60 protein-coding genes and 1 tRNA gene (1 of these 61 running past the window's edge) are annotated in these 57,671 nt (G+C 38.1%); 26 read left to right on the top strand and 35 right to left on the bottom strand.

Annotated features, from left to right (window positions below; genetic code table 11):
• The 3 genes in view from HY817_03105 to HY817_03095 are tightly spaced (at most 17 nt apart) and all read left to right on the top strand, a layout consistent with a single transcriptional unit that may run on beyond the window.
• Window positions 1-401, top strand: partial view of a hypothetical protein gene (locus tag HY817_03105; GenBank protein MBI4836223.1) — the 3' portion only. Its footprint begins 157 nt before the window's first position; only the last 401 of its 558 coding nucleotides appear in the window; the start codon falls outside the window, past its left edge; the stop codon is at window positions 399-401.
• Between the two features lie 11 nt (window positions 402-412).
• Window positions 413-1,081, top strand: a complete 669-nt coding sequence (locus HY817_03100) for a hypothetical protein (GenBank protein MBI4836222.1) — start codon at window positions 413-415, stop codon at window positions 1,079-1,081.
• Between the two features lie 17 nt (window positions 1,082-1,098).
• On the top strand, window positions 1,099-1,767 hold the full coding sequence (locus tag HY817_03095; protein ID MBI4836221.1) for a hypothetical protein: 669 nt from the start codon (window positions 1,099-1,101) through the stop codon (window positions 1,765-1,767).
• Between the two features lie 18 nt (window positions 1,768-1,785).
• Here the strand turns inward: HY817_03095 and HY817_03090 are convergent, their stop codons facing one another.
• From HY817_03090 to HY817_03060, 7 genes are all read right to left on the bottom strand, one after another.
• Entirely contained in the window at window positions 1,786-2,622 is an 837-nt protein-coding gene (locus HY817_03090; GenBank protein MBI4836220.1) for a protein phosphatase 2C domain-containing protein, read from the bottom strand.
• Window positions 2,623-2,751: 129 nt separating this feature from the next.
• Entirely contained in the window at window positions 2,752-3,114 is a 363-nt protein-coding gene (locus HY817_03085) for an EamA family transporter (GenBank protein ID MBI4836219.1), read from the bottom strand.
• A 3-nt stretch (window positions 3,115-3,117) separates the two neighbouring features.
• Window positions 3,118-4,425 carry an FAD-dependent oxidoreductase gene (locus tag HY817_03080; protein MBI4836218.1) on the bottom strand — a complete coding sequence of 436 codons (1,308 nt, stop codon included), beginning with the start codon at window positions 4,423-4,425 and terminating at the stop codon, window positions 3,118-3,120.
• A complete protein-coding gene (locus HY817_03075) occupies window positions 4,412-5,353 on the bottom strand; it encodes a glycosyltransferase family 2 protein (GenBank protein ID MBI4836217.1) in 942 nt (313 codons plus the stop codon). Before HY817_03075 ends, HY817_03080 begins: the two co-directional genes overlap by 14 nt.
• A gap of 5 nt (window positions 5,354-5,358) precedes the next feature.
• On the bottom strand, window positions 5,359-6,258 hold the full coding sequence (locus tag HY817_03070) for an NAD(P)-dependent oxidoreductase (protein ID MBI4836216.1): 900 nt from the start codon (window positions 6,256-6,258) through the stop codon (window positions 5,359-5,361).
• A 17-nt stretch (window positions 6,259-6,275) separates the two neighbouring features.
• Entirely contained in the window at window positions 6,276-7,238 is a 963-nt protein-coding gene (locus HY817_03065) for a GDP-mannose 4,6-dehydratase (protein ID MBI4836215.1), read from the bottom strand.
• Between the two features lie 16 nt (window positions 7,239-7,254).
• Complete coding sequence (locus tag HY817_03060; protein MBI4836214.1) at window positions 7,255-8,037, bottom strand: glucose-1-phosphate cytidylyltransferase; 783 nt, start codon at window positions 8,035-8,037, stop codon at window positions 7,255-7,257.
• Between the two features lie 239 nt (window positions 8,038-8,276).
• On the opposite strand from HY817_03060, the gene HY817_03055 reads away from it, so the two are divergent.
• The 3 genes from HY817_03055 (at window position 8,277) to HY817_03045 (ending at window position 13,132) form a co-directional block, all read left to right on the top strand.
• A complete protein-coding gene (locus HY817_03055; protein ID MBI4836213.1) occupies window positions 8,277-10,451 on the top strand; it encodes a hypothetical protein in 2,175 nt (724 codons plus the stop codon).
• Window positions 10,452-11,162: 711 nt separating this feature from the next.
• On the top strand, window positions 11,163-12,089 hold the full coding sequence (locus tag HY817_03050) for a hypothetical protein (protein ID MBI4836212.1): 927 nt from the start codon (window positions 11,163-11,165) through the stop codon (window positions 12,087-12,089).
• A gap of 89 nt (window positions 12,090-12,178) precedes the next feature.
• On the top strand, window positions 12,179-13,132 hold the full coding sequence (locus tag HY817_03045) for a GDP-L-fucose synthase (GenBank protein ID MBI4836211.1): 954 nt from the start codon (window positions 12,179-12,181) through the stop codon (window positions 13,130-13,132).
• Here HY817_03045 and HY817_03040 read toward each other — a convergent pair.
• The 15 genes from HY817_03040 to HY817_02970 all read right to left on the bottom strand — a co-directional run bounded on the left by HY817_03040 (window position 13,124) and on the right by HY817_02970 (window position 29,894).
• Complete coding sequence (locus HY817_03040; protein ID MBI4836210.1) at window positions 13,124-14,269, bottom strand: glycosyltransferase family 4 protein; 1,146 nt, start codon at window positions 14,267-14,269, stop codon at window positions 13,124-13,126. The two genes, HY817_03045 and HY817_03040, sit on opposite strands and share 9 nt — an antisense overlap.
• The gene (locus tag HY817_03035; GenBank protein MBI4836209.1) at window positions 14,269-16,323 is read right to left on the bottom strand and encodes a glycosyltransferase; all 2,055 of its coding nucleotides are present in this window, start codon (window positions 16,321-16,323) and stop codon (window positions 14,269-14,271) included. The genes HY817_03040 and HY817_03035 overlap by 1 nt, the downstream gene beginning before the upstream one ends.
• A gap of 2 nt (window positions 16,324-16,325) precedes the next feature.
• Window positions 16,326-17,207 (bottom strand): methyltransferase domain-containing protein, encoded by an 882-nt coding sequence (locus HY817_03030; protein MBI4836208.1) that lies wholly within the window; start codon window positions 17,205-17,207, stop codon window positions 16,326-16,328.
• A complete protein-coding gene (gene gmd / locus HY817_03025) occupies window positions 17,204-18,241 on the bottom strand; it encodes a GDP-mannose 4,6-dehydratase (protein ID MBI4836207.1) in 1,038 nt (345 codons plus the stop codon). The genes HY817_03030 and gmd overlap by 4 nt, the downstream gene beginning before the upstream one ends.
• Before the next feature lie 2 nt (window positions 18,242-18,243).
• Complete coding sequence (locus HY817_03020; protein MBI4836206.1) at window positions 18,244-19,170, bottom strand: GDP-mannose 4,6-dehydratase; 927 nt, start codon at window positions 19,168-19,170, stop codon at window positions 18,244-18,246.
• An 82-nt stretch (window positions 19,171-19,252) separates the two neighbouring features.
• Window positions 19,253-20,011, bottom strand: coding sequence for an FkbM family methyltransferase (locus HY817_03015; GenBank protein MBI4836205.1), 759 nt, complete (start codon window positions 20,009-20,011; stop codon window positions 19,253-19,255).
• A gap of 5 nt (window positions 20,012-20,016) precedes the next feature.
• Window positions 20,017-21,267, bottom strand: coding sequence for an ABC transporter ATP-binding protein (locus tag HY817_03010; GenBank protein ID MBI4836204.1), 1,251 nt, complete (start codon window positions 21,265-21,267; stop codon window positions 20,017-20,019).
• A 5-nt stretch (window positions 21,268-21,272) separates the two neighbouring features.
• Window positions 21,273-22,034 carry an ABC transporter permease gene (locus HY817_03005; GenBank protein MBI4836203.1) on the bottom strand — a complete coding sequence of 254 codons (762 nt, stop codon included), beginning with the start codon at window positions 22,032-22,034 and terminating at the stop codon, window positions 21,273-21,275.
• Window positions 22,021-23,136 (bottom strand): glycosyltransferase family 4 protein, encoded by a 1,116-nt coding sequence (locus tag HY817_03000; protein MBI4836202.1) that lies wholly within the window; start codon window positions 23,134-23,136, stop codon window positions 22,021-22,023. The genes HY817_03005 and HY817_03000 overlap by 14 nt, the downstream gene beginning before the upstream one ends.
• A gap of 1 nt (window position 23,137) precedes the next feature.
• Window positions 23,138-24,256, bottom strand: coding sequence for a glycosyltransferase family 4 protein (locus tag HY817_02995; GenBank protein ID MBI4836201.1), 1,119 nt, complete (start codon window positions 24,254-24,256; stop codon window positions 23,138-23,140).
• Window positions 24,253-25,614, bottom strand: a complete 1,362-nt coding sequence (locus tag HY817_02990) for a hypothetical protein (protein MBI4836200.1) — start codon at window positions 25,612-25,614, stop codon at window positions 24,253-24,255. Before HY817_02990 ends, HY817_02995 begins: the two co-directional genes overlap by 4 nt.
• Window positions 25,587-25,943 (bottom strand): DUF2304 domain-containing protein, encoded by a 357-nt coding sequence (locus tag HY817_02985; protein ID MBI4836199.1) that lies wholly within the window; start codon window positions 25,941-25,943, stop codon window positions 25,587-25,589. Before HY817_02985 ends, HY817_02990 begins: the two co-directional genes overlap by 28 nt.
• A gap of 144 nt (window positions 25,944-26,087) precedes the next feature.
• Window positions 26,088-26,789 (bottom strand): glycosyltransferase family 2 protein, encoded by a 702-nt coding sequence (locus tag HY817_02980; protein ID MBI4836198.1) that lies wholly within the window; start codon window positions 26,787-26,789, stop codon window positions 26,088-26,090.
• A gap of 35 nt (window positions 26,790-26,824) precedes the next feature.
• The gene (locus HY817_02975) at window positions 26,825-29,473 is read right to left on the bottom strand and encodes a hypothetical protein (protein ID MBI4836197.1); all 2,649 of its coding nucleotides are present in this window, start codon (window positions 29,471-29,473) and stop codon (window positions 26,825-26,827) included.
• Window positions 29,474-29,630: 157 nt separating this feature from the next.
• Window positions 29,631-29,894, bottom strand: a complete 264-nt coding sequence (locus HY817_02970; GenBank protein ID MBI4836196.1) for a 30S ribosomal protein S20 — start codon at window positions 29,892-29,894, stop codon at window positions 29,631-29,633.
• Window positions 29,895-30,061: 167 nt separating this feature from the next.
• Here HY817_02970 and HY817_02965 point away from each other — a divergent pair, with 167 nt between their 5' ends.
• From HY817_02965 to HY817_02930, 8 genes are all read left to right on the top strand, one after another.
• Window positions 30,062-31,729 carry a bifunctional oligoribonuclease/PAP phosphatase NrnA gene (locus HY817_02965; protein ID MBI4836195.1) on the top strand — a complete coding sequence of 556 codons (1,668 nt, stop codon included), beginning with the start codon at window positions 30,062-30,064 and terminating at the stop codon, window positions 31,727-31,729.
• Window positions 31,730-31,816: 87 nt separating this feature from the next.
• A complete protein-coding gene (gene murB, locus HY817_02960) occupies window positions 31,817-32,668 on the top strand; it encodes a UDP-N-acetylmuramate dehydrogenase (GenBank protein ID MBI4836194.1) in 852 nt (283 codons plus the stop codon).
• A 21-nt stretch (window positions 32,669-32,689) separates the two neighbouring features.
• A complete protein-coding gene (gene raiA / locus HY817_02955) occupies window positions 32,690-33,010 on the top strand; it encodes a ribosome-associated translation inhibitor RaiA (GenBank protein MBI4836193.1) in 321 nt (106 codons plus the stop codon).
• Window positions 33,000-33,974 (top strand): peptidoglycan bridge formation glycyltransferase FemA/FemB family protein, encoded by a 975-nt coding sequence (locus tag HY817_02950; protein ID MBI4836192.1) that lies wholly within the window; start codon window positions 33,000-33,002, stop codon window positions 33,972-33,974. The genes raiA and HY817_02950 overlap by 11 nt, the downstream gene beginning before the upstream one ends.
• A gap of 1,088 nt (window positions 33,975-35,062) precedes the next feature.
• Complete coding sequence (locus tag HY817_02945; GenBank protein MBI4836191.1) at window positions 35,063-36,145, top strand: UDP-N-acetylglucosamine--N-acetylmuramyl-(pentapeptide) pyrophosphoryl-undecaprenol N-acetylglucosamine transferase; 1,083 nt, start codon at window positions 35,063-35,065, stop codon at window positions 36,143-36,145.
• Window positions 36,146-36,171: 26 nt separating this feature from the next.
• Window positions 36,172-37,635 (top strand): flippase, encoded by a 1,464-nt coding sequence (locus tag HY817_02940; GenBank protein ID MBI4836190.1) that lies wholly within the window; start codon window positions 36,172-36,174, stop codon window positions 37,633-37,635.
• Window positions 37,636-37,740: 105 nt separating this feature from the next.
• On the top strand, window positions 37,741-38,151 hold the full coding sequence (locus HY817_02935) for an Hsp20/alpha crystallin family protein (protein MBI4836189.1): 411 nt from the start codon (window positions 37,741-37,743) through the stop codon (window positions 38,149-38,151).
• Entirely contained in the window at window positions 38,148-39,038 is an 891-nt protein-coding gene (locus HY817_02930; protein MBI4836188.1) for an NTP transferase domain-containing protein, read from the top strand. The genes HY817_02935 and HY817_02930 overlap by 4 nt, the downstream gene beginning before the upstream one ends.
• A 140-nt stretch (window positions 39,039-39,178) precedes the next feature.
• Here the strand turns inward: HY817_02930 and HY817_02925 are convergent, their stop codons facing one another.
• On the bottom strand, window positions 39,179-39,817 hold the full coding sequence (locus HY817_02925) for an FAD-dependent oxidoreductase (GenBank protein MBI4836187.1): 639 nt from the start codon (window positions 39,815-39,817) through the stop codon (window positions 39,179-39,181).
• Window positions 39,818-40,098: 281 nt separating this feature from the next.
• Between HY817_02925 and HY817_02920 the strand changes: the two genes are divergently transcribed.
• The 5 genes from HY817_02920 to HY817_02900 all read left to right on the top strand — a co-directional run bounded on the left by HY817_02920 (window position 40,099) and on the right by HY817_02900 (window position 42,653).
• On the top strand, window positions 40,099-40,692 hold the full coding sequence (locus HY817_02920) for a hypothetical protein (GenBank protein ID MBI4836186.1): 594 nt from the start codon (window positions 40,099-40,101) through the stop codon (window positions 40,690-40,692).
• A gap of 74 nt (window positions 40,693-40,766) precedes the next feature.
• Complete coding sequence (secE, locus tag HY817_02915; protein MBI4836185.1) at window positions 40,767-40,967, top strand: preprotein translocase subunit SecE; 201 nt, start codon at window positions 40,767-40,769, stop codon at window positions 40,965-40,967.
• A 3-nt stretch (window positions 40,968-40,970) separates the two neighbouring features.
• Complete coding sequence (gene nusG, locus HY817_02910; GenBank protein MBI4836184.1) at window positions 40,971-41,513, top strand: transcription termination/antitermination protein NusG; 543 nt, start codon at window positions 40,971-40,973, stop codon at window positions 41,511-41,513.
• A 17-nt stretch (window positions 41,514-41,530) separates the two neighbouring features.
• Window positions 41,531-41,956, top strand: coding sequence for a 50S ribosomal protein L11 (rplK, locus tag HY817_02905; GenBank protein ID MBI4836183.1), 426 nt, complete (start codon window positions 41,531-41,533; stop codon window positions 41,954-41,956).
• A 10-nt stretch (window positions 41,957-41,966) separates the two neighbouring features.
• Window positions 41,967-42,653: a 50S ribosomal protein L1 gene (locus HY817_02900; protein MBI4836182.1), complete on the top strand. Its 687-nt coding sequence runs from the start codon at window positions 41,967-41,969 to the stop codon at window positions 42,651-42,653.
• Between the two features lie 84 nt (window positions 42,654-42,737).
• Here HY817_02900 and HY817_02895 read toward each other — a convergent pair whose 3' ends face one another.
• The 6 genes from HY817_02895 to HY817_02870 all read right to left on the bottom strand — a co-directional run bounded on the left by HY817_02895 (window position 42,738) and on the right by HY817_02870 (window position 47,501).
• Window positions 42,738-42,989 carry a hypothetical protein gene (locus HY817_02895; protein ID MBI4836181.1) on the bottom strand — a complete coding sequence of 84 codons (252 nt, stop codon included), beginning with the start codon at window positions 42,987-42,989 and terminating at the stop codon, window positions 42,738-42,740.
• A 127-nt stretch (window positions 42,990-43,116) separates the two neighbouring features.
• Window positions 43,117-43,476 carry an STAS domain-containing protein gene (locus tag HY817_02890; protein ID MBI4836180.1) on the bottom strand — a complete coding sequence of 120 codons (360 nt, stop codon included), beginning with the start codon at window positions 43,474-43,476 and terminating at the stop codon, window positions 43,117-43,119.
• 5 nt (window positions 43,477-43,481) lie between these two features.
• Window positions 43,482-43,931: a hypothetical protein gene (locus HY817_02885; GenBank protein ID MBI4836179.1), complete on the bottom strand. Its 450-nt coding sequence runs from the start codon at window positions 43,929-43,931 to the stop codon at window positions 43,482-43,484.
• Window positions 43,925-44,848 carry a SpoIIE family protein phosphatase gene (locus tag HY817_02880; protein ID MBI4836178.1) on the bottom strand — a complete coding sequence of 308 codons (924 nt, stop codon included), beginning with the start codon at window positions 44,846-44,848 and terminating at the stop codon, window positions 43,925-43,927. Before HY817_02880 ends, HY817_02885 begins: the two co-directional genes overlap by 7 nt.
• A 229-nt stretch (window positions 44,849-45,077) precedes the next feature.
• A complete protein-coding gene (locus HY817_02875) occupies window positions 45,078-47,120 on the bottom strand; it encodes a sodium-translocating pyrophosphatase (protein MBI4836177.1) in 2,043 nt (680 codons plus the stop codon).
• 228 nt (window positions 47,121-47,348) lie between these two features.
• Window positions 47,349-47,501 carry a hypothetical protein gene (locus HY817_02870; protein MBI4836176.1) on the bottom strand — a complete coding sequence of 51 codons (153 nt, stop codon included), beginning with the start codon at window positions 47,499-47,501 and terminating at the stop codon, window positions 47,349-47,351.
• Window positions 47,502-47,590: 89 nt separating this feature from the next.
• Here HY817_02870 and HY817_02865 point away from each other — a divergent pair, with 89 nt between their 5' ends.
• From HY817_02865 to HY817_02855, 3 genes are read left to right on the top strand one after another with little or no spacing between them, the layout of a single operon-like run.
• Complete coding sequence (locus tag HY817_02865; GenBank protein ID MBI4836175.1) at window positions 47,591-48,385, top strand: sugar phosphate isomerase/epimerase; 795 nt, start codon at window positions 47,591-47,593, stop codon at window positions 48,383-48,385.
• Window positions 48,385-49,530 carry a class I SAM-dependent rRNA methyltransferase gene (locus HY817_02860; protein MBI4836174.1) on the top strand — a complete coding sequence of 382 codons (1,146 nt, stop codon included), beginning with the start codon at window positions 48,385-48,387 and terminating at the stop codon, window positions 49,528-49,530. Before HY817_02865 ends, HY817_02860 begins: the two co-directional genes overlap by 1 nt.
• 44 nt (window positions 49,531-49,574) lie before the next feature.
• Window positions 49,575-49,754, top strand: a complete 180-nt coding sequence (locus HY817_02855; protein MBI4836173.1) for a hypothetical protein — start codon at window positions 49,575-49,577, stop codon at window positions 49,752-49,754.
• Between the two features lie 2 nt (window positions 49,755-49,756).
• Here HY817_02855 and lysA read toward each other — a convergent pair whose 3' ends face one another.
• Window positions 49,757-50,995 (bottom strand): diaminopimelate decarboxylase, encoded by a 1,239-nt coding sequence (gene lysA / locus HY817_02850; protein MBI4836172.1) that lies wholly within the window; start codon window positions 50,993-50,995, stop codon window positions 49,757-49,759.
• 104 nt (window positions 50,996-51,099) lie between these two features.
• On the opposite strand from lysA, the gene HY817_02845 reads away from it, so the two are divergent.
• Window positions 51,100-51,825, top strand: a complete 726-nt coding sequence (locus HY817_02845; GenBank protein ID MBI4836171.1) for a hypothetical protein — start codon at window positions 51,100-51,102, stop codon at window positions 51,823-51,825.
• Window positions 51,826-52,024: 199 nt separating this feature from the next.
• On the opposite strand, the gene HY817_02840 is transcribed toward HY817_02845, so the two are convergent.
• Window positions 52,025-52,098, bottom strand: a tRNA-Gln gene (locus HY817_02840).
• 203 nt (window positions 52,099-52,301) lie between these two features.
• Between HY817_02840 and HY817_02835 the strand changes: the two genes are divergently transcribed.
• Window positions 52,302-53,225, top strand: coding sequence for a tyrosine-type recombinase/integrase (locus HY817_02835; protein ID MBI4836170.1), 924 nt, complete (start codon window positions 52,302-52,304; stop codon window positions 53,223-53,225).
• A gap of 6 nt (window positions 53,226-53,231) precedes the next feature.
• Here HY817_02835 and HY817_02830 read toward each other — a convergent pair whose 3' ends face one another.
• The 3 genes from HY817_02830 to HY817_02820 all read right to left on the bottom strand — a co-directional run bounded on the left by HY817_02830 (window position 53,232) and on the right by HY817_02820 (window position 55,604).
• Window positions 53,232-53,675, bottom strand: a complete 444-nt coding sequence (locus tag HY817_02830; GenBank protein MBI4836169.1) for a hypothetical protein — start codon at window positions 53,673-53,675, stop codon at window positions 53,232-53,234.
• Window positions 53,676-53,752: 77 nt separating this feature from the next.
• Window positions 53,753-54,175: a TrbC/VirB2 family protein gene (locus tag HY817_02825; protein ID MBI4836168.1), complete on the bottom strand. Its 423-nt coding sequence runs from the start codon at window positions 54,173-54,175 to the stop codon at window positions 53,753-53,755.
• 55 nt (window positions 54,176-54,230) lie between these two features.
• Window positions 54,231-55,604, bottom strand: a complete 1,374-nt coding sequence (locus tag HY817_02820; protein ID MBI4836167.1) for an extracellular solute-binding protein — start codon at window positions 55,602-55,604, stop codon at window positions 54,231-54,233.
• A gap of 95 nt (window positions 55,605-55,699) precedes the next feature.
• On the opposite strand from HY817_02820, the gene HY817_02815 reads away from it, so the two are divergent.
• Both HY817_02815 and rpmG read left to right on the top strand, forming a co-directional pair.
• A complete protein-coding gene (locus tag HY817_02815; protein MBI4836166.1) occupies window positions 55,700-56,788 on the top strand; it encodes a hypothetical protein in 1,089 nt (362 codons plus the stop codon).
• Between the two features lie 55 nt (window positions 56,789-56,843).
• Entirely contained in the window at window positions 56,844-57,035 is a 192-nt protein-coding gene (gene rpmG, locus HY817_02810) for a 50S ribosomal protein L33 (protein MBI4836165.1), read from the top strand.
• A 55-nt stretch (window positions 57,036-57,090) separates the two neighbouring features.
• Here rpmG and HY817_02805 read toward each other — a convergent pair whose 3' ends face one another.
• Entirely contained in the window at window positions 57,091-57,372 is a 282-nt protein-coding gene (locus HY817_02805) for a hypothetical protein (GenBank protein ID MBI4836164.1), read from the bottom strand.
• Window positions 57,373-57,671: the final 299 nt, after the last annotated feature.

Below are 57,671 nucleotides of genomic sequence, written 5' to 3'. Positions count from 1 at the left end.
TTTTAGGTGAAGAAGCTTCAGTAAGAGATCAGACTCGTAAAATTGCAGCACGACTGAGACCTTATGAAATAGTGGGAAACGGGCAACTCAGCTCTAACCTGGGAGTTCTGCATCAAACACTGTTCATTCCCGTAATTCAAACTCCACCTGTAATGGCAGCTTATGACACGGCTCAGCATGTTCTTGGCTCCAATAGAGGCCCTTATTTTCCCCACATAAGCTTGGCATATGATGGCTTAACAAAAGAAGAAGTGGATCAACTAAAAGAACTTCTTAAACAGGAAGAAGCATTAATCAGAAATGTACGTTTTACAGTTAATGCTATTGGTTTATGGCAAACTGAAGGCCCTGTCAGTGGTTGGCATGAGGTAGCAAGCTTTCCTTTTGCAACACAGATATAAATGCACCCACTATGCAAGAGATGACAAAAGTATCTAGCGACAGAATGACCTCATTACCAAAAGGTCACTATGCTGCTAGTACCATCATTGCTTTTTCACGTGAAGCGCAAAAAAAAGTAGCTGAGTGGCAAGAAGCTGTTTGCGCTGAACTTAGACCAGCGTTGCGTGACGCTTTATTATTACATGCCCCCACCTCAGCGCATATCACACTAGATAGCATTGTTGATCCTACTAGGGCTGAATTAGACCATGACGCCATCTTTACTGAAGGTTGGCCAATATACAATACTGTAGTCTCCAATATCACCCGTGATACCGCACCAGAAAAGGTACACTTTAAGTACGCACGTACAAATTCTGACTGTGTTATTATTTTAGCTGAAGATCCCACTGAAATAGTACAAAAGATTAGAGATAGATATCGCAATGATGTTGACGCTCAAGTTAGCCATAGAGTTAGCGATGCCAGAAGAAAAGTAGGTAAGGATATAATTCACTACACACCGATTCGCTTTAGAAGCCAAGTCCCTTTACAAGCAATACAGGAAGCTGTTGCGAGTGCCCACCGACCAAACTTCACCCAGCCTGTAGATACTATTCATATTGTTCGTAGTATGAATATGGCATTAGAACCATATATAATAAGAGCCACCTATAAGTTACTTGGCTCTAATAGCTAGAAATTAATTCAGAGCGTATGCCGAATATAGAACTGACTAAAGTTTCTGATGAAATAGATCGCGTTCCGGCTCCAGGCAAAAGAGGATTTGCGTTGATTAGAAGATTCTCTCTCCCAGCTCAACGTGAAATCGCAAGATTTCAAGAGCAAGTTTGTACCAATCTTCGCGAGGAACTACGAACTGCAATTTACAGGTTCCCGAGTAATGTTGCTCATACCACAATAGAAACTCTTATTAACCCTCGTATCAAAGAATTGGAACACGAAAGAATATTTGAAGAAAATGCTGATATCTACGATAGAGTATTTAGAGAAATTGCTGATCTTATTGAAGCAGATGAAGTAACCTTTAATGCCGTGGAAGTAAGCGCCAATGCTATTACTATTATAGCTGAGGATAGCCCGACGAATACTATGCGAAGAATTAGAGACAAAATGCGCGCCGACCTAAAGAAAGCCTTACCAGCTGATGTATTTAATGCTCGGATAGTATATGCACGCGAACATCTTATTCACTCTAGTCCTATGCGATTTCAAGGAAAGATTCCTCTAGAGGCTGTGCGTGATGCTGTGGCAAAAAGCTCAGTTCACTTTAAGGAAAGGATTGCTGATATGGATTTAGTGCGAGGTGATAGAATATTAGTGAGCCAACTCACCACCATGAAACATTATATATTCCGTAAGTAGTTATTAACAGAATCTGCTTTAGAAAGTCACAGCAATAGCAGCAATATCATCATGATCTTTCACCCGCGGATATTTAGTACAATAAGGATCCGACGATTCTAATGTTCGCACATGTTCGTGCACTGCTTTCAAACCGCCTTTTAAAAAAAATTTTACAAGCAATTTAAAATCCACCGCCGAGCTGGCATCTTTCTTCGGGAGCAAAAATCCATCCGTAAAAAGTAAAAGGTGCGCCACTTGACGTAAATCCAATCTACCATGGCGAAGAAACTCTTCCATTTCAGGCTCTCCATCTATAGCCCCATAATGAACATTCATAGTTGCTCTTACCCTGAGAAATTGAGCCTGCATTAATGGCGACTGTAGGGCACCTCGGGCTTCTATGCGTTCTTCTCTAACCATTTTCTGCCAAAGCTCTAATGTCTGTTGATCATGATCCTCATGTGCAGCCAACAAGTCATGTGTTGAGTCCCTATAAATTGCCACTATAAGACTATCATCAATCTGTAACCAATCGGCAAAAGTAGGATTATCCTCTGGCCCATGCAACTCCACTGCAGCAGCACTGGTAGCCCATAGAGCCGTCTTTTGGCAGATATCGACCCCCACTTTTCTCATGGCGCCTCGAATACTGGCATTAGCATTACGTGCTGCTGCTAAAAGAGACATGCTTTCATGCTCAAAAGCATCTCGTGCCAAAGAAGCAGCAATCATAGCACCAGTGCGTCCTTCTCCGTCTATATAAGGCACCAAGGGAGAAGCTCCATCAAATACGGCAAACCTCTTTTTACTAATTAAGAAAGCATCTTCATTGACGCGTCCTGATCCCTTATCATAGAGAGCATCTATCTTCATAAAAAAGCACTTACGTAAGAATTTAGTTATCCCACCAGAATAAACTCTTATAAAGAAAATGTCTATAGTTTGGTATGTAAGACATTCATCTGAACTAGTTGCAGGATGGCGATTTGAGACTCATGAGCTCTATGCTTCCTTAATCAGAAAAAATATACCCACAAATATTATTGCAATTCCAAGCACTTTGTAAGCAGTAATGGGCTCCTTCAAAAAGAAATATGAAGCCATCATTACTGTCACATAGCCCAAGCTGACCATAGGGTAAGCTACACTAACGGGTATTTTTGAGAGACTCAAAATAAAAAATATCATACCGACACCATAGGCGATCACACCACCAATTAAAGCAGGATTAGTTATCAGAGACACTATTTTTTCTCCGAAACTGAGAGTGGCTAAATTGCCAAAGCTTTGCGTACCAATTTTCAGTAATATATTTCCCGTGGTATTAAAAATTACTGTTAGTAATACGACAATAATTTTGAACATAGCTTATAAATTTATTGAATTTACGAATTCATTAGCAATATGAATACTACTATTTATTCCGCGCTCCATAGGTAAAAGATTTACCATAGTACATTGAAACACATTATCTATAGGAGTTTTGAATTTAATCATATCCTGATTCATATCGAGTGTAAAAACTGGTTGAGCAAACATTGCCCTGTTGATACGAATATCTTTAGGTTCTACTTTTTTACCTACGGCTTTTTCTAGGTTTTGCAAATAATAACTTTTGAGATAATTATCATCCTTTTGCAATAAAGGATCATCTTGCTTAAGGTAATGTGAGAGATAGACGATCTTATTACTTTCATATTCGGGATAATCAAACAGATTTGTTTGCTCAATAATTCCCTTGAAAGGTATTTGCTGATCGACAATATTAGTCCAATAATAAGGTGTTAGTTGTTTATCCAAAATAAAAGTAGGACAAATCACTGCTAAATATTTTACTGAATTAAGTTTTGCTAAATAGTCAGCAGAAATAAATTCCTGAAAAACTTTCTTAAAAATAATAGGTGAGAAAGTACTAATAATAAATTTAGTCTTGAGTGTTTGACCTCCTATTTGAATTTGATAGTCCTTATCAGCTTTAGTAATTTTTTGAATCTCGGCTCCATTGAAAAATACTATCTCCATAGTAGGGAGTAGCTCTACCATCTTCTTACTAATTTGACTGAAGCTACCCTTCATATAGCCCAATTGCTCTTTTCCCGTTTTCTTGGAGTTAGCTCGAACATGGAGACGTGTCCATAAAAAGCTCAAAGATAAATTAGCAGCAAAGTCATGAAATTTACCCTCAAATAAAGGTCCCCATAGTTTCTCCCAGGCTTCTTTACCCATCTTTTTAGTAATCCACTCTTTACTATTGATATTAGCGTACTTATCACCATTCCTATCCTTTTGAATCAATAAAGAATAGAGACCAATTTTAAGCTTAGTAAAAAATGACAGACCTTTGTATTTCAAGAGATCTACTGGTGTTACGAAAGGCTGGAAGACTTGCTGATTCAAGTTGGCAATAGAACTATCTTTGAATACTAATTTATCAGCCAAATTAAGAGTATTGATAGTCTCCAGTAAAATAGTATCCGTCAGAAATATATGGTGATAAAACTTTTCAAGTTCAGCAGAACCAACTTTTTGAGTTTCAATTAAGCCCCCCATCTGAGGAGCACGCTCAACAATAGCTATCTTATAATGAGGATATTTCTTGCGTAGAAAATAGGCTAAGAATAAGCCATTTAGCCCCCCCCCAAAAATAACTACATCATAAATGTTATTTTCGGTCATAATTGATGATTTCTTTCACTATATACTGAGGACGATTTTTAGTTTCTTCAAATATCACAGCAATATATTTCCCTACTATACTAATTGCCATAATTTGAATGCCGCTAAAGAAAGCAATCATCATCACGATAGTTGAAAAGCCAATAAAAGGATTGCCATATACCAAGAACCTAATAAAATAAAATACAATTACAAAAACTGCCAACAACACCATTGCCAATCCTAAATAAGTCAGCATTTCTAGAGGCAAAGTAGAAAAGCCAATTAGTCCCTTTTCCGCATGTTTCAGTAAATGTGATAGATTGTAATAAGATTTTCCTCGTTTTCTTTCATGACGATGGTATTGGATCAAATACGACTTAAATCCTACCCAAGCGCGGATACCTCTACCAAATCTATTTTTTTCGGGTAAAGCGTTCATCGCTTCATTCACCTGTTTGGTAATAAGACTAAATGTACCTACATTGATAGGAATATCAATGTAGGAGACACTATGTAAAATTTTATAAAAAAGTTTCCGAATCGGAAAAAGCAGTCCTTTCTCATCAGAAGAATTTCTTTGACCCAAAACAATATCATATCCCTCTTCCCATTTTTTAATAAATTCTGGTATCAGTTCAACAGGATCTTGTAAGTCAGCTTCTACAAAAACCACCGCGTCACCACGGGCATGTTGTTGTCCAGCCAAAATAGTAGTTTCTGGACCAAAATTACGAGAAAGAAATATAGGGATAAACTTAGCATCTTTAGCTGCTAATTCCCTCATGATCTCCTGAGACTTATCAGGACTACCATTATCCACAAAGATAATTTCATAGTCGTAATTAGTAAGAGTTTTTGCCAATTCAACTAACTCCTGATAGGTATGTGGAATATTTTCTTCTTCCTTATAACAAGGGACCACGAATGAAATCAGCTTTTTATCCATAACTATTATTTATTAAGTAGCAGCAAACTTTCATCAATACTTGCCTTATTTCCCTCATACCACTGATACAATTCTTTAATAGAGTCATCCATATTAGTGAAAGTAAAATCACCGATTTCTTCTTTTAGACGATTATTATTACCACTATATTCCTTACCAAGCTCTTCAACCCTCCGCAGTACCTTTACGGTTTTATCAGCTATTTTTTGAACTTTATCGGTAATAGTCAATAAATCTATTCGTTCGGCAGAACAAATATTGTAAGATGAGTATTTCAAACTTTCTTTTTCAATAAAAAATTTCAATAACTTTATCAAGTCATGAACCCACACATAACTCATGTACCTATTTTGATGGATCACAATATCCTGGCCAAACATCACCTTACAGCAAGCATAGGATATAAAACGAATTTCCCAATCCTCATATTTACCAAAAAGACCAAAGATTCTTAATTCACAGATATTAGGGATATTTTCAATATATTTGGACATTATGTACTTAGATAGACCATAATCATCAATGGGCAAATGTTCACCTAAGTATTCTTCAGGCATTTGAGGAATATAAAAACGCTGATCATATGCTCTCCCTGAGCCGAAATAAAACATTCTGCCATAAAGACTCTTATGTTTTATCAAATTAAAAAACATATAGAGATTATTCTTCAAAGCAATGGTCGGATCTTTTTTAGAATTCCGGGAATCATCATGGTTGGCACAATGAATAACTACATCAAATCGATGTTCAGTTAAAAACTGTCGCACTTGGCCTTCATCGAGCAAATCCAATTCAGTATGGCCAGGAGCTAGAATATGATAGGTATCACCTAAACCTTCCTGGAGATTCCTTCCTAAAAACCCTCGGCCTCCCGTAATTAATATTTTCTTCTTAGAAGATGACATAAAAGGATCAATCCCAATTACAATATATTATTCTTATACCAAGAATAAGTTTCAGAAATAGCAGAGTCAAAAGTATATTGTGGATTCCAGCGAAGCACTTTTTGTGCTTTCGTATAATTTAATTTTTGATAAGGAATTTCATTTTTTGCAATATCCAAAATTTTGTAGTTTACTTTTTGCTTAAGAATCTGTTCAGTTTTAGCTAATAAGTCTAATACCGACAGATTATCTTCCGTAGAAAAGTTAAAAGCTTCTCCCTTAATATTTTCTATATTTTCACCCAAAGTGATATAGGCTGACACAGCATCTTTTATATACAAATAGTCACGGACAAATCTACCATTACTTCTAATTTCCCATAACCTATTATTAAGCAAAGCATCTATGATACCAGGAACAATTCTATTGAAATTAAAATCTCCTGGACCATAAATGTTCCCACATCGAGCTATTGCTATAGGCACTCCATAGGTTTTGAAATATGTAGTAGCCAATAAATCAGTACATGTTTTAGAGCAATCATAAGGATGATCACCCTTCAAAGGTGAGTCTTCAGTATATTGGTCAGCAGTCTTGCCATAAGCTTTATCGCTAGAAGCGATAATTACCCCTTTTATTTTCTTATGCAACCTAGCGCATTCCAAGATATGGGCAGTCCCTAGAATATTCGATGCCAAAGTCTCTAGTGGATTGTGATAGGCTGTATCGACAATAGCCTGAGCACCAATATGAAAAATGTATTCGATTTCATGCTTAGTAACAATATCAACCAACCTTTCGAAGTTTTTCAGATCTCCTGCCACTAGAGTTACTTTATCTTGTAGATGTTGAGAGAAAAAGTATGACTTCGGATTTAATTCTCTGAACAGTACAATTACCCTGGCTCCTAAATTTACTAAGCTCTCCACTAAATGACTCCCCACCAAACCTGTACCGCCAGTAACAAATACCTTTTTCCCTTTGAAATGAGAATCATTCATAGACACTAAATTAGTATTACCATTTTTTCCATGGGTGCTCTGTCTCCCAAATTTCATTCAGCTTAGTAAAATCTCTATAGGTATCCATTGCTTGCCAGAAACCTTGATGATGATAGAGAGCAACTTGTCCCATTTTTGCCATCCTCGGAAGCAAATCAACCTCAATCATTAAATTATTCTGATCGACATACTTGAATATTTCTTTATTCATTATCATAAACCCCCCATTGACAAACTCGGTTGATTGTGGCTTCTCAGCAAAATCAGTAATGATATGATTGGCATCTACTTCAATAATTCCCCAACGACCAGGAGGGTTAATACCAGTCAAGGTAATCATTTTGCCTTTTTCTTTATGAAATTCAAGTAAAGCATCAAGATCTATATCAGCTACACCATCACCATAGGTCAACATAAAATAATCGTCATTATCTTCATCTTCGAGTAGTAAATGTTTGACTTGGAAAAGTCGCGACATGGTCATCGATTCTACTCCTGTTTCTACAAAGTGAATGAGCCAATCAGTTATGCCACCATTAGCATGTAGCTTGACATCTCGTGTAGCCAGATCGAGAGAAAAATCTTTATTTCGCCAATCAAAACCAATGAAATATTCTTTTATCATCTCCCCCTTATAACCTAAAGGCAACACAAATTCTTTGTGACCATAATGAGCATATATTTTCATGATATGCCAAATAATTGGATATCCTCCTATGTTCACCATTGGTTTAGGTTTAAACTCTGTTTCTTCACGTAAACGTGTTCCCATACCTCCACACAAAATCACCGTTTTCATATCAACGATTAGGTAACTAAACATGGACCACTATAGCACCTGCTTACTGCCTGTAAAGCTTTGCTAAATTAGATTGTAATTAGCAAAATTCAAACAGCATAGTTCAGTAATAAACTGAGCTATTCGTGGCAATATAATGAATCCGATGTAAAGGTCCAGCTATTTACTCAACTTCCAGACATATAGAAGTATATGGTATAGCTGGATCCGAACAATTGTCCTTTGATTAACAATCGGCCATGTTTCTACAACCTATATTAGTCAGCTGCTTGATAGTAGTATTTACCGGGTTCATTGGCTTTGGTTTAACTCTCCTGTTCCATAAGACCAGCCTCCTGAAAAGGCTGTTATTAAGCCCTATGGTCGGATATGCAGTTATCAGCCTTTGCACAGGATATCTAAGTTACGCTGGCATCGGAACAAATGTGATAGCTTTACCACTTTTCACGACTCTTATTACCGTTGCTCTTTTTGCTTTGATTTGGAAAAGAAAAAGTATAAGAATGTATGAAGAAAAAATAAGTTTAAGAATTCTCATTCCAATCATTTTATTTGGATGCTTAAATGCAGCCATAGTTCTAGCTCCTATGATTTTGGAGCGTGCACCGCATTTTTTCAATGATCACACAACCTATATTTCTATAGCAGAATATTTGCGCGACTTTGGTTATTTCACACCCAAAGATCTTGATACAGCTTTTTGGCAAGATAATACTGCACTTTATGAGTCAGCTCACTTTCGCATGGGGGCACAATTTTTTGTAGCGTTTACATCCTCCCTTTTTCAAATTCCCCACACCATTTCAATCTATCCATCAATTTTGGGCATGGTTGCTGTTACATTCATAACATCACTAAGCTTTTTCTATATTTGTTTACGTGAAGAAAAAGGAAGCATTGGAGAATGTTTATTAATACTTTATTTTAGTTTAATTGCTATTAATCTCAATAGCGAAAATATTATTATTGGCTTTCTACCACAAACCTTTGGGGTGATGCTTTTTATTACTTTATCTGGTTTACTATATGAGTTCTTTCAGCACACAAAAAAACATTTTGTCACAATAGGAATTCTTTTTGCCGCCTTAGTATTGACCTACCATGAAGTTACACTTTTTTATGGCATGGGCCTAACGGCATTACTGATATTCCATTACTTTTTCCAAAAGACCAGCAATAAAATCATTACGATCCAGTTAGCCATCACACATCTAGCCACTTTAATCATTTCCCCCATAGCAACGCGTGAGTTTATCCTTGGCATTCAAAGCTCATCACAATCTAATGACGTGGGCTGGTATGTATCCTATTCACTAGTGAGGTATCTCATGGTGTTTTTTGGCCAAGATTTTCCTTATTTGATAGCAAACAGCTCGATTAAGCTATTTATGTTACTGGGGATGGGTTCTGTTTTTTTCTATTTATTTTTATTTTTTAAATATTTCAGGCATGAAAAAAGCGAGTTGAGAAAATTTTTATTGATACTGTTCATACCTGTAATAGTATCAGTTTTTATTTTTTCTTTTGTGAAGTTAGATCCATTTCACAATGAATTAGGACATTCATGGAGAATTTTCAAAGTCGTGAGTTGGAGCTTTTGGTTAATAGCTATCTTGGCAGGTTTTGCCGTATTTTCATATTTCAAAGAAAGTAAATGGAAAAAGATATTAATCATACTGACATTATTTTCGCTACTGCCATCAACTGCTGCTAATATCTACGCTAACTACCGCAATCACAAAATAGGTTTAGAAACCTATACTAATAATGATCAGAACCCTTTGAACGATTTTGAGTATCTCGCTCAAAACAAAGCCCATTATGGACCGGCAAATATTATCGACTACGAAAGTCACCCCAATTATCCGTACCTTATTTTGAGCATCCTCAAAGATTCATCTGTGGGTGACCTCAGCCTATTTGGTAGTAAATTGGTTCCATCGACGGATCCTCAGTTCTACCAATGGATTAATTATCGAAGAGAGCATGCCAATACCGAAGCTCCCATCACAAATCTCGCAGGATTTTTCATTTACCCACCCAAAAGCTCTAGTGTCTATCTCTTTACCGGTTTTGGACAAAGAGAACTGCATGGTTCTAACCACTTAACCTGGCTCAGTGGAAAGGTAGGAAGCTTAAAAATAATTGTCCCCAAAGGCGAAAAGGCACAATTCACAACTTCTATTAGTAATTGGCAAAACAAACAAGGAAAGGTGGAGATCACTTTTAAAAACACTTCCATTTTCACAGCAGATGTGACTAAAGCAGCTACACTCTTTACTTCTCCTATTCTCCCGGAAGGTAATCATGAATTCCAGGTGAAGTTTTATGGCGAATTACGAACACCTGATAAAAATGACCGTAGATCTTTGGCTTTGATGTTTAAAAACACCACTATTTCTCGAATTAATTAAATGAACCGTCTTCACTATTTTGTGGCATTTATAGGATTCACAGTTCTAAGTGCCATAATGCTTTTTACTCACCTTTTTCCCATTCATTTACTTACTCCATTTTACGGCGACTATGGCCAAATGGTTTGGAACTTATGGTCCGTCTGTGAATCTATATGGAATGGACAGAACCCATACTTCAGTGATCTAATTTTTTATCCCACAGGTTCACTTTTAGCGAAACACACTCTGGCAATGGGATTCTTCCCTATCACTATGCTAGTAAAATTTATTACTAATAATAGCAGCATCTACCCTTTCATAAGCTTTAAAATTATCATTTTACTATCATTCACCCTGTTATGTTTTTTTACGTACTTAACCATCAAAGAACTAAATTATACCAAGTTTGAAGCCATAATTCCTGCAATTGGTTATGGTTTCTGTAACTTTTACATGCTGCATTGGATGCACCTAAATCATATATCAGGTTTTTTTATTTCCTTGACAGCCTGGCTATTAATAAGGTTATGCAAGCAGCCCTCATTTCGTCGTGCACTTTCATTTTGTATTGCTCTCGGGGTTTCAATATATTTTACTGAATTCTTCTTATTCATCATACTTTCATTATTATTTTACTTATCGATAGTTTTAGTTGTAAGAAAGTCTGATCAAAAAGCGCATATAAAGACAATCCTAAGCCAAATTGGTCTTTCTAGAATATTTTTTTGTATGATTGTTTTTGTCAGCATAATTGCCCCTTTTCTCATTAACTTTCTTAATCATGAAACTTTACCACCTTCACGAGAAAGTATTTCTGTATTTTCTGCAAATGCATTCAGTATACTTATACCATCTCCAGATACTACTCCCGCTTATGGAAAGATATTTGCTTATTTAAATGATCGTATTTCTCAAGGTGTTTCAGGTAAAGAATCTTTTGTCGGATTTCCATTATTACTATTTGCCATAGTTGGATTTATATATAGAAGACATACATATCAAACATTTTTGGGCTTAACCACAATTGTTTTCTATATTCTTAGTTTAGGACCAACCCTAAAAATATTCAGTCTTGAAACATTTTTCCCTCTGCCATATGCACTTTTATCTTATGTCCCAGTATTTCAGGCATTTAGAACCCCTGCACGATTTGTAGTTATTTCGTATTTTTGTATAGCACTCTTGAGTGCTGAAGGAATAAAGAAAGTTAGCAGTACCTTGAAAGCACATTTCTCAACAAGAAGCGCATATATAGTCAAAACACTTATCTTATTATGGACACTTATTGAAGTATATTCGCCAATACCAGCCTTACCCATCCTGCCTGTTCCTAATTTTCCACCTTTGCGATCAGGGCCGGTCCTCAATGTACCAATTGACATTAATGATGGCTACGCACTAGCTTTACAAATATTCCACAAACATCCAATAGCATTAGGAAATTTAGCTAGATTTAATCTTCAGCAGATACAAAGAGCTGAAATTCTTAATCGTTGGCTCACAAATTCAGACCAAAAACTTTGTGAAAATCTGAGGAAAGACAATTATAGTATGATTATCTTAGTATCTCCTGTTGAAGATAAAAAAGTGGAATTCTTATCGACTTGTAAAATTCCAATACTAGAAAGTTATCAAAGCTTTATATGGCGCATATGACCTTACATTAAGGATCCTGCAGATATACAACTTCTTTCCAAAAAGTCAGATTAGACTTTGAAAAATAGTTTTATTATATTAAAGAATAAATGCTTAATAAAAACTCAATGAATAGCAATAATACAAGAATATTGTTAACAGGAAGCAATGGTTTCTTAGGACAATACGTCCATAAGGAGTTACAACACCAGGGTGTAGAAATAAGTAATATTGTCATTCCACGATCAATCACTCATGATTTACGGAAATTAACTATATGTGAAGAATTGGTAAAGAATATTGATGTCGTTATCCATCTTGCAGCAAAAGTAGGTGGCATTGGCTTCAACAAAGAAAATCCCGCAATGCTGTATTATGACAATATTATAATGGGTACCCACCTGATTGATAGTGCCTATAGAGCCGGCGTAAAAAAGTTTGTTTGCCTGGGCACCATTTGTGCTTATCCCAAATTCACACCAGTACCGTTCCAGGAACAGAGTTTGTGGGATGGTTATCCTGAAGAAACGAATGCACCATATGGACTAGCTAAAAAAATGCTATTGGTACAATTACAAGCTTACCGACAACAATACGGTTTTAATGGTATTTATTTATTACCTGTGAACTTATATGGTCCTGGAGACAATTTCAATCCTGAGAGCTCACATGTCATACCGGCATTGATTAAGAAGTGTATAGATGCAATTAAAAATAAAACAGACCAAATTGTCATATGGGGAGATGGAACCGCTTCGAGAGAATTTGTATATGCCCAAGACTGCGCTGAAGCAATAGTTGCCGCTACCTTAAAATATGAAAAAGGTGAACCCGTGAATATTGGCTCCGGTCAAGAAATATCAATCAAAGATCTGGTCAATATAATAGTGGAACTAACAGGCTTTTCCGGCAAAATTATTTGGGATACTAGCAAACCAAATGGTCAACCACGCCGTTGTCTAGATACTTCACGAGCAAAAAATGAATTTGGATTTGTGGCCCGAACTAGTCTAAAAGATGGGTTACGCGCAACCATCGAATGGTACAAAAAGAACCTAGCTTAATGAATTATAAATATCCAAGGTTTTCTGGGCACAATCTTCCCAAGAAAACTTCTGAGCTTGCGCTAAACCTTTTTGCTTTAATTGTGAAGCCAAGTGGGTGTCGGTTAAAAGTTGCTGAATTGCATTAGTAATACTTGGGATATTAGCAGCATCAACTAGCAATGCTGCATCCCCAGCAACTTCCAACAGAGAAGAATTATTAGCGGTAATACAAGGACAGCAACAGGCCATTGCCTGCAAAAGTGGCAAGCCAAAACCTTCATAGTGACTAGGAAATACAAAGCAAGCGGCTCCACTATAGAGATACCGCAGATCATCTTCTTCAACATAACCTAGAAACTTTACTTTATCTTGCAAATTTCTTTCTTGAATAAGAGAAAAAACTTTATTATCTAGCCACCCCTTTCCTCCACCAATAATTAAATTGTACTTGTCTTTTAAAGCTCTCGGCAATGCGTCATAAGCCATAATCAGACCATCCATATTTTTTCGGGGTTCCACCGTGCCTAAAGCAAAAATATAAGGGGATTTTATCTGCAATCGCTCAAGTACTATTTGAATTGCATTAGGTGAAGTGATGGGATAATAAAAATCTCTATCATATCCTAATGGCGTCACTACGATCCGCTCTTCTGGACACTGGAAATAGCGCATTAAGTCAACTTTTGTGTGCTCCGATATCGCAATGATTACATCCGCTTTCTCGACCGCATCGAGAGTACCTTTTAAACAATGATCGATATTAGCTTGTTGATGATATTGTGGATGAGTGTAGAAACTCACATCATAAATAGTTACCACTAATTTGCCAGTAAAATCTAATGGAACACAAAAGGTGGTAGAATGAAGGAGATCGAGATTACCTAAAAGAGGTTTTCGATCAATATGAGGATTATTCCACAAATAATCTATCCATTCTTTTGGTAAATGCTGAAATTTATAATGAAATTGTTCCCTATGTTCTAATGGAATCGCAGTCATTTTGAAATCTGGATGATAGATATGATAAAAAAAGGGAAATAAGGTGTATTCATGTGGGGATTGAAAACGAGAAAGGTACTTCACTAAATTATAAGCATAGGTCCCTACTCCCGCTCGACTCCCCGGTACCAAACTTACATCAATACCTATTTTCATTACTTTCGCTTAGTAAATGCTGCCCACAACCACCCCAGAAACAGCTTCACACTGCTTAAAGGGATTGAATGATTATAGCGTAAAAAATTAATGGAAGAATACCAGATTAGGGCATGCACAAAAATAAGATTCTTCAAAAAGCTTTTTCGATCATTATTGGCAATAGCGGGATATGTGTGTGCATAAGCATAGATCCAATTGGCATGAACACTACAATAATTACTTTTCACCACTTCCAATATTTCTCTATGCACTTTGTGACGTTGATTCGAAGTTTTTGTAGCCTCGTATATACGGGTGCTGGCCAGATGATCAGGAATAAAACCCATCTTAAATTGCTTACTAATCCTAATCCAATACTCATAGTCCATGGCAAAATGCAGAGTTGGGTTCAAATAACCAACGGTAAGCAAAATGTCTCTCCGCCAAAAACTAGTGGGTTGACATATTGGGCAACTATAATGGAGAGTATTGTAATCACATGGTTTTGAAGGATAGAGCTCTAAAAAAGTGCCATCTTTGGCAATATGAAGTCCTTGACCATGAACGAAGGATATAGCCTTGTTACTCTTAAAAAAACTAACAACCTTCTCAACTGTAGCAAGGTCATAGATATCATCTGAATTCAGCCAAGCGACAATATCCCCGCGAGCTCTCCGCAAACCTTTATTGATTGCATCAGATTGTCCCTTGTCCTTTTCTGATATCCATTGAATACGATTAGGATATTGGGCAACCATTTTAGTAATTATCTCTACCGTATTGTCTTTTGAACCACCATCCACAATAATATACTCGATATTTTTATAGGTCTGTTCCATCACACTTTTTATTGTTTCTTCAATAAATTCTCCTTGATTATATGATGGTGTAATAATTGAAACCAAAGGCATCTCTGCTGTGCTTGTTAAAGTGGCATTTTCTTTCCCATGCCAGTGAACGGTAGCAATTTTTTCCAAATTCTGAATTATCGTTTTGGCAGACTGCTCGTAAGAAAAATTCTTAACTTGCACAGCCGCATTACTCAACAAAGCATGTTTTAATGAAGCATTATCCAATAAACGACTGATCTTTTCTGCTATGTCTAGGGGATTCTTCGGGTCTACATACAAAGCAGCATCTTTTGCTATTTCGGGAACACTAGTGACTGAAGAAGCAACTATAGGACAACCTGAACGCATTGCTTCAACGAGAGGAATACCAAAACCTTCAAACAATGAGGGGAAAACGAGCATTTCTGCATTACTATAAATATAGGGCATATCCTCTCGAGCTATATGTCCTAAATAATGAACCTTTTCCGACAGCCCATGTGAATCTATAAAAGATTGAATATCGGCATGAGCATTACTAGCAGCTCCGGTGAAAACCAATGAAAGATCAGAATAAACTTTTTTTAATAAATTAAATGCCTTTAGCAAGTTGATATGATTTTTATGAGGCCAGGTATTTGCCGGATAAAACAAGAATCTTGGAGGCAAGTGATATTTTTCCCGAACAAGAGATTTTTTTGCTTTTATCAGATCTTCTTTGAACCAAGGCTCGCTATCGAGATAAGCAACACTTACTTTGTCAGCTGGAATTTTGAGAAAATTAACAATATCTTTCTTTGCATCTTCTGAGATGGTAATCACTAAATCAGCATGCTCTGCGGAAAACGCAATTTGTTTTCTACGCCAGCTAAGCTCTTCAGGAGAAAAGAAATTTGGATAATATTCATGCTGTAAATCTGCTAGGACAAAAGCACTAGGTATAGACAAATTTAGCGGGTCCAAAATCATCAAAGGACTCCACCACACATCTATTCCTCTTTCTGGAATGAGCTTTCCCAAAGAAGCGGTAACAGCCGGTAAGTTTTCTAACCAATAAGGAACTTCTACAATTTCATACTTCTCAATAGCATCCAAAGTATCCAATACCTTTCTATGGGCAAAAACAACATAAGTATGTTGTGAAGCAATGATAGGAAAATAATGAAGCCATGCTCGAATACAATGTTCTATCCCACCATTCACCCCCGGATTGAGATGTGTAAGGTTGATTCCTATGCGCATAGCTATTTCTCAAGAACTAAAGCATAATCACCATAAAGGTGTGCTTGAGAAATATCGTTTTGGACTTCCGGCAGATCGGGAATCACTGGTGTGCGAAATAATAAAGCATGCTTTTTTAGAAAGAAGGACTGAGCTAAAAAAGCAACAACATCAGGAAAGAGCGGCTTAATATGTGTCAAATCCATATAAAAATGTTGATGCGCAACTGGACAAAGTGGATTTACTGTTTCTAACACCGCCTTTGCTCCTACCATCAATTTTTTTTGTAGTAAATACATCAATCTTTGTAATTGCTCAAAATCCAGATGTTCAATCACCTGTGCAGAAAAAATCCCATCAAAAGAATTGTCTGGACTTCGTAATAAAAACACAAACAAATCCTCACAACTTACTTTGAGACCTTTCTTTTGACAGTAATCACACATATCTTTATCCAAATCTATCCCCTGTGCTTCAATGCTATTTTCTCGCATCAACTCTAAGAATTCACCGCGACCACAGCCAATATCTAAAACTGCATGACGATCTTTGAAATACTGCAAATAAACTGATTGCCGAGCCTTGATCAACGCCTCATCACCACGGAAAGTATTTTCAAATTCGAAATAATTAATGGCAGGATATTGTTCCAGGGTGTTTTGTAACAACAGCTTCTCTTCAGAAAAGTGACTAAATTGTTTGAGCTCACTCACACTTTTTTCCAAAGTAAGTAAACGGTTATTAGCTTCTTCCATTTGTTCGATAGTTGAATTTACTACCTCACTGACAAATAAATGAAAATTTTCAATACTTCTAAATCTATTTTCTTGATTCACAGATCTACGTACTAAAAAAGTACGACACTTGCCTAAAAATGCTTTGAGTCTTCGGTACGTTGAAATCATAAATTATACCCTAATAACTCTAAATCATGTCGACTCATCAAACTAACTAATTCTTTAAAACCAATCTTAGGTTTCCACCCCAGTTCATTTTTTGCTTTGGTGTAATCTCCAACCAAGAGATCAACTTCAGCTGGGCGAAAATACTTAGGATCGATTTCAATAATTACTTTTCCCGTGACACTATCAATTCCCTTTTCTTCCACACCTTCGCCCTGCCAAACTAAGCTCATACCCATGAGTTGAGCACTTTCTTCGACAAATTCTTTAACCGTATGTGTTTCACCAGTAGCAATAACATAATCATCAGCTTTGGGTTGTTGTAACATTAACCACATCGCCTCTACATAGTCCTGTGAATGGCCCCAATCTCGAATACTATTGAGATTACCCAAATGCAGTGTTTGATCGAGACCCATCTTGATTCGCGCTAATCCTCTAGTAATTTTCCGGGTAACAAAAGTTTCACCTCTTCTTTCAGATTCATGATTAAACAAAATGCCATTACAAGCAAACATGTTATAACTTTCTCGGTAATTCTTAGTAATCCAATATGCGTAAAGCTTAGCACAGGCATAAGGAGATCGGGGATAAAAGGGCGTGGTCTCAGTTTGGGGAATTTCTTGTACCTTGCCATACATTTCTGAAGATGAAGCCTGATAAAATTTAGCTTGCACACCAGTTTCACGCATGGCATCCAAGATACGCAATGTACCTAAACCGACAACATCTCCTGTATACTCAGGAATATCAAAACTAATACGCACATGACTTTGGGCTCCTAAATGATAAATTTCATTAGGTTGTAATTTATCGAGAAGACGGGAGAGATTACTACTATCACCCAGATCTCCATAATGTAGAAATAAGTTCACACCATATATCTGAGGATTACAATATAAATGATCAATTCGACTGGTATTAAAAGTACTAGCTCTACGAATAATCCCATGAACTTCATAACCTTTTTGTAAAAGCAATTCAGCCAAATAAGAGCCATCTTGACCAGTTATGCCTGTAATAAGTGCCTTTTTCATACTTAGGAAGTAGGATTAATTCTTAAACTTCTGCGCCAATATTCTAAAATATCTTTCAATGTCTGCTCGATAGAATATTCAGAACTATAAAGCTTTAAGATATTAGATGTTTTACTAATATCCGCAACTAATAAGGTAGTATCTTGTAATCGCACTTTATCATTATCAATTACTACAGCAACAGGCACATTTATAAATGAAAGTATCCTGTTGAGCAAATCACCTAGCCTATAACCAGTACCACTACCTACATTATATGTTTGATACATTTCTCCTTTCAAAAGAAGTTCATAATAGATTTTCACAATGTCTCTTACATCTAAAAAGTCCCGAACTGACTCAACATTCCCCACCCTTATCATCGGCGGTTGCATTCCCAATTCAATCGCAGCTGCTTGACGACACCAGTCTGATAAAACATATTCGTTAGTTTGCCCAGGACCCGTGTGATTGAAACTACGAGCAATCATCCAAGGCACCTGATAATTGAGCAATGCTTTCTCTGTATCTACTCGAGATTGGGCATAGGGAGAGCTGGGTCGCGTCTCTTGCAGCTCAGTAATTGGCGTCTTGGAAGGAGCTCCATATACGACTGCTGAAGACACATACAAAAAGCGTGCTAGAGGAACCGTCTCTTGCAAAACATCCAGCAAATTTATTGTGCCTTCTACATTTATTTTACGCACTAGTTCTGGCTCTTGAAAGCTTGTCTTTACCAAACTATAACCAGCCAAATGAAATACTAATTCCGGCTTTATAGTTCTGATAGTCTGAGAAACAAAATCCTTATCAGTTATATCTCCTAAATAAACTCCGACTTGATTTGTTGAGCGCCTTCCGATTCCCCAAACTTGATGGCCATTTTTTTTGAGAAAATCAACCAAGTACGTTCCCACAAAGCCGGTGGCACCAGTAACCAAAACCTTCATAATTTAGCCGGAAAGCAAGAGCATTATTAATGGCGCGAGTGTAAAAATCAACCCGCAATCACTATAAATTAATGATAAACTATCACCTTATACAAAGGAAGTTACCATGGCCATGATTATCATGCATAGCAAACACAGGACCTAAAAAATCAAAATCAACAGGATAAATATCTCTTTTTAGCTCATCAATGTAAAGCACTTGCTTGAATGTCCTATTAAGATAATCAAAATATTCTCGTGAATCTACGCCAGCATGACGGTTGCCATGATCCCAAAATTCAGTAAAGACAACCAGATTGGTAGCATTATCAATAAAAGATTGACCACTTTTTAGTACAAAATAATCGTATCCCTGAGCATCAATTTTGATAATAGTTGGCTGCAAAGATTTCATACGGATAAATGTATCCAAACGAAGACACTCTACAGTTTGTATTTCTCTATCTGGCGAGAAATACAATTGATGATCACCTTTGTTATGATTAGACAAAAATAGCTCTTTCAAACCATCGTCCTCAGCTATGGCTATTTTTAGTGGTTCAACCGTTGCAATATTGTTTGCGCCAATATTTTTTTGTAACAGCTCATAATTTCTTTTTTCTGGTTCAAAAGCGTATACGAAACCCATCTGGGGCATGATTTTTTGTGCAGCCAGCAGGGCATAATAACCAATATTAGCGCCGACATCGATTACTACACTATTCGCTGCCGTAAATGCCAAAAAAAGCTCACTTTCATAAGGCTCATAATCATCTCGAGCCACTGAACTTCCCACAAAAGAATCATCATCATCCCAATAAAGATGGAAGTTGTATTTTTGACTAGTAGAATATTGCTCCATAAACTTTAGTTATAATTATAGGGCATATCAAAAATGCCCAAAACTCTAGAAGCAGGATTTACATAGAAACAATAAGCTTTATCTTTCCATACATGGGTAACAGTATATTTCATATCCCCTATCGCCATAGTAAGAAAGAACTTGCCTTTAAGGAGGGTAATTTTTGCTAAGCAAATAATAACCTCATTATAGCCAGGTTTAAGATTAGGCAAGTGAGTGTTTTTTATCTCAGTATTAGATCCAAAAAGATAATTGTCTTTGTCGTCATAAATAATGAAGCCAAAATTGGGGTCTTTCACCTCTATTTCTGACTGAATACCCACTTTTACGATGATATCGTCCCCACTCACAAAAGTACTATTCTCATGACCAAATTTATCAATGAAAGTTACTGAAACTATATCAACCAAGAGCTTCTTCTCAACAGATTCATTGTTTTTCTTATTTTGGACCACTTTCTCAGTAGAGCTTTCTTTATCGGTATAAAGGTAGTGCTCGATTACTTTGTTGGGATCTCCTATCATTGCAATATTACCATCTTTCAGATAAATCACCCGATTGCAAAACTGACGAATAGCTTCTAAATCATGAGAAACAAAAATGATTGTCTTTCCTGCTTTGCGAAATTGACGGAAGGTATCAAAACATTTTTGTTGAAAGCTGGCATCTCCCACTGCCAAGACTTCATCTAGAAGAATAATATCGCTATCAGCCTGAATGGCTACAGCAAAAGCTAAACGAACCTGCATACCACTAGAAAAAAATTTCAACTTTTGATCAACAAATTCTGCTAATTCTGCGAACTGAATAATGGCATCAAAACGCTCGTCAATTTGTGCTTTCGAAAGGCCCAAAATCGCCGCATTAAGATAAACATTTTCTCGTGCTGTCATTTCAGGAGTAAAACCGACGCCCAATTCTAAAAATGGTGAGATTCTACCTTTAACATGTAAGTTACTACCTGAATCAGCCTTATAAATTTGTGCCAATATTTTTAAAAGTGTCGACTTACCAGAACCATTGCGTCCAATAATCCCGAAAAATTCGCCCTTTTTGACTGAAAAACTAACATTATCCAGGACCTTAAAAACTCTTTTTGGATTGCGTCTGTGTAAATTAAAGAGAGTATCTTTAAGCGTATTACGTTTCTCTGCAGGCACAATAAAAGTTTTGCTTAAATTGTGAACTGTAATAATAGCTTCTTGAGGCGCAAGCTTTTTTTTCTGCTTTTTAGCAAGTTTTCTAAAGTTTTTCATAAAATTTATAGTTCTTCAGCAGCCCGAGGTTCTAAGTAAGAAAATGTTAATAAACCCACGGCAAAAACTACTAGAGCAGCAATATAGATATAAACCCATCCAGCCATACTGGGCAAAGCTCCCTCCACCAACAGCAGCCGAGCATATTGAATAATACCAGTAATGGGATTGAGCAATAAGAAAAATTGATATTTTTCAGGAACAAAATGCAAAGGATAAACTATAGGGGAAAGCCAAAAACCGAGTTGGACAACAACTTCCCAAATCTGATTAATATCTCGAAATTTAATATATAGAGCAGCCAAGGTGAGAGAAATACCTACCGTAAGAATATACAATGGTATCAATAATAACGGGAATAAAAATACACAAGTAGTGAAGGATAATCCTGCAAAAAGTGCAAACAACAAAAAGACCAGGAGATTAAAAAACAAGCCGATGAAGGCACTAACAGTGGATGCTAAGACAACAATAATCCGAGGGAAATATACTTTTTTGATAATGCCAATCTTACTTGCCAAAGAGCCTAAACCCATAGTAGTAGATTCAGTAAAAAAATTCCAAATCATAATACCCAGTAGCAAATAAAGCTGATAATTAGGAATATCCCAACGGACAAAAGTAGAAAATACAAACCACATTACTCCAAAGAGCGACAATGGTTTAAGCAAAGACCATAAGTAACCCAAATAAGAACCATAATAACGCAGCTTAAAATCATTAGCCGCGATTACCCATAATAATTGCCAAAAGCTATTTTTTTTCATTGGCTAAATTAGCGAACAAAGGCATAACTTTTTTAGCATACTCATCCCAAGAGAACAATGTTGCTTGCAATAAAGCTTTCTTTTGTAAATCGCTTTTTATTGCTTGATTCGAGAGCACATTTTGCAAAGCCACACTCAATTGCTCTGATTTAGTGGGGTCAAAATAGAGCACAGCATCCCCACCCACTTCCGGCAAACTTGATGCGTTAGAACTGACACAAGCAGTTCCGCATGCCATAGCTTCTAGAAGCGGCAAACCAAAACCTTCATAAATACTAGGGAAAACAAATACAGCAGCTCCTGTATAAAGCGCTGGCATGTCTTCCCTACTTACATAATCTGTCACCAAAATATCTTCTTTGAACGGAGAGTTCATAATCTTTGCTATGATAGGCTCATATTTCCATCCCTTCTTACCAGCAATAACTAGTTTGTGCTTTAGCTTCGTCCTTTGGCGCAAAAATTCGTATGCTTCGACCAAGCAAGCAACATTTTTTCGCGGCTCGATAGTCCCTAGATAAAGTATATATGGTTCATAAATACCATACTTTTGTAATACAGCGGAGTCATTGGTCGGCACAAACATCGGATCCTTACCGAGATAAATCATTGCGGTTTTACCTTGGGCCCGAGGATACAAACGCAGCAAATCATTGACCGTATTATCTGAATAGCAAAGTAGCAGATCACTGTTTTTCACAATTATTGGCAAAAATATTTTGTGAATAATGGTACTCATTGATAAGTGAACTTGAGGTAAGAGCACAGGGGTAAGATCGAGAATAGTATTGATACGAAGAATATATTTGGGCAAGTTGAAGGGACCCGAGTGATTCATATTCCATACTGCATCAAGCTTGAGAGTTTTTAGTAAACGCGGTACTAAAAAAAGAATCCTAAAACTAGCATAGGCAGGAATATTGCGATAGTTTGGGATGATGTAATGTTCAGTATTAGCAAAAAAACTATTTTCTCTAGTATGCACGAACACATAGGTATTCTCGGTATCGTTTTTTAACAGAGATTTGATTACCTCTTTTACATAGATATGGACACCGGCATATTGCTCATCCACTGGATCGGCAATGATCGCTATACGCATATTACTTACTTAAATATCGATATAACTCTAGGTACTGATGCACTGTATCATCCCAAGAGAACAATTTGTGGGCAATAGAAATATATTGCTTTTGGAAAGCAGCATGAAGTGATTCTACTATAGCAGCTGATGTTGGCTTCTCGATAAAAATCACCTTGCCACTTACCACTTCAGGTAATGAATCTATACGACTCACAATCAATGGAATTTTCATAGCTGACACTTCAGCCGCCAAAAATCCAAAGCCTTCACATAAAGATGGTACTACAACGGTATTAGCCATAGAAAAATAACTAGGCAACTCTACTCGAGGTACTGAATCCAATAGTAAAACACTATTCTGCAAATTATATCTACGAATGAGCTTTTCTACCTTTTTTCTTTGTCTAGCAGGCTCTTTAGCCAACAATAACACAAACTTCCACCGATCTGTTCTTTGTTCTTTGCTCTCTAATCTTTGCACTTCTCTTATTGCCTCTAGTAGTAGAAATACCCCTTTCGTCACCGCAGGTCGACCAGCGAATAGACAAACCAATTGTTCTTTTCCAATATTTAATTGCTCTCTCAGCGCCCAATTCACTTTTTGAGGCTGAAATAATTGGCTATCAATGCCATTATAGATATGAGTTATTTGTTTTGGATAAATACCAAGCCGCAACAATTGTTTTTTGGTGCTTTCGGATACCGTGACATAATGATCATATCGATAACGAAATAGAAACTTTTCATACAAAAAGGCTTGTAAACCATAGCAGCCAAATCTTAACCAACGAGTATTGAGATACTCATGCACTAGTAAAAGTACCTTTGCATTCGTATAGGGTCGTAATCGTGCTGCCAATACGCCTGAACTGTACGTAGCGGCTTGAATAATATCAGCATCTTTTACCAACCTCTTAGCCACAGAAAAAGCTTGATAGGGAAATAGTGCTCTATGCCAAGTACTGACACGATAAACATGCACACGGTTGTATACTTCTTCAGAAGCAGCCTGATGAACCTCCTGAGTAATAACCACAACTTGATGATCTTTAGCTAAACTTTCGGCTAACTTTTGGTACAAAGTTTCTGCTCCGCCCACTGCCGGATAATAATAATCCACAATAAGCACTATTTTCATATTTTTCTATGTTCCAACTGCTTATACCAGAACTGTAGCGAAAGCAGAAACCAAAGGGTGAAAGTGAAATAAAAGGTAACATTATGTTTAGCAAATTCATGCCACCCATCTCCCAAAAAGGTTAAAGCAATCTGTAAAGGAAGCAATAAAGGTAAAATAATGAGTAAAATTGTATCGAGCTTAATCTTCTTTCTTTTTAAAAGATATACTCCCTGAATTATACTCAATAAAAATCCTGGCCAAAGAGCATAGGGAAAAACTCTTTGCCAAATAGCAGCGATACTAAAATCAATAACCAGCTGTTCAGAAAACTCTTTGGTACGATTGCCTAAATTATCTGGTCTAGCACTGCTCTGTAATAAGCGAAACGCATGCGCGCTATTATTTAAGAGCAATCGCGGATGGGTAAGGTAATAAACGAGTATTTTAGTGTGATTTACTTTGCTAAAAAACTCTTCTTTGAGTGGTGATTTCTCTATTTCTGCAGCCCAAAAGTCCTTACCAACGAAAGCAACATAACGAGTATCAGCTAAGGAAAAGTCCACTAAAACCTGAGTATAATTACTTTCGGTCACCAACCCTTTAAAAAAACTGTTAAATATATTAGGGCTTTCACGAATGTTTTGATTAATTATTTGTTGAAATAGAATCGCGATACAAAAACATACCATTACTATCACTCGGGATTTAAAGTGCTCCATCCCCTTATATTTCCAGAGTAAAGGAAGAAAAAGTAGCACAAATAATAGATTAGCGACTTTAGTCAAAGCTAATAGAGAAACAAGTAGCAGTTCAAACCAAAAGTGCCCACGCCTTGCCTGAAAAACAGCCACAAATCCTAAGAAACAAATGAAGCCAGCACTTTCCTGATAAAAAGAGTTAAAATATGCGGTGAAAAGTGTATCCGACAAGGTGATAGTAGTAATTGCGAAAAAAACCACTAAAGCTAGCCACTTTTTTATAAAACTATTTTTGATAAAAAAGTAATACACCACACTATAAAAGAAGCTGTGTATTGTTCCCAATAATAATAAAGGGAAAAAAGAAGTTTCGAGCATCTGAGTGAAACTATATGCAAGGAACACAAAAAGTAGACCAGAACTGATCAGAGTCCCATGCCATTGACCAGTTTTAAGAAAGAGCAAATTGAGATAGCTATAAAAATTATCCTGGTCTTGAGCTAGGTACACAAAACCCATAGGGTTCATTAATCGCCAATAATCATGATTGTCAGCTAAGCCCAAAGGATGTGGCCAAATAATAATTCGGACCAGCAATAGAAAAAAGAGTATTGCCAAACCAATATGAATTGCTGTAGCCCTAGATATACTTACTCCTTGGTCTGTTCTAGCAAGCATTTGGCATCCTTTAGCGCCTGTTCCCTAATTACTTTAGTCAATCGCATTTCTAAATTTTCATACGCGGTAATCAGTTGAAAAACAATATAAAATAAAATTACGATGGCAGAAAAAATCAGGACATTTAATCCAGACTTAATACCCAAAAAACCTGACAAACGATCTACTGATCCAGGCCAAGCACCCAAGAAGCCAAAACCTCCCCAAATAAAAGTCCAGGTAAGTAATTCTCGCCAAGTTCTTTGGTCTCTACGAAAATAAGAGATGCCATTGGCAATCATAATTAGCGCAAAGAGGGGCGCAATAAGATTGATGAGAGAGAACTCCATGGAAGAATTACAAATTACAAATCTTGTGGTGAGCGATAGCCGAACCCATACAAATTACAAATGATGGACGAAATTAGCAAATACTGGGACTTCTCATTAACATTGAGATGCTTAGCAAATTTAGATTTTAGATTTTAGACTTCCCTACCTTCTCATAAGACTTCTCACAATTAGTTTAAATACTGTTACAAAACCCGTAGAAAGATTTTGTCCCTTAGATAAGGTTTCTTTGGAATAATAAACATGAATGGGATATTCTGCATAAGAAAGATTACTTTCTGAAACTTCACGAATTATTTCACTACAAAATTCAAAGCCATTAGCGGTAATATTGATATACTGTAGCGCCTTTCGTGAGAATACCTTTAGTCCTGATTGACTATCAGAAAGATAAATACCTGACAGGGCAAAGGTGATCACATTACCAACCATATTAGCTAGACGGCGCAAAAGCGGCACATGATTTTCCTGTAAAAACCTACTACCAAATACTACGTCTTTTTTTTGTTCTTCAATAAAACTCACCAAAGTATCAATATCAGCTACTTCATGCTGCCCATCAGCATCACAAGTGATTACATAGGGAGCTTTAGTACATTGATAAGCATACGTAAGGCCGGTCTGGGTTGCCGCTCCAGCCCCACAATTAACGGCATGGCGCAAGACAATAGCACCAGCCTTTTCCGCTATTTCTTGAGTATTATCTGTGCTGCCATCATCTACTACAATAACTACATATCCTTTGCTTTTTAATTTTTGAATCAAGGACTGAATATGGCCAGCTTCATTTAATGCCGGCAAAACCACCGCATTAAGCTCCGTATTAATAGCATCTGTTCCTTCCATTAGTAATTTGTAATTAGTAATTTGTAATTGCGCTGCTAAGGTATTTCAAAGAGCACAATTCCTTCTTTGAACTTTGCTGGATCCGTAGGAACAATTGCTTTTAGATGAGTAGAAGCGAAGTTAGTGAAGCGATTCACCTTTTGATGTAAAGTGCCATTTTTATCCTTTTCGATAGTCTGAGTATTGGTATCATATACCAGATAACGGAATCCCAAATCTTTTAACCTTTGCGCTGTACGAGCATTGTCTAAACCAGCACCATCAATACACTTGAAAGCATCTAGCTGGGGATCATCGAACACACGTTCGCGATTATCATCAATGAAATAATTAATAAAAGTACCAACACGATAAATATAGTGTCCCTGGTCAGTATTAAGTTTTTTCAAAATAGCAGGATACTGAGCATTAGTAGTAGCCAGTACTTGTTCTTCTGTTTTTAAGCCAAAAGCAAAACTCAACATATTAGTATTGCTAAAACGAGATTCGCGCAAAAAGAGCATTGAGCTTACAGAGATAATAATTATAATGGTTAGCCCAACTCGCATGATCACATGTAGTTGGGTAGCTAACTGCCAACTGCGTACGACTAATAGCAAAGCAAATAAAAAGCCTGCCACCCCATACCAAGGCACACCAGAGGCCACAAAAAGCCAAAAGTACCAAGAAACCAAGAACAGTGCAGTACTATTTTGCCAAAACTCTACTAGCTCTTTTTCTTCAGTTTGTTTTGTTAAACCAATTGCCTGAGGAATCAAAGCCAAAAGAAAAAAGAACGGCGTATAGGTAATAAATTCATAAGTTTTACTAGGCCAAATACCCAACCAATACAAGAGTAGGGGGACAACAAATAAAAGGACCACAATACTTATTCGCCACCAGCCATGGCCTAGCAGTAACAACAAGGGAATAAAAGCTAAAAATAAAAAACTAATATCAACATAAAAGCCAGCTTGATTAATATTCATGGTCATATCCCAAGGTAAACCAAGATAACGAGTAGGACCTGCTGCTGATGCAATATATCGTCCTAACTCTTCTTGTCCACCCGTTGCAGAGCAAGCTGCAACATTAACTCCAATTTTAGACCAATTTAAAGTAGGTGCTGGGGAAGGCCCACCAAAAAGCAAGGTGTCTACAGTAATAGTGGGACTTTCCGCAATATTTTTGATCAACCAGGGCACCAAAATAATGCCAAGGGAAATGCCAAAAATAACCATTGCCCGAATAAAGAAAATAATCTTTTCCTTACGAAGGAAGACAAATGAAAGACCAATAATAGCAATCAAAAGCGACAATCTGCCAGTCCACAATCTAAAATCCGCCGAAATATCTATCGCTCGGACAAAAAAGTAGAAATAAATACTGTGGAGAAAAGCAAATGCAGCAACGCCACTGAATGGCCCGGAGAAACGCCAGGCTAACACAGCTACTAAGGCAAAAAGGGCAATTGCTGTAGTAATCTTTATTGCTAAAGCGGTTCCTAATATAGCACCAGCGATAGCCAGAAGCTGCCAAAATAATCGGGTAGCCTTGGTTTCCCGTAGAACTAAAAAGAGCACCAAAAATCCCACTACAATGAAAAAGAATAATGGCATGTCAGTTTTCATATCAGCGAAAGACTGATGCATAGTCATTGGTAGCAAATACATTATTGTCGCCATCAATAAACCTGCTTCTGCCGAAATAAATTGTTTACCAAAAGCATAAAGCGCATATATAGCTAAGACACCGCCAAACCAAGAGAAGAACAATGCTAATGTAGTTGAATTGAACAGAATAAATCCTAAGGCTGATATCAACATATAAGCCTGCCCAGGATACCCCTGCAATAGCGCACCATGAGAAGCGATTTGGCGCGGAAAGTTCATATAAACACCCAAATCATCCCAACCAATTGGAAAGGGTCGTATCAAATCAATTACATTCATTGCCAAAACTAGAGCCAAAGCTGCTAGTAAAAACCACGAAATAGTATTATAGCTAAAAACCATATGAATTGGCGCCCAATAAATGTCATTCAATACCTTGCGCCATACTGAATAAGAAAATAGTAACGCAACTAGAGCAATGAAAATAATAGGGACAAAAGTATATAGCTGAAACTGGCCTAAAATTGCTCCCAACCAAATAAAGATCGTGAGCCCAAGTGCAGCGGCGATTGAAACTCTCACTGCTCTCTCTGCAAAGTCAATTTTTAGTAATTGCAGCACACGATAACCCACCCCCGCCGAAAGAGTAAGTACCACTAGCAAAACCAAAGCAATTGTTAACCAGTAGCTAAAAAAAGACCAAATGGCAGAAAAAAAGCTTATCTGATTTTGAGTATAAAATATTGAATCAAAAAAGTAGAAACCTAAAACAAAGAGCAACAAAATATTAAAATAGCCAAATAAAGTAATAGGACGCGTTGTCCATTGCACTTTGGCACTCTCTTTATATACCCAAGCAGAGAAAGAAATAGCAAAGACTATAAGAGCAATCAGAATAATCACCTTCCACACGATACCAGGAGAGCAATAGACAACGCCTATACCAGGACAACTAAAAGCCTTGGCCAATGTTTGGCCCTGTCCTTTAAAAATTTGTTGTAAATTTAGATAGGAAGGATGGTACCAAAAGTAAGAACCGGTAATAAACAAAAGAAATAGCCAAGCACTTACTAATCGGAAATATTTTTCCATGGCAAAACATTATCGGCTGGAGTATAGCAAAATAGAGCACAATTCGAAATTTAAAACCATTGAGCTCCATTTCGCACTTCGAACTACTAACTTCGCATTTAAAAAAGCAGCTTCCTCAACGTATAGGAAACTGCTTTTTTACAACAAAAGTCGCTATTTATTTCTTAACTACTAACTTTTTAGTAGCACTGGACTTCTTGCGAGCAGCACTATTTTGACTAATAACATTTTTCTTAGCTGCAGTATCAAAGGCCTTAAATAAGGCAGGCAATAATTTTTCGGCAGCACTCATTTTTTTATCAGCCAACAAACGATTGAACTCTTTCATTTTTGACTTATAGCCATCTTTGGTGCGCTCATTAATAACACGCTTGCGCTCATTTACGCGGACATTTTTAAATACAGACTTGATTACTGGCATAGTGAAAATGATACAAAAAGCACGTGCAAACTACACGACTTCACTATGGATTGTCAATTTAATTTCTCCCAGAGAATAGATTAATTCCCCTTCAGCTCCTACAATCCTTTACAAGAATGAAATAACGTTTTACAATTATATGATTACTTTCACTCCAAATACAGCGTATGCCCAACCTTGAACCAGTACAGCAAATTCAAAATTTACTTGATCAAAGCGAGAACATTTTAATCATTTCCCACACCTCCATTGATGGGGATGGTATAGGTAGTGGCCTTGGCTTACAGATGGCACTAACCAAGATGGGAAAAAACGTAACCTTCTACTCTCGTCACCCCGTGCCAGAAGTGTTCAAATTCCTACCTGGCATTAATAACATTTCTACCGAATTCAGCCTAAACCAAGATTTTATTATTCAAATCGACACCTCACAAACCAAAATTGATAATGTTCGCACCGCTGAGGATGGCCAGAACTTAAAAATTATCATCACCCCAAAAAATGGCACTCTCAATAAAGAAGACATCAGACTACTAAGTGGTGGTAAAAAGATTGATCTAATCTTTACTTTGGATACCTCTAGTCTGGAGTATACGGGTTTAATGAATGGCCCTCAGGCTGAATTATTTTATGAAACTCCGGTAGTAAATATTGATCATCACATTACCAATGAACATTACGGAAAAGTGAACTTTGTCGATGTAGCAGCTACTTCCACAGCAGAATTAGTACTTACTTTGATTGAAACTTTAGAGCAACGGACACCTTTGATGGATGAAGATATGGCTACCTGCTTACTAAGTGGCGTGATCGTAGATACTGGCAGTTTCCAAAATGCTAACACGACACCAAAGGCTTTTGCCGTAGCTGCTCGATTGCTTACCGCTGGTGCTCGACAACAAGAAATAGTCCGTCATCTTTTTAAGATGCATGAGCTTTCTACTTTGCGCTTATGGGGTAAGGCTTTATCTCGACTAGAGCATGATCCAGAGTTACATCTGGCTTGGACCAGTGTTAGCCAATCAGACTTTACTGAAGTGAATGCTAGTGAAAGTGAATTAGACGGCCTCATGGATCAATTAATTACCAGTGCATCAGATGCCGATATTGTCTTTTTGATGAAAGAAACAGCAGATAATGGGGTGAAAATAAGTTTACGTTCATTAAAAAATATTGATGTAACGCCAATTGTGCTGCCTTTTGGCGGAGGAGGGCACCAAAGAGCTGCCGGATTTAAAATCACAGGTCAAGACTTCAAGAGCGCTCAAGAAACCGCCATTGAAGCAGTAAAAACATTCATGCGACAGCATCTAGCCAAAGATACGAGCAATGAAGCATTTCATCCGGTACAATCAACCATCAAGGAAGCAGTGACGCCGGTAGCAGTACAGAGCGAAGAGCTAAGAGCTGAGAGCTTAGATAGCGCCCCAGCAATGATGGAACAAAGTAAAGACACACTTCCAGAAGAAACACCATCTTCAGCCAATTCTGAATTCAGCATTCAGCATTCAGAATTGCCTCCCCTTCCTCAAGTAAATTACATCCCTGAAAACAAACCGGAAGAGACCATGCCGGCAGACATTTCTTATAGTCAAAGTTTTGACCCTCTGCCTCCTCAAGGAGTCAGCAAGGCTCAAGAACAAGCCTTACAAAAAGCTTATTCAGAACCAGAAAAACCTTTACCAGGAAATGACTTTCTAGGCTATACGCCGCCGGCAAAGAGCGAAACTATCATGAAAGAAAGCCAAGTTCAGACACCAGAAGAGAAAAAAGCTGCTGAAGTCCAACAGATGCCAACACCAATTACTTTGAAAGTCACGAAAGAAGACCAATAAAAGTCTGCGAGCACACAAGAGCTTACTCAGAGTGAACTTAACTCTGAGCGCGCTTGTGTTATTATCCAATAGACTTGATCTTTGTTCATGTTGGCTATCAAACAGAATATTCCACTTGCCCTTTACAGTTCTTTCCATATTGGTGGTCCAGCTGAGTTTTTTGTGGAAGTTAAAAATGCTGCAGAAGCAGTAGAGGCCCTAGATTATGCAGCGACAAACAAACTCACCACCTTCTTCTTGGGGGGCGGTACCAACATCTTATTTCCCGATCATGGATTATCCGGATTAACTATTCGTAGCAACATCAATCATATTGAACGAAATGATACTCAGCTAAAAGTAGGTAGTGGTGTCTATACAACAACATTGGCGCAGTTCTGTTTAGAACAAAGTTTATCAGGAATTGAAGCTCTGTTCGGCTTACCTGGAACTATTGGTGGAGCGATTCGAGGCAATGCAGGCTCTCTGGGAACCGAAATAAAAGATGTACTCCAAGAGGTAACAATCATTGATAATAAAAATCAGATCGTCACCCTACCTGCAGCAGATCTCGAATTTTCCTATCGAGAAAGTACTATCAAACACCACCCTCGCTTTGTGATTGAATGTACTATGACTCTCACATTGGGTGATCCTACAGAAATAAAAACCAAAATGGATGGAACAAAAAAGTGGCGAAAAGAAAAGCAGCCAGGAGGCTTCACTGCTGGTTCTTTTTTCAAAAATCCACCCGGAACATCAGCAGGACATCTAATTGATCAAGCCGGCCTCAAAGGATTTAGCATAGGAGATGCCCAAGTTTCTCTTAAACACGCCAACTTCTTGACTAATACTGGCAAAGCAACAAAAAAAGATGTTATGATGCTGGCGGCTCATATTAAGCAGGTAGTGTTAGAAAAATTTGGTATCCATTTAATAGAGGAAGTTAATATTGTTTGAATACATCATTTACTAAATCTTATGATTTTTAATATCCGTTGCAAAGGAATAACTTTACAAGATAAGAGTCACGACTATATCGAAAAAAAACTTACAGCACTAAAGAGATATTACCAACAGAATGACGTAGATAGTTATCAAACCAATGTTAGTATCGAACAAAATACGGCAAAAGATGGCGCCGAAGTGTATGTAGAAGTACGCATTGCCGTGGGCAAAAAGGTGTTCATTGCTGAAGAAAAAGCATCGACCGTAGAAGAAGGTATCGATTTAATTCATGACAAGCTAAAAACTCAGTTACAACGTTATAAAGAAAAGATGCAGGATCATCATGCTGAGTAAAGAAAATATTTTTCAAAGCTCGGCATGGGTTCAATTGCAGAATTCACTCCCTAATAGAGAAGCGGGATATATTGGACCAATACATTGGACTATCCTTCCTACCTCCTTTGGCAAGCGTTATTTTTTTATCAATCGCCCCCTATCTTTAGCTCAATTAGAAGAAAATTGGCCTAAACTAGTACTACTCGCCCGTCAAAAAAACTGCGCTTATATTAAACTCGAACCCGCTTGGGAAAAATCCGAAGCAAGTAGCCAGAAATTAAGCACAATGGGATTTCATCCTGCTCCTTTCCATATTCAGCCTGATACTACGCTCTATTTAGACTTAACTTTGTCTTTAGCGGAATTATTAAAACAAATGAAACCGAAAGGAAGATACAATATCAAGATCGCAGACAAACATAAGATAAATTATCGCGTATGGGATGGACGTGACACTGACATTGCAACACCAGTCGCGCAATTTTATGCACTACTAGAAACTACTGCCAAACGAGATCTTTTTGGCATTCATTCCCAAAGTTATTATCTCAATTTCCTAACCCGCCTCGTCCCCCATAGTAAGCTCTATTTAGCCTATTACCAAGATCAACCAATAGCAGGACTCATTGCCGTATTTTATAAGGAGCAGGCTATTTACTATTATGGTGCATCTGATTCAAATAAGCGTAACACCATGGCCACTTATGGTTTGCAATGGCAAGTGATTCAAGACGCTAAAAATGCAGGCATGAGAGTGTATGATTTTTTGGGCATAGCGCCAGAAGATAGCTCCTCTGAACACTCATGGTACGGAGTTACCGATTTTAAAAAAAAGTTTGGCGGGCATGTATATCAGTACCCAGGCACACTTCATTATCCCCTAGTACATTGGCAGTATTTTATTCTTCATTCTTTGAAACAAGCTTATTATGAGGGGAAAAAACTCCTTAGAACATTCAAGAAGCGGTACGTCAGAACCTAAAGGCCAATTTGATCGCGTCCTAGCAATAGTTGTTTTTGGTCTGATGCTTTTTGGTGTAATTATGATTAGCAGTGCCAGTGCTATTAATTCTTTTTTCAACACCAAAGGACAGACCACAGACTATTATTTCTGGAATCAATTAAGTTCTTTGGTGGTAGCTTTAGTCGCTTGGTTTGTGGTGCAACGCATTCCTTACCGCTTTTGGTATAAACATCGCTTATTCGTTTTAGGAGGTGCCATAGTGCTTTTGGCCACTGTGTTTACCCCCTTACGATCTGATTACAATACGATTGCACGGGGTTGGCTCAACATTCCTTTTTTACCCTCTATTCAACCTTCGGAGATAGCAAAAACCGCTTTTATTTTATATTTAGCAGCATTTTTTGATGGCCTCGGTCCTAAAATAAGAAACTTGAAAGAAGGCTTTATTCCTTTTGGCATTATTGTTGGCACTTTTGTGCTTTTTCTTTTAGCAGAACCTGATTTCGGGAGTATTTTACTCTATGCAACCATTGCTATTAGTATGTTTTTTATCGCCCAAGGAAATATGGTGCAATTAACTGCCGCAGGCTCGATAGTTGGTATTCTTTTTGTTAGTTTAATGAGTCAAAAGAAGTATATTGTCCAGCGTTTTACCGCATTCCTTAATCCTGAAGCAGACCCCAGTGGTATTGGTTATCAAATTCAACAAGCCTTGATTGCTATTGGTTCAGGAGGCTTCTGGGGATATGGATTTGGTAATTCACGACAAAAGTTCGCCTACTTACCAGAAGCCCAAGGAGATGCTATTTTTGCTATTGCAGCAGAAGAGCTTGGTTTCTTAAGAATCATTTTAGTAATAGCCGCTTTTGCTATCATTGCTTGGCGGGGAATGAAAATTGCTGAAAAGGCACCCGATCGCTTTGCCAAATATGTCGCAACTGGCATCACCTGCTGGATTTGTTTAGAAGCATTTATTAATATGGGCGTAATCATGGGCATTTTGCCCAATACAGGTCTAACCTTGCCCTTTATTAGTCATGGTGGCTCATCCTTACTGAGCAAAGCTGTTGGCATCGGTATTTTACTCAATATTTCGCGCTATACCAATGAAACTAGTCATTACCGGAGGGGGAACTGGGGGGCACATCCAACCTTTAGTAGCCATCGTCTCACAACTCCGCACACAAACAAAAGATCCTTTAGAAATATTCTGGCTTGGTTCAGCAAAAGGGATGGAAATCAGCGCAAGCAAAAAAGTCGCCGTACCTTTTTATAATATTCCCGCCGGCAAACTACGCAGATATTTTGCCCTGCGTAATTTCACTGACCCTTTTCGCACCGTAGTGGGCATTATCAAAGCATGGTTTTTATTAGGCAAATTAAAACCTCAAGTTATCCTTTCTAAAGGCGGCTTCATTAGTTTTCCTGTAGTAATAGCTGGCTGGCTGCGTCACATTCCTATCATTGCTCACGAATCTGATATCGTGCCCGGCTTAACCACCAGGCTCTGTTTACCATTTATCACTAAACAATGTTTAGGCTTTGTGGCTAGTAAAAAGTACTTTACCAAACATCTGGATAAATTAGTGGTGACCGGCATCCCTCTCCGTAGTGAAATATTGCATGGCACAAAAGAAAAAGGCTTACGGTTTCTTGGTATCCCCAAACAAAGCAAGCCCATTTTATTAGTTCTGGGTGGTAGTTCTGGAGCCAAAAAGCTCAATGAGGTAATTACCCAATCTTTTGCCGAATTAAATAAACAATTTATTGTCATTCATATGACTGGTCTAGGGAAAAAAACACATGAAGCTGATACTGATTATTTTCCTTTTGAATCTTTTAGTGAAGAACTAGCAGACATTTATCAATGTGCCGATATTATCATCTCTCGGGCCGGTGCCACTACCTTGGCAGAAATTCTTACTTTAGGAAAACCAGCGATTCTTATTCCTTTAGGTAAGGATCAAAGCCGTGGTGACCAAATTATCAATGCTCAAACCTTCACCAATTTGCCCCAAATTAGAGTGGTATTAGAAGAGCATTTGAATGAAAAAAGCTTATTTACAGCCTTGTCTCAACTACAAAATCAAACCATTCCCTTTGCAAAAAATGCTGCCATCTCTCATAGTAATGCCACAAAAAATGTAATAAACGTGCTCCAATCGATAAATCTAGAATCTAAAATCTAGAGTTCAGAATCTATCCCTCATCTACAATGGAAAACGCCAAAAAGATTGCCTCCAATACTATCTCGCAAATTATCTCTCGGTTATTTAATGCTGTATTAAGTGTAGTAATTATCAAAATTATTACTCACTATTTACGAGCCAGTGGTTATGGAGAATATACCCTAGTATATGAATTGGTTGGTTTCTTTGGGCTTGCTTGTGATCTTGGCTTATTCACTTTAGCTGTAGACGAAATGTCTAAACAAAAAGAGCGCATGCAAGAAATATTAGGCAATATGCTTGGCTTGCGTCTCATTCTTATCCTTGTCATTGGTAGTATTACCAGTATCGCCGCTTTTGTAATCCCCACCTTTACTTGGCTAATGTCAGTCTCGGTAGTAATTGCAACTATTGGCATGGCAGCATATTTAATTGGTTCAACGGTATCAGCAGCATTACAGGTTCACCTCAAAATGCCCCAATTTGCCTTCGCTGTAATAGTGGGTAAAACTTTAAGTGTTATCTATATCGCCCTAGCAGCTTGGTTTGATTGGGGCTTTCTTCATCTAATTATTGCCGGCGTAATTAATAACTTTTACGTTTGCACCCTCAGTTGGTATACCGCCAACAAGCTTCTGCCTATTCGCCCACTTTTCAATTGGCAAGAAATTTATCGATTACTGAAAAAGAGTGCTGTTTATGGCACCGCATTGATTCTAGGTACAGTCTATTTACGCATCAATAGTCTCATTCTGGGAGAAGCACAAGACAGTGCTACTGTAGGCGTATTTGGCGTGGCTTTGCGTAGTTATGAGCTACTTTTACTAATTCCTTTCAGCTTTATGAACTCAGTATTACCCAGCCTTTCGGCAGCACATATGGACGAAAACCGCTTTAATCATTTGTTGCAAAAGTCGTGGGATATTTTGGTGATTATTGGTTTAGGTATGTGTGTAGGCAGCTTTATTATGGCAGAAAGCATGATCCAGCTTATTTCTACTGGTACTGATTTTGCAGGGGCAGCCGACCTGATGCGAGTAATGGTAATTGCCAGTATATTCAATTTTCTTTCAAACTTATTTCAATATATTTTAGTAAGTCTCAATCAAGTCAAAGCCTTTTGGTGGATTACTCTGATAGAGGCCTTGGTAGCTGTGACTTTTGCCATTATATTCACTCCTACCTGGGCAGCATATGGCACAGCTTGGGCTGTGGTATTGGCCCAAGGCATTCACTTTATTGGATTGGTTACTGTCGCTAATAGAACACGCAAAATTCCTCTCAACTTCAAGACTACTTTAGCCACAATTATTTCCATTGCCATCTGTGCCGGTTATCTATTTATCATCCGTCCATGGTTGCTTCCGTTATCACCATTGCTTAGTCTTCCTCTTGGCTTTGGCTCTACTGGTGTTCTATATATCATTCTGCTCACCCTCACTGGAGGCCTAGCTCCAGATCTCTTGCTGGTACTAAAGAATAAACTTTTGGCTAGTAAGGTAAAAGAATAAGCCCAAGACCATAAACAATACTATTTTCTAGCAAAAACTAACTTGATAATTTTTCTCCAGACTTCAATGTGCTAAATTGTATCTGCTAACTCGGAGTTCAAGCCTATGTTTTCTCTCTTCAAGAAAAAAAAAGACGATTCTCAACAAAACACCACTAACCAAGAACCCAACAATCAAGAAGGGCAGTTGGTAGTAGATGTGTACCAAACTGAGAATGAAATCGTGGTACGAACACCGGTTGCAGGAGTAAAATTGGCTGATATCCATATTACCATCAGCGACAATCAATTAACCATCAAAGGACAACGTACCCATGATGACGTTATTCCGGAAGGTGAATATTTATTACGTGAGTGCTTTTGGGGTGGCTTTGCTCGCACCTTAGTTTTGCCATTCAACCTTGACCCCGAGAGAATCCAAGCCTTCTTCAAGGATGGTATTTTAAAAATAGTCATTCCCCACGAAAAAGTGCAGGAAAAAACAGTCAAAATTACTGAAGTAACAGCTCAACAATGAATAAACCACCAAGAGTCGCCGTAATCCTAGTGGCTGGCTGGGGATCACGAATGCTTCCAGTTACCAAAAGTTTAGCAAAACCAATGCTACCGATAGTAAATCGGCCATCTTTGGATTATTTGATTACAGACTATGCCAATGCTGGCATTAAAGAATTTATTATCGTTGGCAAACAACATTTCCCTCAAGTAGAAGAATATTTAGATCGGCATCTAGAGCTGGAGAAAATGCTAGCTGATGAAGGTAAAGATGAATTATTAGCCAGTATTACTAAATTTAATCAGCTCAAATTTACTTTTGTACGCCAAGCTTTCCATACTGGGACAGGTGGTGCTATTCGCTCATGTTTGCATTTGATACCTGAAGGTGATCCCATCATTGCTAGCTATGCTGATGTAGTAACATTTCCTCGAACACCAGCAATAGAAATGCTGGAACTCTACCAAGAATACGGAGGAACCATGATTCATGTATGTGAAGTACCAGCCAATGAAACCAAAGATTTTGGTATCGCTATAGTGAAACAAAAAGTACGGGAAAACTTTTATCAAATTGAGGGCATTGTGGAAAAACCAGCCCCTGAAGAGGCTCCCTCTTTATTTGGCTTATTTAGCCCGATGATTTTATGTCCTGAGGTAATAAAGATTTTAAGAGCACTTCCTGAACCAAAAGACAAAAAGGATTCACTGCTTCTTCCTCATATTATGGCGGAAGTCGCACAGAAACACCTTGCCTATATTTACGACAGCAAAGGCGAAATACTCGACACCGGCCTACCAGCTGGCTATGTCAAAGCACAAATTCGCTATGCAGTAGAAAATCCAAAAATGAAGGAAGGGATTTTGGAGTATATGAAAAATATTTTAGCCACCGAAAATAAGGGCTGAAGAACAAGGATACCAGATCATAAAAAGACGCAGACGAACACCAAGACAAAGACAGGCGCTATTCTTTGAGCCTTCTCGTCTTCGTCTTTGTCTTGGTGTTTGTCTTCATGATCTCGTATCCTGGTTCCTTTCCCACCTAATCAAAAAAACTTTTCCTGATAAATATTTTTCGTCTCAACAGAGTACTTTTCTAATAAATCTCTTACATCCGTCAGCATCGCTTGCCCGCCACAAAGATAAAAACTCGTCGCCTTCTCTACTGGTAACACTTTTTCTAAAGCTTGGGTAACCCTGCCATAAAAGAATCCTTCAGCCTCCTCTCGTGAAGCACAGAGTGTATAAGTAAAATTAGGATAATTGGTTGCCCAGGCAGCAAATTGATCGAGATAATAAAAATCCTCTTTCATTCTTTCGCCAAAGAATAAATGTAGAGGCCGCTTCTCCCCTTCAGTTAAGGCAAACTCAATCATAGATTTGAGTGGAGCCACTCCAGTACCAGTACCGATCATAACAATACGCTCAATCTGAACATCACTTTTATAGATAAAATGACCAAATGTTCCGGTCAGATCAATTTCATCATTAGGCTGTAAATTCCATAGAAAGTTTGAAGCCACGCCACCTTCTACCCGCTTCACACAAAATTCAATCTCATTTTTTTGCGCTGGTGAAGAAGCGATAGAATAAGCCCGTAATACTCGTTCACTAGCCTTAATGAACAAATATTGTCCAGCTTTGAACTGTAATTCCACAGGATTCACCAGGACTAGTCTTACCACACACACACTCGACGTAACCCGAAGGTTTTCCTTTACTCTTGCGCGAATAGGGATCAAAGGCATAGAAAATTTTCGTATTGTAGAAGTAACATAAGCACTGCGTAATTACAAATTTCACTATGAATACCCTTATTTACCCACTCCCGCTTTTTTCTTCAGCAAATATTTGCTTTGTTAAGGTCATCGCATCATTTCACCATAGATTGCTAGGATTGCTAATCTAATAAGTGTCAGTATGATTCGTGACTTTGCTATATTTTGTTTAGCAAACTTAATTTTCTATGCTCCAAATCTGGAAACTACGCGTCTTAGTATTAGTAAGTACGCTACTCACCTGTTTATTAGCAGCTCAATATTTACTGATGACATGGCTTCTCCCAGAAAGCACTCCTGAATGGCTGATGATGCCTCAAACCCTATTTACTTTAATGATTCTGTGGTTGTATAGCACACTTAATGTATTTAACTGTGCTTGGCAAGAACGTAACGATAATTTATTAGAACTCATCCATGGTTTCTCTTTAGTAGGTGCCCTATGGTCCATAGGAAATGTGTGGCAACTTTTTTCTTTAGATAGACTTGGAGAACTGGGGTTCAAAATAGAGAGCGTGATCCTAATTATAGTCTTTTTTCTAACTACTATTCGTTGCTTGCTTAATAGTAAATATAATCGCTGGAATAATATTACTCGCTGGATAGCCACCGTTAGTATCAGTATTTTTATGGGGTTAAATTTAGTTAGTTTATTTTTAGAGATTGACCCTTTTGATCCTTTATTCGACAACCTTTGGCTCACTTCATCGGTGCTCACTATTACTGCTATCATTAGCACCATTGTGTTGCGCTATTTACCTCAAAATAAAAAGACGAACTGACTTGTTTGCCAAAAAAAGCAAAAGCTCGTATAGTGCTTCTGCTTCTAAGCCCTGAGGGGCTTTTTAAAAATCATATGATTCGTTCCATTCACAATTACGTCAGCAGCTCTGTTGAAGAGCTTCGAAAAGTAGCTTGGCCTACTAGGTCTCAAGCTATCAATAGCACCATTGTGGTATTAAGTATCAGTTTAGTAATGTTAGCATTTATTGCTTTACTTGATTTCTTATTTAGCAATGGTTACAAGTATCTGTCTGATTTTTTAACTGGCGTCTAATTTATGCCTAAGCAAGAGAGCCAAGGGCGAAAATGGTACGTGCTTCACACTTATTCAGGCTACGAAGATGCTGTAGCTGAAGCGTTAAAGCAACGTATCGAGACTATGAACATGCAGGATTTCATTTTTGATGTCATTGTTCCCAAAGAAACTCAAATTGAGGTAAAAAAGGGAGAACAAAAATTAGTTGAGAAACGCATGTTTCCTGGTTATGTAATCGTTAATATGATTGTGTCAGATGAATCTTGGTATGTGGTACGCAACACTCCTAATGTTACTGGTTTTATTGGTTCAGGTACCATTCCTATCCCTGTGAGTGATGAAGAAATCAAGCGTATTCGCAAACGCATGGGCATGAAAGAGCCTAAATTCAAGGCTAATTTCAGCATTGCTGAAGTAGTTACTATCACCGAAGGGCCTTTCGCTGGTTATCAAGGCACTATTAGTGAAATTGATGACAATAAAGGTAAAATTAAGGTATTGGTTTCTATTTTTAATCGCGAAACGCCAGTAGAGTTAGAGTTTACGCAAATCAAAAAAGTTTAATTTAATCATTTATCCGTATGGCAAAGAAAATTTTGGTTAAGGTCAAAATTCAAGCCAAGGCGGGCAAGGCAAATCCTGCACCACCAATTGGTACAGCCCTTGGTCCCCATGGCATCAATATTCAGCAATTCTGTCAGCAGTTCAATGAAAAGACACGTGAGATGGGAGATATTTTGATCCCAGCTATTATCACCATTTATGCTGATCGTAGTTTTGATTTTATTCTCAAGACCCCTCCCGCTTCAGTTTTAATTTTGAAAGAAATTAAGCTGGAAAAAGGATCAGGCGAACCGAATAAAAGTAAAGTTGGTAAAATTACTAAAGCTCAATTGCGCAAAATCGCTGAGGTCAAAATGGCTGATCTCAACACCACCTCCGTAGATCAAGCAGCACGCATGATCGCCGGCACAGCGCGCAGTATGGGTATAACGGTGGAAGATTAATATTTTATTTATGAAACGTTCCAAAAAATATCGGGCTGCAAGTGAAAAAATTGATCGTACTAAGAAATATGAATTAGAAGAAGCTTGTGCTCTTTTAGTTGATTCTAGTACGACCAAATTTGATAGTACTGTTGAAGTGCACTTCAATCTCAACATCGATCCTAAGTATGCTGATCAGCAAGTGAGAAGCACCGTAAGCCTGCCCAATGGTAGTGGCAAAAGCAAAATTATTGCTGCTTTTGTTGGTGAAGATGAAGTGGAAAAGGCAAAAAAAGCAGGTGCAGACTTTGCTGGTGGCGATGATTTGATTGAAAAGGTAGCAAAAGACAATTGGACGGACTTTGACGTTGCTATTGCTACACCAGAAGCAATGCGCAAAATGGCAAAGTTAGGAAAAATACTTGGTACTAAAGGTTTAATGCCCAATCCTAAAGCTGGTACAGTGACAACCGATATCGTTGCCACTATTACTGAAGTAAAAAAGGGACGCGTGGAGTTTAGAAATGATCCTCAAGGGAATCTCCATGTCATTGGGGGTAAGGTATCTTTTGGTAAAGATAAATTGTTTGAAAATGTGAAGGCAATCATCGATGCTGTAAAAGCAGTGAGACCGACTGGAGTAAAAGCCACTTATATCAATAGTGTCACATTGACTACTACAATGGGTCCAGGCATTAAAGTTTCATTTTCACAGTAAGTAATTCTCAGCAAGATAAAAAAGAGCTCCTAGCTATATCCTTATAGGAGCTCTTTTTATAGTAGTTAGTACGTACGGCTACTATTAACGATTGCTACCCTGGCTTGAATCGTTACGATTGTTACCTCCTTGACCGCTTGAGTCACTGCGATCTCGAGATGATGTCACTGAACCTTGCTGGCTCTGTCCCGATGTATTACTTCCTCCTTGACCAAATTGTTCATTAGCCCCCTTCCGCTTTTTATCATCCCTGCCCATGTTACCTGAATTAGCCCCACTGGTACCTTGATTATTGGTGGAATATTGATTATTTCCACGATCATTGAGATTAGTCATAGGATAAGAGTTAAAGATAATAGGTTACCTTACGCTCTCGAGAGTCAACCTTAATTATACTCCAGCACTCAATAGAGTCAAGAGTTTATGGCTTAAGCAAGCATTAAACAGCCAACAATGCAGATTCTTAATTTAGTTCAATATCTGCCACCTTGTCATGAACCGATATAATTTGGGTAATACCAACTACATCCAAAACATCAAATATTGCAGGTTTGAGATTGACCAAAAAAATCCGCCCACCTTTTTGATCGAGCTTATTAAACCAGTCTGTTAGATACCCCAAAGCTTTACTATTTAAATAGGCCAGTGACTTACCATCAAGGACAAAATGTGTTCCTTTGGGAACTAGATGAATTAAGTCGTATATCGTCTCCGCATGAAAGTCTACATTGCTTTCATCTAATTCTCCTTGGCAAAGAATATGCTTCGCCTTAGCAGTGTTATTAAGCTTAATATCGGTGATTACGAAAGTAAAAGGGGTCATAGAATCTAGGCTAGGTAAATGGTCTTAACGACTTTCACTGTTAATCCACCTGCTCGCTTTTTACTAAATTGCATCTGGTCTGTCCAGAGCAAAATGATTGCTAAGCCTCGGCCATGAACACTTTTATTTTCAATTGGCAGTTTACGCTTCTTAAAAGCATGACGGAGATTATTATACCGCTGCATAATAAGCACATTACTTTTATCATCCAGGATAATTTGCACTCTCACCTTACCAAGATAATTGGTCATCCTTATGGTCAAGACCACATAATCATTATCAAAACGATGTTCGCAACTATTAGCAATCAACTCAGCTGCAACCAATTGTAAACGATGTACCCACTTACTGAGCGCAATATGGGTACTCAAAAAATTACCGATTTGATTACGAATATCTTGAGGAGAATAAAGTGAACGTGAGATATGCCAGGTTTGAGTAATAGTTTTTAGCATATATGACGAATTACCATGAGAGTCACATCATCTATCTGTTTAGCCGTACCTGCAAAAGATAAAATATCCCGCGACAAGGCCTGAAATATCGCTTCAGCAGAATCTAAAGCAGCATGCTGCTGGGCAATCTTTGCCCATCTTTCGATCCCCAACCTCTTTCCCAAACCATTTTGCATTTCCAAAATACCATCAGTAGAAAGAATCAACACATCCCCGGAAGTAAAGACCAATTGTCTAGTAGTCGCAATACTTTTATCACTTTTTACCATCCCTAGAGCAATCCCCCCTCCTTTGATTGTATTGATTATCCGATCTGCAGAATGATAATGCAAGAAGCGGCCAAAACCAGCTGACACTATAGACATGAGCTTAGTTTCACTATCCCACAGTAGTAATAACAATGTAGAAAAAAGATTGGGCGCAATCCGTTGATATAAAATAGTATTAATTTGCTTAGTCATCTTTTGCATATCTTGTTCCTTGGCAAAAGCATGAATCAAAGTATCAACAATAATACTGATCATTGCAGAAGGAAGACCATGACCAGCCACGTCTCCAATAGCAAAAAGTGTTCTGGTTGGTGAAATTGGTATCACCTGATAAAAATCGCCGCCAATTTCTTCTGAGGGTCTGGATTTCGCATAAACATCTAAACCGGTAATAGTTCCTACATGGGCAGGGAGCAAATACTTTTGAATTTTTTCTGCTACTAGCAAACTATTTACCAAACGTTCTTCACTAATTGAAGCTTTGGCTAATTGGGATGTCTTTGATTGTTTGGGACGGAAACAAGAAAACAGCCAGACAAAGCAACTATTTCCTAAAATAATCAGCAAAGAAATATACAAATATAGCAAGTTGGTTGGCTCAAGCACAAAAGCCAATACTAGAAGCTCAAGCAAACCTAATCCAATCATAATCCAAAGTGAAAAGCGCTGTTTCAAAAATAGATATAAATACTATCAATTTATTTTACCATAAACGCATACCTAAAAGAAGGAATCAATCTTACTGGTAGCCTCATCACTTTCAGAAAAAGTGGCCTAGATTCCTGCCCAACGGGGAATAAAAACAACCTGAGCAAAAAAGCAGGTCAGAGCAATTATCTCTGACCTGCTTTTTACATTTTCTAATTCAAACCAATCTTTACACCATCATACTAGCCAAAATAGGTGCCAGAATAAGCGCAATCGTATTGATTACCTTGATCAAAGCATTAATTGCAGGACCTGCTGTATCTTTGTAGGGATCGCCAACTGTATCCCCTACCACTGCAGCTTTGTGAGTAGGTGATCCTTTGCCACCGAAATGGCCTTTTTCGATATACTTTTTAGCATTATCCCATGCCGCCCCACCGGTACACATAGCAATAGCAGTTACTAAACCGGAAACCATGACACCAGCAAGCAAACCAGCTAAAGCCTCAGGACCAAGAAGAAAAGCAACAGCAATAGGAGCAACTACTGCCAATAAACCAGGCATTATCATTTCGTACAAAGCAGCCTTGGTAACGATATCTACACAAGCTTTATAATCTGGTTTCGCTTTACCCTCCATAATTCCCTTAATATCACGGAATTGGCGACGTACTTCATCTACTACCTTGTGAGCAGCACGTCCCACCGCTTGCATACAATAAGAAGAGAATAGGGCAGGTAATAAAGCACCAATAAAAAGTCCTACCAATACAGTTGGATCGTCAATCCGTTGACTCAAGGTTTTGCCAAGCTTCACAAATTCTTCATTGTACGCCTGGAAAAGAACTAATGCCGCTAATGCAGCCGAACCAATGGCATAGCCCTTAGTAACCGCCTTGGTAGTATTACCAACAGCATCTAAAGCATCTGTAACCTCACGCACATGCTCTGGTAAATTTGCCATTTCGGCAATACCACCAGCATTATCAGTAATCGGTCCATAAGCATCCATTGCAATCACCATTCCAGTGGTAGAAAGCATGGCTACAGCGGCAATCGCAATACCATAAATACCACTATGTAAACTAGAAGTATCTCCTAACCAATAAGCCAACATGATAGCAATAACAATTGCCATAATCGGCAGGAATGTACTTCTCAAACCATAAGCTAAGCCAATAATCACATTAGTCCCTGCACCAGTTTCTGCCGCTTTTGCTGTATCTTGTACCGGCTTATAAGCAGTAGAGGTATAGTATTCGGTGATCACATTCATCAAAACTGTCAAAGCAATACCTACTAAAGAAGCATAAAATATTCGCATTTCATTACCCAACATCGCATTGGTGACAAAATAAAAACCAATAATAGAAAATATACTTGTTGCTGCTAAACCTTTGTACAAAGCTCCCATAATATTTTTCTTGCTGCCCAAACGTACAAAAAAAGCTCCCAAGATAGACGCTACGATAGCTACAGCCCCCAACATCAAAGGATACTCAATCGCTACCTGTGAAAAACTACCACCAGTAAATACTGAAGAAGCTAATACCAAAGCAGCAATCAAGGTAACTGCATAGGTTTCAAAAAGATCAGCCCCCATACCAGCAACATCACCTACGTTGTCGCCAACATTATCAGCAATAACGGCTGGATTTCGAGGATCATCTTCAGGAATATTTTGTTCTATTTTTCCGACAAGATCAGCCCCGACATCAGCTGCCTTAGTAAAAATGCCCCCACCAACACGAGCAAATAAACTCACCAAAGAAGCACCAAAACCAAAGCCAATTAACATTTGCGGAATTTGGGCGACAGGCAAACCATACGCTCTAAGAATAAGATAAAAACCACTCACTCCCAAAAGCGCTAGACCAACCACACCAAGACCTGTGACCAAACCACCACGGAAAGCAATACTTAATGCTGGCTGCATACCTTCTTTAGCTAAGAAAGCAGTACGTACATTAGTACGACTACATACACCCATACCAATATAAGCAGCTGCCAAAGAAAGAATCGCACCAGCTAAAAATCCAGCAGCCATCAACCAATTAAAAACAAAACCCAGTACCAAAAAAATCAGAATAGTAAACACGCCAATTGTCTTAGTTTGCCGACTAAGATAGGCTTCCGCTCCCTGCCTAATAGCTAAAGAAATATCATTCATCGTTTTATCAGCAACTTTCACACGCATGATCGACGAAATATGAATAACCGCAACCACTAGAGCTAGTATACTAGCGCCCAAGGCATACCAAACATATGGCATATACAGGATTAGTTAAATCGGGCGCAATATACCACTGAACAATTCAAGTTTCAAAACAATTCCTCAGTTATTTCTGATTAGACAAAACTGACTGGCTGCTGAGCAAGTACGTACATACCATCTTTGCCACGGCCACAGGCAAAAGACATGAGAGGAATACAGCTCACAGTCATCATTTCTTCAAACAGATTTGATGGCCTTATAATTTTATCTTTTGTTTTTTTGAATTTATTTTACCAGGACATCTACCGCTGTCATACTAGCCCAAAATGCCCGTGAGAATGCTCCAGTTATAATCACACCGTAAATGCTCACCCAGATTACACAAATCAAAGCAAAAAGGACTACCGACATTCTGCGAAAATAGTGCTGTGGGGACATAGTTTTTATTTTTGTATTCCAATTAGTATACCATATTGTTGATAATATATGCTAAGATATAGATGTATATTATAGCTATCCGCTTCTTTATGTTGTGTCTTACTACTGGCTGTCTCTACAAATATGGTTTAAATCGTATTTTTGAGTTTACTAAAGACGCTGGATTCGAAGGGCTTGATATCATCCTCAACGATATTTTTGATACCCGAGATCCAGATTACTTGCTCCGTTTACAAGAATTCTTCAAATTACCTATCGTTAGCCTTTCTCTGCCAGCAGATGGAACCCCCAAGCGCTTTCAAGCTGCTTTAGAAATTGCCGAAACAGCAAATATCCCCTTACTAAACGCTCGTCCGCCATTGTTTACTAGCCTACGCTATGCCCAATGGTTCAAAAATGAAATTCCCAAATTACAGAAAAAAACAAAAGTGAAAATTTGTGTTGAGAATCCACCAGCAAGCACCAATTTATTTTTGCCTCAGTATTCTCTACGCAACATTGAGGACTTGCGACGTTTTGATTACATTTGTTTAGATGTTTGTCATTTAGCTTCCCAGAAATTGCCATTACTCAGAGTGTACAAAATTATTCGCAAAAGATTAGAGTTTGTTTATATCTCAAACTTCCACAACAATTTACCTAATCAGCCACTCGACGAAGGAGAAATCCCTCTAGAAAGTTTCTTAACTCATTTACGCCGCGATAATTTTAATAAGCCTATTTGTATCAAGTTTAGTTTGGAAGCAATGGGTGCCGGCGACAAAACGAAAGTGATGGAAAATTTGCGTAAAGCAAAAGCATTTTATGAAGAGTATTTTCTCAAAAAGCCAGTAGAAGAAGGTGCTATAGATGATGAGAAAGATGATGATATTGTAATGGGCTAATGGTAGAGCTAACCCCCAAGAAAACTGGCATTGCCAAATTACTTGCTCAGATTCCTTACCTAACCAAGGATGACTTTTTTGAAAGTCTAGCCAAGGAAGGTACTAGTATCGAGATTGTCGTCGCATCACAAAAGTTTTATGGCTACATTGGCCATACGCACAAGGCGCAAATTTGTATCACAGAAAAGCCATTAGACTCAGATTATATAAGTTGGCTACTAAAACTGGCTTGGCAAAAAAGGCAACAATCATTTCCTATCCTACCTGAAGCATTCAGGTTAATTCACAGTGAAGCAGATGGCATACCGGGAATACATATAGAATTATTTCATCAATTTGCGGTAATAACATGCTTCAATCGGGGCATACAAGTCTGGCAAAGCATCCTTATCGAAGTATTGATTAAGTTGATGCCGCTTCAAGGTATATATCTTAAAGATCGTTCTCCGACTAATAGTAACTCACCAATTCAACTAATTTGGGGCAATTCAGCTCCCCTTAATTTAATTATCGCTGAAAAAACTGGCCAGTTTATCGTTAAGTTAGCAGCCGGCTTAATGAATGGTCTTTTTTTAGATCAAAGAGGCAATCGAGAATATTTAATGAGTATTAGTAAAGGGAAGCATATTTGTAATACTTTTAGTTATACAGGGGCTCTCAGCATTGCCTGTGCTGTTGGTGGAGCCGCCAGTACAGTAAGTGTGGATTTATCGAAGACTTATAGCGAATGGTGCGTAGAAAATATGGTTTTAAATAAATTGGCATCTACCAATAATCAAGTCATTACTTCAGATACTTTCGCTCATTTTAGTTTTTGCCGTCGGAAAGGAATCAAATATGACATAATTATTCTCGACCCGCCCACCTTTGCCAAAAAGAAACAAGGTAGTTTTTCAGTGGCACAAAATTATCAAGATTTGATCATGCAAGCATTACCATTATTAAACAAAAGAGGCAGCCTAATTTGTTCTACCAATTTCGCCCAATGGTCTAAGCAAGACTTTGATCAGCATATCCATCACTATGCCCAAAAAGCTGGCTTCAAAGTACAGACCCAGTATCGAGGATCAGCTGACAAAGATTTCCCTCCGCATCAGGCTTGGCCAGAATCCAATCATTTGAAATTTATTAGCGTACAGATCTAGACAGATAAACTGGGCGTAGCTAAGATTCAGCTTCACAAAAATTTATGCAGCAAAGATTTGCCCACTTACGTCAGCGGCAGAACCGTTCTTCTGTTGAGGCCAGCGAAAGAACAGCAATAGCCTTGGCACTTTTACTAGCAGGAGCAACCATTTACAATAAAGGCTGCGACACATCTCAGGACACATCAAATACACCCGAGAATAACCAAACTCAAGCACAATAATTTTAGAACTTAAGAGTGGCAAAATGATCATCGAGAGTTTCCCCTCTACGAATCATTTGTAATTCACTATTTTCTCGAAGCAAAAATTCTGCTGAGCGCAACTTGCCATTGTAATTAAAGCCCATAGCATGGCCATGCGCGCCAGCATCGTGAATTACTAAAATATCGCCATCAGAGATTTGGGGCAATGCTCGATCAATAGCAAACTTATCATTATTTTCACAAAGACCACCAGTAATATCATAAACATGATCCAAAGCAGTCTGCTCCTTACCAAGCACACTAATATGATGATAGGCACCATACATACCAGGACGCATCAGATTGGCCATACAGGCATCAACCCCTACATAGTTTTTATAAGTGTTTTTATGGCGAATAGCCCGAGTAACTAGATATCCATACGGCCCCGTAATGAGTCGACCACATTCCATAGCTAGCGTAAAAGGCTGCAGACCTGCTTGTATCACTTTCTGTTGGTATAACTTTTGTATCTCATTCCCCATATATTCAAGATCCACTTCATCTTGTTCTGGTTTATAAGGAATACCAACCCCACCCCCAATATTTACTATTTCACAACTAATACCTAATTTTTGCTTCAGCTCGATTACTAAATCAAATAGCATTTCTGCAGTTTTAACAAAATAGTCAGGATCTAGCTCATTAGAAGCGATCATAGTGTGAATACCAAAACGCTTCACGCCCTTTTGTTGCATGATTTGATAAGCCTTAAACAATTGATCTTTAGTGAGGCCATACTTTGCTTCCTCCGGTTTGCCGATAATACTATTTCCCTCACGCAATTTTCCAGGATTAAAGCGAAAAGATAGTATTTCAGGAATTCCCACCACCCTTTCTAAAGGCTCAATATGGCTAATATCATCAAGGTTTATAATCGCCCCCATTTGATGGGCTTTCTGAAATTCCTCATCAAGAGTGTTATTAGAAGTGTACATAATATCTTGACCTGATATACCTGCCATTTCTGCCAAGTATAACTCCGCTAAAGAACTGCAATCAGCTCCCAAACCCTCATCTTTTAATATCTGCAAGATGCTGGGGTTAGGCAAAGCTTTCACAGCATAATACTGTTTGAAGTCTAACCAAGAAAAGGCTTTTTTTAATCTTCGACAAATATTTCTGATTCCCCTCTCATCATAAACATAAAAAGGCGTTGGATAAGTATTTACCCACTTCTGCACCTGGGACAATGTAAACGGTAATAACTTTTTCATAATCATATTTCGAGCAGGTGCAGCATGCCAAGTCAGCAAACAATACGCAAGTAATGGGACATGGCAATATCCTGATAGATCTGCTAATATTGGCAGTAAAAAAATTTATGGACGGCTCAAGAGAAACTCCTGACATATCCTTCGGCAAATTATTTGCTGAAGGATCGGATCACCGAGTATATGAGAATCTAAGGAACCCTAGCGAATTGCTCAAAGTACCTAAAGTACCTGGAGACATAAACAATATCCGAGAATTGTTAGATATGAGCAGGAAGCTCTTTGCACCATTTATTCCTCCTGCTCGAGTGCTGCCCGACAAAACTGCGGGTTATATCATTGGTCAAGCTAGGATTCCGCATGCTCGTCATGTGCGACCAGCAGATATAGCTACTTCGGCCGACGTCCGTAAGCAAATAGATTCATTATTACAAATGAATAGAGCAGCTATGGCTGAACATGGTGTCAGTATTGATCCGATGGGTTTAGCAGGAGCAGCACAGTGTCTTTTATCTGAATTCAAGCCTCATAGAGACAAAGTTCTCGACAAGTTATTGGTCACTCCGGGCATTGCAGCTGGTTTAATATTGCGAAACAGAGGGCTTTTCCCATTGATGCCTCAGGAGGCTCCAACATGGTGGCGAGATCCAGACCTAACACCGGCAATAGCAAATATTGTAATAACTCCTGAGAATGGCCAGCGCAGTACAATTCATTTAGTTGATTTCTCCTTAATTAGGCTAAGATCAGCAAATAACTTGACTCGTCTAAGAGCCCAAGCCCTTCATCAATGGAATCGATTCTGGCTAGGAAGATGTTTCGATCTGAGTATGTAATAAGGAATAAGGGACCAGGAATAAGGCTAGGCTATCAATGATCGACAAAACAATCTTTGACAATATGGCATGCCTACGCGCTAGTCGCCTCTTCGGCAGCCTAGCACTGCGCTGGCTCAACTGAGAGCGCATATTCTAAAAGCAGATATATAAAAATAAGCAGTTCTGGCCCCGCCAGCCGAAGCGGCTACGCGCAGGCTGGTTCGGGGATAGGGACTCGAACCCCAACTCACAGCTCCAGAGGCTGTTGTCCTACCATTAGACGATCCCCGATTGCGGCCGCATTTTAGCGTAAAAGTTTTTTTTTGACTATAAGAATTGCTTAAACGCATCAATTGCATCGTCCATATACTTTTTTCCTGCAAAGAAACACCATTTCCCAAATAAGTTACTCAATAGCATTAGAATAAAATGAGGCTTTATCTAGATTGCAGTAGCAAAAAAGAACAGTAGAATAAGAGAGCTTTTATATTACAATGGAGGACAATAAAAGTGTCGTAGATTATATCACCGAGTTTCTGGAAGATGCTGAATTAAATAAAAATCAGTCTTTCAAGACTATTCTCAACTATCAGCACTATCTGATGCGCTTTGTTGATTTTGCTGGTTTAATCAAACCAGTAGAAATTACGTTGCCAATAATACAAAAGTATCGTTTATATCTCAACCGATTAAATGACAAACATGGTTTGCCTCTGAGTAAAAAAACCCAAAGCTATCATATTATTGCCTTGCGCGCTTTTTTGAGATATTTAGGCAAAATGGACATACCAAGCTTAAACCCTGAAAAAATAGAGGTGGGCAAGTTGGAACAAAGAACCGTAGAATTCTTGGAACAAAAAGAATTAAATAAGCTGTTCTCCGCTATCAATACTAAAAAGGTTGTGGGTATAAGGGACAAAGCGATTGTAGAACTACTTTATTCTACTGGTTTACGAGTTAGTGAATTGGTTAGTTTGGATAGAGATCGCGTAGATCTAGAAAAGCAAGAGTTCACAATACGGGGCAAGGGCAATAAAGTCCGTATTGTCTTTATTAGTGACCATGCTAAAAAGGCTGTACTGAACTATTTAGCCACTCGTGAGGACACCTGGAAGCCACTTTTTATCAATTATCGCGGATCTCGTGACAAAGGAGCAAAAAGCACTGGCGAACATCGCCGCCTAACACCATTAAGTATTCAAAAAATGATACGTACGTATGCATTTAAAGCTAATATTCTGAAACATGTAACCCCACACACCTTGCGCCATTCCTTTGCCACTAATTTGCTACAAAATGGTGCTGATTTGCGTTCAGTTCAAGAATTACTGGGACATGCTAGTATTACCACTACGCAGATATATACCCATTTGACCGACAATCGCTTAAAGGATATTCACAAGAAGTTTCATCGCTAATAGCACCTAACGCCTACTTGGCGTAGCGACGACAGTAAACTGTCTCTCTAAAAGCGGCACAGTACTATTAGTCACTGGTAATCCTACCCTCGGACTGGCAGCTGGTGAAGGTGGAATAGTCGCTTGATTAGCTGGTGAAAGGTACCAAGTAATTAGTTGCACAAATACATATGATACGGCAATTATTACTATACCAATGAAAGTATAGATTAAAGCCGATCTAGCTTTTTTGATCCGGTCACTATTACCAGCTGACGTCACCATCGTTAAGCCAGCCCAAAGAATAATGAGAAAGGCTACTGTACCGACAAATCCTAAAATCCAGTTTAAAATTTGACTACCAGAACTAAGGAAATCAGTCCTACTAGCCAAAAAGTCCGGGACATGAAAACCTTGAGTAGTAAAACCATTTTGTACTAAATAGGTAGCAAAGTAAGAAAGTGGCAGCATAGAGAAGGAGAAAATAAAAGGACCTTAACAAATGCGCTAAGGTCCTTTCTAAAAAGGCAGAATAAATACTACCTAAATTATAGACCTGAAATTGTACCAGTAATAAAGCGAACAATTTGGTATGAAAGAGCAATAATGATAATACCTATGATTGCATAGATAATAGTTTGCTTTGCTTTCTTAGTATTTTCAGAGTTACCAGCTGAAGTGAGATAATTAAATCCTCCCCAGATCAACATCAATACTGCAATAGTACCAACTAAACCCAAAATAAAATTGATAATATTAGTTAGCAATTGCAAGAAAGGTGTACCAGAAAGATTTTCTGGACGTGGAATAGTGCTTTGACCTAAACCACTTTCGGCGAAAGCTTGAACAGGAGCAGAAAGTGCTACCATTAAAGCGGCTTTACCGAGAGCATCAGTGAGACGGCGCATCGTACTCACCCCCTTTCGTTGTTTTTTAGCTACTTGTTGATTAATTGCTTTGACTGAAAACATGTGATTTTTGTTAGTTTCGTTTAATTCTACTATATAGTTCATATATGAGTCAATGCTATAAATCACTACTAGGAAGCTGTGCATAAGGAGCGAGAACCTTATTAAGCTCAGCTTCCATTTTTTGTAATGCCCCAATCAAAGTACTATTTTTGTTGACGATATCCTCGATATTATCAGATAGAATCTGGGTAAAACGAGCATCATCATACACTATTACGCTTTTAGCATACTTTGCCTGACGATCAAATACACGCAAAGGATTTTCTGTACTAGTGTTGATCATATCTTCTCTGCTTACTGGACGAGGATGCTCCTCATAAAACTTAGCAAGTATTGGCGCCGTAGTAAAATACTTAATAAAGTCCCAAGCCAATTGAGGATGGCCGCTATTACGGCTTACTGCCATGGACCAATAGTTAGCAAAGGTAATCCTTTCATTATCACGAGCGGCAGCGTCTAATTGAGGAACCTCCGCAATAGCAAAGTTCAAATTGTTTGCCTGGCCCAAAGTTTTTATTTGCTGATAATCACTTGCATATGCGAAAACTGAGCTTACTCGACCACGAATAAAAGCATCAATATCGTTAAAGATATTATTGTTTTCATGTCCCTTAAGATAATTACTATCCCAAGTATAATAGGTACTATTAGGGTCACTAAAACCAGTATATTCATTCACTGCCTCTTTAAAAGGCACATTATCACTCACACTCACAGCAGTACAAACCTCTTGACAGAGCTTGCCTGAGCGTTGAACCAACTGCAAATAGATGAGATCTACCGCGTATTTAATATTTTTCATTGTACCCAAACCTATGGCAGAGCGAGTTAACTGATTACCATTCTTACTAGTCATAGCAGCAATCTGGGCCTTCAGAGCAGACCAAGTATTAGCAGGGCGTGAACTACCTGAAGCACCAGACTGATAGTGCTGGGTATTGTAGTATAGAGCTAAGGTGTCAACGTAATGTGGCAGAGCATAGACTTTCTTTTCATATACTAAATCATCGAAAGTCACCGGCACAAATTCCTCTTTGAATTGATCCAAGCTCAATTGATCAGCTGGCAGCGGTAATAATTTATTATGATATTTAGGTAACCACGTATTGTGAATATAAAAAATATCTGGGCCTTTACCTTCTGCTAATTGATTCAATAAAAGCGTTTCATATTCATCTGAGCGCCAGGAGCGATATTCAATATTGATCGCCGCACCGCGATATTGAGGCGCTTGTTTAGCATAAATAATAAAGTCTTGAAATACTGTTTGAAAGTCTCCCTGCTCATCACCTACGCCCCAAATAGTCAAAGTAATATCACTTTTTTCTCCCACACCAGGCCGCAAGAAAAAAGCGAAAGCAAGTACAAACACCAAAATTACACCTGTTACAATAGCAAATAGCTTAATTTGGCTGCTGCTAAAATTCATAATGATACTAAGGACAAAATTATCATAGCGCATCGTAATATCAGGGACAAACTTTCTTGGCTATGTTAGAGTGGCGCAGACTTTAATATATCAGCATGCGCAAACTCTTGCTTGCTATTTTTCTGGCAACAATCCTCATACCAAAGCCAGTTTCAGCGGCAGAGATACAATTGAGTGAGAGTTTTTCCCTAGAAAAAGGCACTATAATTATGGATAATTTAATAGTCAGTGCTGGGAAAATTAGTATCGCTGGTCAAATAAATGGCGACCTGATTGCTGCAGGAGGCGAGATAGATATTTGGGGAGAAATAAAAGGTGATTTAATTGCTGCCGGAGGAAAAGTACATCTTCATTCAGAATCTACTGTCGGCAAACATGCGCGTCTTATTGGCGGAGAGATTATTAGTGAAGGCAAGATCAATAAAGATCTTAATGGCTTTGGTGGTAGTATCAAGGTTTCAGGCCCGGTAGATGGTGATATCCGAATTGAAGGTGGCAAATTTGAGCTTAATAATAGCGTAAAGGGATCAGTAAAAGCTGATGCTGAAAACACTATCTTGGGTGGCAACACTCATATTTATGGCGCCTTGAAAGCTCCTGATCAAAGTAGCGTAATTCAGCACAATGGTGCGAAGATTGATGGCCCTCGAATCACTTTAGACAAAAAACATGAGAGCATCTACTTCAATACTAAATATTGGCTCAATCTCATTATCCAAATCATTGCCTATTGGCTTATTGGTTTATTGTTTATCTATCTATTCGCTCGCTTAGTACAAAAAAACAGTGATTATTTGAGCCAACATTTCTGGTTAAGTTTAGGTATCGGCCTAATCAGTATAATCACAGCAATGCTGGCCACAATTATCCTGGCCGTCACAATCATTGGACTACCACTAGGATTAATACTTTTGACCATTACTCTCATGCTCATTTATCTTGGGCAATTACCTATCGCTTTTTATCTTACTCAAAAACTCTTAGGAAAAAGAATAGATGAAGAACATAACAGATATTTGGGCGCTTTGTATCTCCTAATTAGTATTAGTGCAATTAGCTTAGTTGGCACTATTCCCTTTTTGGGTGGTATCGTGAAAGTATTACTTACTTTTGCCGGAATCGGTACTGTACTTGTACAAAAGCGAACACTGTATCAAGCATTGCGGGAGAAAGAAATTGTGTAACTTTACTTTTTTTCTTGAGCACTGTAGATTACCCACGCTTTCTAAATAAGCTTTTATGGCAAAGAAGACAAATCGTAACTGGGTGACTCTAGAATATGCTTTCGCACGAACTGATGGCAGCAAAGGCAAAGAACGCATTTATGTCACCACAAAAAATAAGAAAAACACTCAAGACAAATTAAGTTTGAAGAAATTTTCTAAAGTAGCTCGCAAACACGTCGAATTTATTGAGACGAAAGGTAAATAAGAGTACTTTTTTGCCCAAACAAAAAAAGCGATTACCAACTAAAGTAATCGCTTTTTTATTTTTTCCTGGCCAAAAGCTCCTTCACTACTGGCAATTCATATTCAGCACCTAAAGAAGCATGATAAAATCCCAAGACGATTAAGCCAAATACGCCTAATTCTAAAATCATCGTAAGCCACCACCAAGGCAAAAAAAGCCAGAGCAAAAAAAACACATGCAACACTAATGCTTGACGAGCATGGAAGCGCACAAAATGTTCAGTACGTCCCCATAAACAAACTATACTTAAGCCAGGAACATAACTTATGGCAGCAATTTTTTTCTCCTGATCAGACATGTGGAAATGATAGAAGCTAGAATCTAAGAGACCAATTTTTACAGCTCTGTGTTAGTTTATAAGCTTTATTGTCATTGCTGTCTAGAAATCTCATTCTTATTTATTGAAGGAGGTTCAGAGACTCAATGACTGACCCATCTGCTCAGTTAACAACTCTCCCTCCATTGTCATATACAGGAAGAGCCAAGAAGAAATGACATCTTGTTGGTGAGAAAGTAAGATTGGGGAAGGAGAGGAGAAGCTTGTTGTCATAGGACAAAGATCCTCTCGGTATGCATACAACCTTCTCCTTCTCCAAT

The organism is Candidatus Abawacabacteria bacterium (assembly GCA_016207805.1).
In the GTDB taxonomy this organism is placed as follows: domain Bacteria; phylum Patescibacteriota; class Gracilibacteria; order RBG-16-42-10; family RBG-16-42-10; genus JACQZO01.
Note: the sequence above shows the minus strand (reverse complement) of the source record. Positions and strands in the feature narration are given on the sequence as shown.

Bases quoted from the DNA above. Each gene is read 5' to 3' on its own strand.
- HY817_03100 (MBI4836222.1), top strand. From the start codon at position 413: ATGCAAGAGATGACAAAAGTATCTAGCGACAGAATGACCTCATTACCA.
- HY817_03095 (MBI4836221.1), top strand. From the start codon at position 1,099: ATGCCGAATATAGAACTGACTAAAGTTTCTGATGAAATAGATCGCGTT.
- HY817_03090 (MBI4836220.1), bottom strand. From the start codon at position 2,622: ATGAAGATAGATGCTCTCTATGATAAGGGATCAGGACGCGTCAATGAA.
- HY817_03085 (MBI4836219.1), bottom strand. From the start codon at position 3,114: ATGTTCAAAATTATTGTCGTATTACTAACAGTAATTTTTAATACCACG.
- HY817_03080 (MBI4836218.1), bottom strand. From the start codon at position 4,425: ATGACCGAAAATAACATTTATGATGTAGTTATTTTTGGGGGGGGGCTA.
- HY817_03075 (MBI4836217.1), bottom strand. From the start codon at position 5,353: ATGGATAAAAAGCTGATTTCATTCGTGGTCCCTTGTTATAAGGAAGAA.
- HY817_03070 (MBI4836216.1), bottom strand. From the start codon at position 6,258: ATGTCATCTTCTAAGAAGAAAATATTAATTACGGGAGGCCGAGGGTTT.
- HY817_03065 (MBI4836215.1), bottom strand. From the start codon at position 7,238: ATGAATGATTCTCATTTCAAAGGGAAAAAGGTATTTGTTACTGGCGGT.
- HY817_03060 (MBI4836214.1), bottom strand. From the start codon at position 8,037: ATGAAAACGGTGATTTTGTGTGGAGGTATGGGAACACGTTTACGTGAA.
- HY817_03055 (MBI4836213.1), top strand. From the start codon at position 8,277: ATGTTTCTACAACCTATATTAGTCAGCTGCTTGATAGTAGTATTTACC.
- HY817_03050 (MBI4836212.1), top strand. From the start codon at position 11,163: ATGATTGTTTTTGTCAGCATAATTGCCCCTTTTCTCATTAACTTTCTT.
- HY817_03045 (MBI4836211.1), top strand. From the start codon at position 12,179: ATGCTTAATAAAAACTCAATGAATAGCAATAATACAAGAATATTGTTA.
- HY817_03040 (MBI4836210.1), bottom strand. From the start codon at position 14,269: ATGAAAATAGGTATTGATGTAAGTTTGGTACCGGGGAGTCGAGCGGGA.
- HY817_03035 (MBI4836209.1), bottom strand. From the start codon at position 16,323: ATGCGCATAGGAATCAACCTTACACATCTCAATCCGGGGGTGAATGGT.
- HY817_03030 (MBI4836208.1), bottom strand. From the start codon at position 17,207: ATGATTTCAACGTACCGAAGACTCAAAGCATTTTTAGGCAAGTGTCGT.
- gmd (MBI4836207.1), bottom strand. From the start codon at position 18,241: ATGAAAAAGGCACTTATTACAGGCATAACTGGTCAAGATGGCTCTTAT.
- HY817_03020 (MBI4836206.1), bottom strand. From the start codon at position 19,170: ATGAAGGTTTTGGTTACTGGTGCCACCGGCTTTGTGGGAACGTACTTG.
- HY817_03015 (MBI4836205.1), bottom strand. From the start codon at position 20,011: ATGGAGCAATATTCTACTAGTCAAAAATACAACTTCCATCTTTATTGG.
- HY817_03010 (MBI4836204.1), bottom strand. From the start codon at position 21,267: ATGAAAAACTTTAGAAAACTTGCTAAAAAGCAGAAAAAAAAGCTTGCG.
- HY817_03005 (MBI4836203.1), bottom strand. From the start codon at position 22,034: ATGAAAAAAAATAGCTTTTGGCAATTATTATGGGTAATCGCGGCTAAT.
- HY817_03000 (MBI4836202.1), bottom strand. From the start codon at position 23,136: ATGCGTATAGCGATCATTGCCGATCCAGTGGATGAGCAATATGCCGGT.
- HY817_02995 (MBI4836201.1), bottom strand. From the start codon at position 24,256: ATGAAAATAGTGCTTATTGTGGATTATTATTATCCGGCAGTGGGCGGA.
- HY817_02990 (MBI4836200.1), bottom strand. From the start codon at position 25,614: ATGCTTGCTAGAACAGACCAAGGAGTAAGTATATCTAGGGCTACAGCA.
- HY817_02985 (MBI4836199.1), bottom strand. From the start codon at position 25,943: ATGGAGTTCTCTCTCATCAATCTTATTGCGCCCCTCTTTGCGCTAATT.
- HY817_02980 (MBI4836198.1), bottom strand. From the start codon at position 26,789: ATGGAAGGAACAGATGCTATTAATACGGAGCTTAATGCGGTGGTTTTG.
- HY817_02975 (MBI4836197.1), bottom strand. From the start codon at position 29,473: ATGGAAAAATATTTCCGATTAGTAAGTGCTTGGCTATTTCTTTTGTTT.
- HY817_02970 (MBI4836196.1), bottom strand. From the start codon at position 29,894: ATGCCAGTAATCAAGTCTGTATTTAAAAATGTCCGCGTAAATGAGCGC.
- HY817_02965 (MBI4836195.1), top strand. From the start codon at position 30,062: ATGCCCAACCTTGAACCAGTACAGCAAATTCAAAATTTACTTGATCAA.
- murB (MBI4836194.1), top strand. From the start codon at position 31,817: ATGTTGGCTATCAAACAGAATATTCCACTTGCCCTTTACAGTTCTTTC.
- raiA (MBI4836193.1), top strand. From the start codon at position 32,690: ATGATTTTTAATATCCGTTGCAAAGGAATAACTTTACAAGATAAGAGT.
- HY817_02950 (MBI4836192.1), top strand. From the start codon at position 33,000: ATGCTGAGTAAAGAAAATATTTTTCAAAGCTCGGCATGGGTTCAATTG.
- HY817_02945 (MBI4836191.1), top strand. From the start codon at position 35,063: ATGAAACTAGTCATTACCGGAGGGGGAACTGGGGGGCACATCCAACCT.
- HY817_02940 (MBI4836190.1), top strand. From the start codon at position 36,172: ATGGAAAACGCCAAAAAGATTGCCTCCAATACTATCTCGCAAATTATC.
- HY817_02935 (MBI4836189.1), top strand. From the start codon at position 37,741: ATGTTTTCTCTCTTCAAGAAAAAAAAAGACGATTCTCAACAAAACACC.
- HY817_02930 (MBI4836188.1), top strand. From the start codon at position 38,148: ATGAATAAACCACCAAGAGTCGCCGTAATCCTAGTGGCTGGCTGGGGA.
- HY817_02920 (MBI4836186.1), top strand. From the start codon at position 40,099: ATGCTCCAAATCTGGAAACTACGCGTCTTAGTATTAGTAAGTACGCTA.
- secE (MBI4836185.1), top strand. From the start codon at position 40,767: ATGATTCGTTCCATTCACAATTACGTCAGCAGCTCTGTTGAAGAGCTT.
- nusG (MBI4836184.1), top strand. From the start codon at position 40,971: ATGCCTAAGCAAGAGAGCCAAGGGCGAAAATGGTACGTGCTTCACACT.
- rplK (MBI4836183.1), top strand. From the start codon at position 41,531: ATGGCAAAGAAAATTTTGGTTAAGGTCAAAATTCAAGCCAAGGCGGGC.
- HY817_02900 (MBI4836182.1), top strand. From the start codon at position 41,967: ATGAAACGTTCCAAAAAATATCGGGCTGCAAGTGAAAAAATTGATCGT.
- HY817_02895 (MBI4836181.1), bottom strand. From the start codon at position 42,989: ATGACTAATCTCAATGATCGTGGAAATAATCAATATTCCACCAATAAT.
- HY817_02890 (MBI4836180.1), bottom strand. From the start codon at position 43,476: ATGACCCCTTTTACTTTCGTAATCACCGATATTAAGCTTAATAACACT.
- HY817_02885 (MBI4836179.1), bottom strand. From the start codon at position 43,931: ATGCTAAAAACTATTACTCAAACCTGGCATATCTCACGTTCACTTTAT.
- HY817_02880 (MBI4836178.1), bottom strand. From the start codon at position 44,848: ATGATTGGATTAGGTTTGCTTGAGCTTCTAGTATTGGCTTTTGTGCTT.
- HY817_02875 (MBI4836177.1), bottom strand. From the start codon at position 47,120: ATGCCATATGTTTGGTATGCCTTGGGCGCTAGTATACTAGCTCTAGTG.
- HY817_02870 (MBI4836176.1), bottom strand. From the start codon at position 47,501: ATGTCCCCACAGCACTATTTTCGCAGAATGTCGGTAGTCCTTTTTGCT.
- HY817_02865 (MBI4836175.1), top strand. From the start codon at position 47,591: ATGTTGTGTCTTACTACTGGCTGTCTCTACAAATATGGTTTAAATCGT.
- HY817_02860 (MBI4836174.1), top strand. From the start codon at position 48,385: ATGGTAGAGCTAACCCCCAAGAAAACTGGCATTGCCAAATTACTTGCT.
- HY817_02855 (MBI4836173.1), top strand. From the start codon at position 49,575: ATGCAGCAAAGATTTGCCCACTTACGTCAGCGGCAGAACCGTTCTTCT.
- HY817_02845 (MBI4836171.1), top strand. From the start codon at position 51,100: ATGGACGGCTCAAGAGAAACTCCTGACATATCCTTCGGCAAATTATTT.
- HY817_02835 (MBI4836170.1), top strand. From the start codon at position 52,302: ATGGAGGACAATAAAAGTGTCGTAGATTATATCACCGAGTTTCTGGAA.
- HY817_02830 (MBI4836169.1), bottom strand. From the start codon at position 53,675: ATGCTGCCACTTTCTTACTTTGCTACCTATTTAGTACAAAATGGTTTT.
- HY817_02825 (MBI4836168.1), bottom strand. From the start codon at position 54,175: ATGTTTTCAGTCAAAGCAATTAATCAACAAGTAGCTAAAAAACAACGA.
- HY817_02820 (MBI4836167.1), bottom strand. From the start codon at position 55,604: ATGAATTTTAGCAGCAGCCAAATTAAGCTATTTGCTATTGTAACAGGT.
- HY817_02815 (MBI4836166.1), top strand. From the start codon at position 55,700: ATGCGCAAACTCTTGCTTGCTATTTTTCTGGCAACAATCCTCATACCA.
- rpmG (MBI4836165.1), top strand. From the start codon at position 56,844: ATGGCAAAGAAGACAAATCGTAACTGGGTGACTCTAGAATATGCTTTC.
- HY817_02805 (MBI4836164.1), bottom strand. From the start codon at position 57,372: ATGTCTGATCAGGAGAAAAAAATTGCTGCCATAAGTTATGTTCCTGGC.